Raw genomic sequence first — 55,484 nt, 5'->3', positions numbered from 1 at the left:
AAAGTATCCCGCAACTGCCCTTATTGTCGCATTTTGGTATAGGATAGCGACGAATTTTCCCTCCTTGTTCGGAAATTGATGATGAGTCAACAACACACTACCCAGACATCTGGTCAGGGGCTGCTTGAGCGCGTGTTTAAACTGCGCGAGCATGGCACAACGGCACGCACCGAAGTGATCGCCGGTTTCACCACCTTCCTGACGATGGTCTATATCGTTTTTGTTAACCCACAAATTCTGGGCGTTGCTGGCATGGATACCAGCGCCGTCTTCGTGACCACCTGTCTGATCGCTGCGCTGGGCAGCATTCTGATGGGGGTATTTGCCAACCTGCCTGTTGCTCTGGCTCCGGCGATGGGTCTGAATGCGTTCTTCGCGTTCGTGGTCGTTCAGGCTATGGGTCTGCCGTGGCAAGTGGGGATGGGGGCTATCTTCTGGGGCGCTATGGGTCTGCTGCTGCTGACCATTTTCCGCGTGCGTTACTGGATGATTGCCAATATTCCGGTGAGCCTGCGTGTAGGTATTACCAGCGGTATCGGCCTGTTCATCGGTATGATGGGGCTGAAAAATGCGGGTGTTATCGTGGCTAACCCGGATACGCTGGTCAGCATTGGGCACCTGACATCCCATAACGTGCTGCTGGGTGTGCTGGGCTTCTTTATCATCGCGATTCTGGCCTCCCGTAACATTCATGCGGCGGTACTGGTTTCCATCGTGATCACCACGCTGCTGGGCTGGATGCTGGGCGACGTTCACTACAACGGTATCGTCTCCGCTCCGCCGAGTGTTTCTACGGTTATTGGTCACGTTGACCTGGCCGGTTCTTTGAACCTGGGTCTGGCGGGCGTGATTTTCTCCTTCATGCTGGTGAACCTGTTTGACTCCTCCGGTACGCTGATTGGCGTGACTGACAAAGCGGGTCTGGCCGATGAAAAAGGCAAATTCCCGCGCATGAAGCAGGCGCTGTTTGTCGACAGTATCTCCTCCGTTGTTGGTTCCTTTATCGGTACCTCTTCCGTTACCGCGTATATTGAATCCTCTTCTGGTGTGTCCGTTGGCGGTCGTACCGGTCTGACGGCGGTTGTGGTCGGTATTCTGTTCCTGCTGGTGATTTTCCTTTCCCCGCTGGCCGGGATGGTTCCACCGTATGCGGCAGCCGGTGCGCTGATTTACGTGGGCGTACTGATGACCTCAAGCCTGGCTCGCGTGAAGTGGGAAGACTTGACCGAAGCGGTTCCTGCCTTTATTACCGCGGTGATGATGCCGTTCAGCTTCTCTATCACTGAAGGTATCGCGCTGGGCTTCATCTCTTATTGCGTGATGAAGATCGGTACCGGTCGTTTCCGCGACCTCAGCCCATGCGTGATCATTGTGGCGCTGCTGTTTGTGCTGAAGATTGTGTTCATCGACGCGAAATAAACAGCAAGCCCTTTTCTTCGAAAAGGGCTTTAGTATTTGCACCCTCTCCCGTGGGAGAGGGCTGGGGTGAGGGCATCAGCCCGCACCTCTTTTACGCTTTGACCCGCTTAATATAATCACCAAACGCCGTCAGTTGGCCAGAGAGATGGTCACGCGTGCTCTGATCCACCACATCACCCGTCTGCGGGTCAACCTTGTTTTGAATCACTCCGCCCATAAATTCCGGCTTGTTCATCACCATTGCATCCAGGAACACCAGGATTTGGCGCAGGTGATACTGACAGCGTGCACCGCCAATGGCACCCATAGAACTGGTCTGGATCAACACCGGTTTACCCGAGAGCGGCTGCTCCGGCAAACGTGATAGCCAGTCGATGGCATTCTTCAGACCGCCTGGAACCGAGTAGTTATACTCCGGCGTCACAATAACCACGCCATCAGCCTGACGAATTTGCGCTGCCAGGGCTTCCACGCTCTGCGGGAAGCCTTCTTCCTGCTGTACATCCGCATCATAAAGCGGAATATCGCCAATGGACGGCAGGGCGTTAATCTCCATTCCTGCTGGTGCCAGCTGTGGCAACGTGCGGGCAACCATCCCGTTAAATGAACCTTTGCGCAGGCTTCCCAGTAACGTAACAACTTTCAACGTATCAGACATGATTACTCCTGTTTCATCATGATGACCCTGAATGGATCAGCTAAGGGTAAATGCTTTTTCTGCCGGTAAACTGGTTAATCTCATCAGGCGTGCAGCGGGCTCGTTGGCGCGTTCGGGTACATCCGGAAGGCTACGCCATCCGCGCGTGCTGTCAAATTCCCAAATTTTCAGCCGCTCAATAGCAGGGGTGACGGCAATAGACCAGATTAAGACATCCTCTGCGTCGCTGAGCGCTTCTACCAGTGCGGTTTTGGTGGCTCGCAGGCGTCCGGAGCCGGGAAGTAACTGCACCAGGCTGGCATCGTCTGATGCGCAGCCGCAGAGCTTACGAATGCTCTGGCGCAAGGTGATGAGCTGAGCCCTGGCCTCGATGGGATCGTTTTGGTTACGTACCCACAGCTGCTCATTGCTGGAAAGTGGGTAATCGTCGTGCGGGTTCGCGCTGTGAAAGCCTCGGGTGGCGCGCTGAAGTTCCATATCCAGCCCGCAGTCACCCTCGGTGGTGAGCGCTATACCAATAATGTTGCCCGTGTAAGCAATGGAAAAACGGGGCAGCTCCGGGTCGGCAAAGACCGGACGACCTTCCGGTTGGGTGATGATGTCTGGCAGTTCACTGGTGCCGTACAGCATAAACAGCAGTTCAGCGAGAAGTGCCCGGGAAGCTAAAAAACGCGTCCGGCGGTGCTCAGGAAGTGTGCGTGCCTCGCTGTGGCACGCTGAAGAAATTCTGGCTGATACGAGATGCCCTTCTGTCAGTATCCCTCTTGCAAAGTGCGTAGCCATTTTTCGCTCCTTGATAATGGTTGTAGTCAGGTTAAACGATTACATCATTATCGCTTAACTTAGCTTCTGTTTTAATCAGTAAATGGGAGTAAGAGAAGCCTGAGGACCGAACTTTACATTTTCTTAGGCAAAAATTGGATCGCTAGCGCAGTGGCGCACCATACAGCGCTTTGATTGTTTCCCGCAGCCAGAGGATTTTTGGATTATGGCTGTTCCGTTTATGCCAGATCAGCGTGAAGGGCACGGTAAGCTTTTCAGCCTGCGTTTCATCGATAGGTATGGGAAGGGTGATCAGCTTGCGCTGGTGGAGCTGATTATAGTGGTGGCAGTAGTGCGGTGCGGTGGCAATGTAGTTGTGGCCGGGTTGCGCTGCCATAAACATCGACTGCTCAAAGCCGGGTAAGCTCATGGCGATATTGCGTTCGCGCCCCATCTCTTTCAGCACCTCATCAAGCGCCCAGGTGTCGCTGCGTTCCCAGAAGATGCTGATATGCGGGTAGCGCAGGAACGTCTCCAGGTTCCACTCTTCCTGCAGTGCAGGGTGATCTTCGCGCAGATAAACACACGGACGGTCACTAAACAGGATCTCGTAGTCGATAAACCACGGTAACAGCTTCAGCAGCTCGCGAGATCGCGGGTGCGTTTCGCGGCCTGTGAAGCCAAGATCCACTTCCCCGCGGGTAATGGCATCCAGCGAGTCGTAATCCCAGTTGCGCATCTTCACCGTGGCCTGCGGATAGCGCTGATTTACCTGCTCCAGCAAGGCATTGAAGCGGATCAGCATCAGCGGGGTTTCCGCTGCCAGCACAAACTTCAGGCCGCCGGGGGAGTCATGGTGGAATTTGTCGAGGATCTGATTACCAATCTGCATCCAGTCGGCCAGATCCTGCTCCAGGCTTACCGTCAGCGGTGTCGGTAACAACCCCAGCGGAGTTTTCACAAACAGCGGGTCTTCAAACCAGTCGCGCAGCTTCGCCAGTGATTTACTCACCGCAGACGGTGTGACGTTCATCCGTTTCGCGGCTTTGGTGACGCTGCGCTCCTGCAGCAAAAGCTGCAGGCATAGCAATAAGTTAAGATCGAGACTGCTGATGGGTTTCTTCATAATGCGCCACAGGCTGGATGACGATAAGCAAGGTGATGCAGAGCATGCTACAGCCAATCAGTATCCCGATCAGCATATTCAGCGCATTAAGGCCGATAACTGCCGCCAGCCAAATCCACAGTGATGAACCACAGACCTGTGCGATACCCAGCACTGAGCTTGCCACGCCTGCTCGCAGCGAAAATGGACCCAGTGCCTGGCTCATCGCGACACCAAAACCGACGGAGAATCCGGCGCAAATCAGGGTGATACCCGCAAGCATAATCGCGTGCGAGCTGGTGGTCGCCAGAATCACACCTGCAGCCAGGAACAACGCCTGTGAGGTCAGCATCAGCGTGCGCTGGCTGAAGACATTCAGTGCAAACGGCGTGGAGAATGACACGGCCATACTGACCATTGCGGTTAACGCCATCACTGTTGAATATTCCCCGCGATCAAAACCCATCGTTTCCATCAGTAACACCGGGGAAACGTTTACATAGGTCAGGATCACCGCCACGCTTAGCGTGGTGACCAACAACCGGCTAATGAAAAAGCGGTTGAGGAGTTTCTCCGCCGGGTGAATCGTTGCGGTATGTCCCGTATTTTGCGCGCCAGGGTGCGTTTCTTTCAGCACCGCGATCGACAAAATAAAGACCAGCGCCCCCATTGCTGACATTGTCCAGAAAAGGCTCTGCCACGGGAATTTCAGCATGATGAGATATCCTACGACAGGTGCCAGTACCGGGATAATACAGGTGATGCCGTTTAGCATGGAGAGCACTTTGGCACGGCGCTGAGCGCTTAAGGTGTCGCGCAAAATCGCGAAGGCCACAACGTAACAACCGCCAGCGCCAATTCCCTGGACAAAGCGCCCCGCCAGGAACAATGTGCTGTCCTGTGCCAGTGAGCAGAGTACGGAAGCCAGCGCAAAAATCACCGCGCCTGTGATGGCAACAGGTTGACGACCTGCCTTGTCCGCAATTTTTCCGGCAAACACCATCGACGACGCCATACCTGCGAGGTAGGCCGAAAACGCAATATGCAGCTGCGCTTCGCTGGCACCGAGGTCGCGGGCGATATGTGGTAACCCCACCAGATACATATCAATGCCTGATGGATAAAGCAGAACCAGTGCAAAACTACAAAACAGAAAACGAGCCATAAACCCCCCATAGAGACAGGCAAGCAGAATAGGGGGATAAAGGGGAAGATGCGAGTTGCCATTTGGACAATGGTGATTTCCTGAGAGGAAATCACCATGTGTTAGCGGAAATTACTTACCAATACAGAAGCTCGAGAAGATCCTTCCCAGCAAATCATCCGACGTAAACTCCCCGGTGATCTCACTCAGATTTTGCTGCGCCAGGCGCAGCTCTTCCGCCAGCAGTTCACCCGCCCATGCGCCAATCAACTGTGCTTTACCCTGAACAAGGTGGTTTGCTGCCTCTTCCAGCGCCTGCAGATGACGACGACGCGCCAGGAAGCCGCCTTCCATGCTGGTGTCAAAGCCCATGCTCTGCTTAAGGTGGTTACGCAGGTCATCCACGCCTTCGCCAGTACGTGCCGACAGGCGGATCAGTGAGTGACCATTCACATCGCTGATGCCCAGCGTTTCGCCAGTGACGTCGGCTTTGTTACGCACCACGGTGATTGGCAGTTTGGCTGGCAGACGGGCGATAAAGTCTGGCCAGATGTCCGCCGGGTCAACCGCGCTGGTGGTTGTGCCATCCACCATAAACAACACGCGGTCGGCCTGCTCAATTTCCTGCCAGGCGCGCTCGATACCAATGCGCTCTACTTCATCGCTGGCATCGCGCAGACCCGCAGTATCAATAATGTGCAGCGGCATCCCGTCGATGTGAATATGCTCGCGCAGTACGTCACGGGTGGTGCCGGCAATGTCAGTGACGATCGCCGCTTCACGGCCTGCCAGCGCGTTCAGGAGGCTCGATTTTCCGGCGTTAGGACGACCGGCAATCACCACCTTCATCCCTTCACGCAGCAGGCTGCCCTGACGCGCTTCGGCACGGACCGCATCGAGATCGGCCATCACGCTGTTGAGCTGGGCTTCAATTTTGCCGTCAGAGAGGAAGTCGATCTCCTCATCCGGGAAGTCGATGGCCGCTTCGACGTAGATCCGCAGGTGAGTAAGTGCTTCCACAAGATGATTCACGCGGGCAGAAAATGCCCCCTGCAGCGAGTTCAGTGCGGAGCGAGCCGCTTGTTCAGAGCTGGCGTCGATCAGGTCGGCAATTGCCTCGGCCTGTGCCAGGTCGAGTTTGTCGTTCAGGAAAGCACGCTCGGAGAACTCACCCGGCTTCGCAATGCGCAGCCCAGGCAGGGTCAGAATGCGTTTTAACAGCAGGTCGAGGATCACCGGGCCGCCGTGACCCTGCAGCTCCAGCACATCTTCGCCGGTAAAGGAGTTCGGGCCAGGGAACCACAGCGCAATGCCCTGATCCAGCGAGGTGCCGTCGGTATCTTTAAATGGCAGATAATCAGCGTAACGCGGCTTTGGCAGTTTACCCAGCACCGCTTCAGCCACCTCGCGCGCCTTCAGGCCGGAGATACGCAGAATGCCAACACCACCGCGTCCCGGTGGGGTTGCCTGGGCGACGATAGTGTCGTTATGGCTCATGGTTTGTCTCTACAGTGTTGCAATAAAAAAAGGCGGTCAATCGACCGCCCTTATTTTAGCGTTAACTTACCTGATCAGGATTTTTTCTTTTCGCGGCTATGCAGGCCACGTTTTTCCAGACCACGGTAAATCAGCTGCTGCTGGATGATGGTCACCAGGTTGCTGACGATATAGTACAGCACCAGACCTGACGGGAACCACAGGAAGAACACGGTGAAGATGACCGGCATAAAGGTCATGATCTTCTGCTGCATCGGGTCGGTCACGGTAGTCGGAGACATCTTCTGGATGAAGAACATCGTCACGCCCATCAGGATCGGCAGGATGTAGTACGGGTCCTGTGCAGACAGGTCATGGATCCACAGTGCGAACGGCGCGTGGCGCAGCTCAACGGAACCCATCAGCATGTAGTACAGCGCAAGGAAGATTGGCATCTGGATAATCAGAGGGAAGCAACCACCCAGTGGGTTCACTTTCTCTGCTTTATACAGGGCCATCATTTCCTGGCTCTGACGCTGTTTGTCATCGCCCAGACGCTCACGCATTGCCGCAATCTTCGGCTGCAGCATACGCATCTTCGCCATGGAGGTGTACTGCGCTTTAGTCAGCGGGTACATGATGCCACGAACGATGAAGGTGATAACGATGATGGAGAAGCCCCAGTTGCCCAGGAAGCTGTGGATGAACTTCAGCAGCTTAAACAGCGGCTGAGAGATGAACCACAACCAGCCGTAATCCACGGTCAGATCCAGATGCGGCGCAACGGCAGCCATTTTGTCCTGGATTTCCGGGCCAACCCACAGGGTGCTGGTCAGCTTACCGGTTTGACCCGGCTGAACCAGAACCGGCTGCGATTTGTAGCCGATGGCTGCAATACCGTTACCGAGATTCGCGGTGTAGAAGTTGTTGGTACCGTCGTTGTTTGGCACCCACGCTGTGGCGAAATACTGTTGCAGCATTGCCACCCAACCGTCTTTAGCGCTGACGTTCAGGTTTTCGTTATCGGCAATGGTGTCGAATTTGTATTTCTCGTACTTCGCGTCAGGCGTGGAGTACGCCGCGCCACGGAAGGTATGCAGCGCAAAGTTGCTGCTTCCGGTGTCACGGTGAGTCGGCAGATTGATGGATTGCTTCAGCTGGCCAAAGGTCGACAGTTCCAGCGGTTTTGCACCGGTGTTCTGTACGTTGTAGCCCACGCTCACCGCATACTCACCGCGTTTCAGGGTGAAGGTTTTGGTGAAGGTGTTGCCTGCCGCATCGGTGTAGGTCATCGGGATAGCGATTTCGTTCTGACCATCAGCCAGCACGAACGCGTCTTTCTCGACGTTATACAGCGGACGCGCACCGTTAGCCGGGTTATCCGGGCCATCACGACCGGTCAGGCCGCTCTGAGCCTGGTAGATAAACTCAGGCGTGGTTTCCAGTAACTGGAACGGTTCGGTAGACTTCAGCTCTTTCGGGTAGGTCAACAGCAGCGCCTGCTCAACATCACCACCACGGGTGTTGATAGTCAGCTCAAGCACATCGGTCTTAACCGTAATCTGTTTCCCCTGGCCACTGGCCGGTACGCCCTGGTCGGCGGCGCTACCCGCTGCGGTGGTCGTGGTCTGCGTGGTCTGCTGCTGGGGTTGAGGATTTTTATCCTGCTCCCATGCCTGCCAGATCATGAAAGACACGAACAACAAAGCGATGATAAGAAGATTGCGTTGCGAATCCATCGTTAGTGTTCTCTGGTATCAAAGGGTCCTGGGGGGACGGGGTCGTCTCCACCTGGGTGTAAAGGGTGGCATTTTAATACGCGTTTCACTGTCAACCAACTGCCTTTTATCACTCCAAACCTGCGCAATGCCTCAATTCCGTAGCTTGAGCATGTTGGGGTGAAACGGCAGTGCGGCCCGAGTAGCGGACTAATCAGGCGTTGATAGACCCGAATGAGGGCTATCAGGACCCGCGAGCCAGGCGACAGTGACGGAGCCATAATTTCTCCAACGCTTCCGTGAGAGCACGGTTATCGAGGTCGGCAACCCCCTTTTTAGCCACCACCACGAAATCCATAGAAGGCAGTTCGTGCTGACGTAAACGGAAGCTTTCACGCGTCAGACGTTTAATCCGGTTGCGTTCATGCGCACGCTTAACGTTTTTCTTGGCGACAGTAAGACCGATGCGGGGATGCCCCAGCGAATTCAGGCGGCCGAGGATGGTGATTTGCGGCGTGCCAGCCCGTTGTGGCTGCTGGAAGACGAAAGTGAAATGAGTGGGAGTTAACAAACGTAACTCCCTGGGAAATGCTAGCTTAACCACTCAGGGGTTAGCTTTATTACTTGGAAACGGTCAGACGAGCGCGGCCTTTAGCACGACGACGTGCCAGAACCTGACGACCATTTTTAGTAGCCATACGAGCACGGAAGCCGTGAGAACGGTTGCGCTTCAGTACAGACGGTTGAAAAGTGCGTTTCATGGCGATTTCTACCTAAACTTGAATAAATTCACTGACTTTTGCGTATACCCGAACGAGTTTCGAACGACTAACGCCTCAGCGTGGGTGATTAAAGAGGCCGGATTGTAATAATTGTACACTCCGGAGTCAATTCTCTTTCCTTATTTCCCGCGTATTTCCGCACGTTTTCGCGTGGAAAATGAGCAACGGACGACGCAGGAAGATGAGCATCACGCGCCGGGTCGAGGATTATACGGCCTCCCCAACAAAGCGCAAGGATCGTCCTGGATCTTCGTTAGATCATTTAAGTAAAAAATTGTCTATGCTCATTAATTTTTCCAATATGCGGGCTAAATCGTGGGGCACTCTCGTCAGGATCGATTACACTTACCCGGTTTCGGATCTTCCTGTGGATAAATCGGGAAGAATCTGTGAGAAACAGAAGATCTCTGACTCAGTTTAGGCTATGATCCGCGGTCCCGATCGGGATCCCAGGATCCGGGTCAGGATAAAATTGCAGATAGCAATTCGCACATCCCCCTTTTGCACAGGGTCATGTCGATGTGCGCCAACAATCATGAATATTCAATAGTTTTCTTTTATTGTTCGAGTGGAGTCCGCCGTGTCACTTTCGCTTTGGCAGCAGTGTCTTGCCCGATTGCAGGATGAGTTACCAGCCACAGAATTCAGTATGTGGATCCGCCCATTGCAGGCGGAACTGAGCGATAACACGCTGGCTTTGTATGCGCCAAACCGTTTTGTGCTCGATTGGGTAAGGGATAAATACCTAAATAATATCAACGGATTGTTAAATGATTTCTGCGGATCAGATGTTCCGCAACTGCGCTTTGAGGTGGGAACAAAGCCGGTTACGCAAACCGTTCGTGAAACGGTAAATGTGACCGCACCTGCCCAGGCTGCACCCGCTCCGGCTCCTCGCGTTGCACCGGCTGCCCGTCCGGGCTGGGACAACGTTCCTGCACCCGCAGAGCCAACCTACCGCTCTAACGTTAACGTTAAACACACGTTCGATAACTTCGTTGAAGGTAAATCGAACCAGCTGGCGCGCGCGGCGGCTCGCCAGGTTGCAGATAACCCCGGTGGTGCTTACAACCCGCTGTTCCTTTATGGCGGCACGGGTCTGGGTAAAACGCACCTTCTGCATGCGGTGGGTAACGGCATTATGGCGCGTAAGCCTAATGCGAAAGTGGTGTATATGCACTCCGAGCGCTTCGTTCAGGACATGGTAAAAGCCCTGCAAAACAATGCGATCGAAGAGTTTAAACGCTATTATCGTTCTGTTGACGCACTGCTGATCGATGACATCCAGTTCTTCGCGAATAAAGAGCGTTCGCAGGAAGAGTTTTTCCACACCTTTAATGCGCTGCTGGAAGGCAATCAGCAGATCATTTTGACCTCAGATCGTTATCCAAAAGAGATCAACGGTGTTGAAGATCGCCTGAAATCCCGTTTTGGCTGGGGCCTGACCGTGGCGATCGAGCCACCGGAGCTGGAAACCCGCGTGGCGATCCTGATGAAAAAAGCCGATGAGAACGACATTCGCCTGCCGGGTGAAGTGGCGTTCTTCATTGCCAAGCGTCTGCGCTCCAACGTGCGTGAGCTGGAAGGGGCACTGAACCGCGTTATCGCCAATGCCAACTTCACCGGTCGTGCGATCACCATCGATTTTGTGCGTGAAGCGCTGCGTGATTTACTGGCATTGCAGGAAAAACTGGTCACCATCGACAATATTCAAAAGACGGTGGCCGAGTACTACAAAATCAAAGTGGCAGATTTGCTGTCTAAACGTCGTTCCCGCTCGGTGGCGCGCCCGCGTCAGATGGCGATGGCGCTGGCAAAGGAGTTAACCAACCACAGTTTGCCGGAGATCGGCGATGCGTTTGGTGGCCGTGACCATACGACCGTGCTGCACGCTTGTCGTAAGATTGAGCAGTTACGCGAAGAAAGCCACGACATAAAAGAAGATTTTTCCAATTTAATCAGAACATTATCATCGTGACGCTATGAAATTTACCGTTGAACGTGAACATTTATTAAAACCGCTGCAACAGGTGAGTGGCCCATTAGGTGGCCGCCCAACGCTGCCTATTCTCGGAAACCTGCTGCTTCAGGTCGCGGACGGTACGCTGTCGCTGACCGGCACAGACCTGGAAATGGAAATGATCGCGCGCGTTACGCTGTCTCAGCCGCATAATGCGGGCGCGACCACTGTTCCGGCACGTAAATTCTTTGATATCTGCCGTGGGTTGCCGGAAGGCGCTGAAATCGCCGTGCAGCTGGAGGGCGACCGCATGCTGGTGCGCTCTGGCCGCAGCCGTTTCTCCCTCTCTACGTTGCCTGCAGCAGACTTCCCGAACCTGGATGACTGGCAGAGTGAAGTTGAATTCACCCTGCCGCAGGCGACGATGAAGCGTCTGATTGAAGCCACGCAGTTCTCAATGGCGCACCAGGACGTTCGTTACTACTTAAACGGCATGCTGTTTGAAACCGAAGGTGAAGAGCTGCGTACCGTGGCAACAGACGGCCACCGTCTGGCGGTCTGTTCTATGCCAATTGGCGACTCACTGCCAAACCATTCGGTGATCGTACCGCGTAAAGGTGTGATTGAGCTGATGCGTATGCTCGACGGCGGAGACACTCCGCTGCGCGTGCAGATTGGCAGCAACAACATCCGCGCACACGTGGGTGATTTTGTCTTCACATCGAAGCTGGTTGACGGTCGCTTCCCGGATTATCGCCGCGTATTGCCGAAGAACCCGGACAAAACGCTGGAAGCGGGCTGCGATAGCCTCAAGCAGGCTTTTGCCCGTGCAGCGATCCTCTCCAATGAGAAATTCCGCGGCGTGCGTCTGTATGTGAGCGAAAACCAGATCAAAATCACCGCCAACAACCCGGAGCAGGAAGAGGCAGAAGAGATTCTGGACGTCACCTACGCCGGGGCTGAGATGGAAATTGGCTTTAACGTCAGCTACGTGCTGGACGTGCTGAATGCACTGAAATGCGAAAATGTGCGCATTCTGCTGACCGACTCCGTATCGAGCGTACAGATTGAAGATGCAGCCAGCCAAAGCGCGGCGTATGTTGTCATGCCAATGAGACTGTAGTGAAAAATATCGGGCTATCTTACTTGCCATTTTCAACCTGGGCTGTGCTCGCCACTGTCACGTACTTCGTGTACGCTCCAGGGTCTGTGCGCAGTCCGCGTTGAAACTGGCTGCGCCGATTACGCCCTGGCCCGAAGAAACCCAGATATGTCACTGACGCGCCTTTTAATTAAAGATTTCCGCAACATTGAAAGCGCGGATCTCGCTTTATCCCCTGGCTTTAACTTCCTGGTTGGCGCGAACGGCAGCGGCAAAACCAGCGTACTGGAAGCCATCTATACGCTCGGCCACGGCCGGGCTTTTCGTAGTTTGCAGATTGGTCGCGTGATTCGCCACGAGCAGGAATCCTTTGTTCTGCACGGACGTTTGCAGGGAGAAGAGCGGGAAACCGCCATCGGCCTGACCAAAGACAAGCTGGGTGACAGCAAGGTGCGCATCGACGGTACCGACGGCCACAAAGTGGCGGAGCTGGCGCTGTTAATGCCCATGCAACTGATTACGCCGGAGGGGTTTACTTTACTCAACGGCGGCCCCAAATACAGAAGAGCGTTCCTTGACTGGGGATGCTTTCACAACGAAGCCGGTTTCTTTAACGCCTGGAGCAACCTGAAGCGTCTGCTTAAGCAGCGTAACGCCGCGTTGCGCCAGGTGACGCGTTACGCCCAGCTGCGTCCGTGGGATATGGAATTAATCCCGCTTGCGGAACAAATCAGCCGCTGGCGTGCCGAATACAGCGCAGGTATCGCCGAAGATATGGCCGACACCTGCAAACAGTTTTTACCTGAATTTTCTCTCACCTTCTCCTTCCAGCGCGGCTGGGAGAAAGAGACGGATTACGCAGAAGTGTTAGAGAGAAACTTCGAGCGCGACCGCATGTTGACCTACACCGCGCATGGCCCGCACAAGGCAGATTTTCGCATTCGTGCTGACGGCGCACCGGTCGAAGATACCTTGTCGCGCGGGCAGCTCAAGCTCCTGATGTGCGCGCTGCGCCTGGCGCAGGGGGAGTTTTTAACCCGCGAAAGCGGGCGACGCTGCCTGTATCTGATAGATGATTTTGCCTCGGAACTTGACGACGCGCGGCGTGGGCTGCTTGCCAGTCGCTTAAAAGCCACGCAGTCGCAGGTTTTCGTCAGCGCCATTAGCGCTGAACACGTTATAGACATGTCGGACGAAAATTCGAAGATGTTTACCGTGGAAAAGGGTAAAATAACGGATTAACCCAAGATTAAATGAGCGAGAAACGTTGATGTCGAATTCTTATGACTCCTCCAGTATCAAAGTCCTGAAAGGGCTGGATGCGGTGCGTAAGCGCCCGGGTATGTATATCGGCGATACGGATGACGGCACCGGTCTGCACCACATGGTATTCGAGGTGGTAGATAACGCTATCGACGAAGCGCTCGCGGGTCACTGTAAAGACATCGTGGTCACAATCCATGCGGACAACTCTGTCTCTGTTACCGATGATGGTCGTGGTATCCCAACCGGTATTCACCCGGAAGAGGGCGTGTCTGCGGCGGAAGTGATCATGACCGTTCTGCACGCAGGCGGTAAGTTCGACGATAACTCCTATAAAGTTTCTGGTGGTCTGCACGGCGTAGGCGTGTCCGTGGTTAACGCCCTGTCGCAGAAGCTGGAGCTGGTTATCCAGCGTGAAGGGAAAACTCACCGTCAGCTTTATACACACGGTGTGCCGCAGGCACCGCTGGCTGTGACTGGCGACACCGACAAAACCGGTACGATGGTGCGTTTCTGGCCGAGCCTCGAAACCTTCACCAACGTCACTGAATTTGAGTACGACATCCTGGCGAAACGCCTGCGTGAACTGTCGTTCCTGAACTCTGGCGTCTCTATTCGTCTGAAAGACAAGCGTGACGGCAAAGAAGACCACTTCCATTACGAAGGTGGTATCAAGGCGTTCGTTGAGTATCTGAACAAGAACAAAACGCCAATTCACCCGAATATTTTCTACTTCTCCACCGAAAAAGACGGTATCGGCGTGGAAGTGGCACTGCAGTGGAACGATGGTTTCCAGGAAAACATCTACTGCTTCACCAACAACATTCCACAGCGTGATGGCGGTACTCACCTGGCGGGCTTCCGCGCAGCGATGACCCGTACCCTGAACGCCTACATGGACAAAGAAGGCTACAGCAAAAAAGCGAAAGTCAGCGCCACCGGTGACGATGCCCGTGAAGGCCTGATTGCGGTTGTCTCTGTGAAGGTGCCGGATCCGAAGTTCTCCTCTCAGACCAAAGACAAGCTGGTTTCTTCTGAGGTGAAATCGGCGGTTGAACAGCAGATGAACGAACTGCTGAGCGAATACCTGCTGGAAAACCCGTCTGACGCGAAAATCGTTGTTGGCAAAATTATCGACGCGGCACGTGCCCGTGAAGCGGCGCGTAAAGCCCGTGAAATGACTCGCCGTAAAGGTGCGCTGGACTTAGCAGGTCTGCCAGGAAAACTGGCTGACTGCCAGGAACGCGACCCGGCGCTGTCTGAACTGTACCTTGTGGAAGGGGACTCCGCGGGCGGTTCTGCGAAGCAGGGCCGTAACCGTAAGAACCAGGCTATCCTGCCGCTGAAGGGTAAAATCCTCAACGTAGAGAAAGCCCGTTTCGACAAGATGCTCTCTTCTCAGGAAGTGGCGACGCTGATCACCGCGCTGGGCTGCGGCATTGGCCGTGACGAATACAACCCGGACAAACTGCGTTATCACAGCATCATCATCATGACCGATGCGGACGTCGACGGCTCGCACATCCGTACGTTGCTGTTGACCTTCTTCTACCGTCAGATGCCAGAAATCGTTGAACGTGGTCACGTCTACATTGCACAGCCGCCGCTGTACAAAGTGAAGAAAGGCAAACAGGAACAGTACATTAAAGATGACGACGCGATGGATCAGTACCAAATCGCGATCGCCCTTGATGGTGCAACCCTGCATGCGAACTCTCACGCGCCTGCACTGGCCGGGGAGCCGCTGGAACGTCTGGTTTCCGAGTTCAACGCCACGCAGAAAATGATTGGTCGTATGGAGCGTCGCTATCCGAAAGCGCTGCTCAAAGAGCTGGTCTATCAGCCAACCCTGACCGAAGCCGATCTGAGCAGTGAGCAGACCGTGTCCCGCTGGGTGAACACGCTGGTGAGCGAGCTGAACGAGAAAGAGCAGCACGGTAGCCAGTGGAAATGTGATATTCAGCAGAATGCCGATCAGCAGTTTGAGCCGGTTATCCGCGTGCGTACCCACGGCGTCGATACTGACTACCCGCTGGAGCACGAGTTTGTGACCGGCCCGGAATACCACCGCATCTGCACTCTCGGTGAGAAGCTGCGTGGTCTGATCGAAGATGATGCCTTCATCGAACGTGGTGAACGTCGTCAGCCGGTTGCCAGCTTCGAGCAGGCGCTGGAATGGCTGGTGAAAGAGTCTCGTCGCGGTCTGGCGATTCAGCGTTATAAAGGTCTGGGTGAAATGAACCCGGATCAGCTGTGGGAAACGACTATGGATCCGGAAAGCCGCCGCATGCTGCGTGTTACCGTGAAAGACGCTATTGCTGCGGATCAGCTGTTCACCACCCTGATGGGTGATGCCGTTGAACCACGCCGTGCCTTTATCGAAGAGAATGCGCTGAAAGCGGCGAATATCGACATTTAAGCCGTTTTTCCCCTCACCTTAACGACACTTTTCGCCCTCGCCCCTTTGGGGAGAGGGCAGGGTGAGGGGAAATAATTCAGTGCAAAAGAGGAATCCCCTCCTCAAATCCCATCCCCCTTTATCCCCGACTCTTTTACTGTTTTTTGAGCGGAATCGCGTTAGCATGAGCCCAGACTTATTCAATCCGGGGATCTCATGGCCATCAAACTCATTGCAATCGATATGGACGGCACGCTGTTGCTACCAAACCACACCATCTCTCCTGCCGTTAAAAACGCGATTGCCGCTGCACGCGCAAAAGGTGTCAATGTGGTGCTGACTACTGGTCGTCCGTATGCGGGCGTGCACAGTTATCTGAAAGAGCTGCACATGAATAAGCCGGGTGATTACTGCATTACCTACAACGGTGCGCTGGTGCAGAAGGCGGCTGATGGCAGCACAGTGGCGCAAACCGCGCTGAGTTATGACGATTACCTGTTCCTGGAAAAACTGTCCCGCGAAGTGGGTTCTCACTTCCATGCGCTTGACCGCAATACCCTTTATACCGCTAACCGCGATATCAGCTACTACACCGTGCATGAGTCCTTTGTCGCGACCATTCCGCTGGTGTTCTGCGAAGCCGAAAAAATGGACCCGGATACGCAGTTCCTGAAGGTGATGATGATTGACGAGCCTGAGATCCTGGATAAAGCCATTGCCCGAATTCCGGCAGACGTGAAAGAGAAGTACACCGTGCTGAAAAGTGCGCCGTACTTCCTCGAAATCCTCGATAAACGCGTCAATAAAGGCACGGGTGTGAAATCGCTGGCCGATGCGTTGGGTATCAAACCCGATGAGATCATGGCGCTGGGCGATCAGGAAAACGATATTGCGATGATCGAATATGCAGGCATGGGCGTAGCGATGGATAACGCCATCTCGTCGGTGAAAGAAGCGGCCAATTTTGTCACCAAATCCAACCTGGAAGACGGCGTTGCTTACGCGATTGAGAAGTTTGTGCTGAACTAATACCTCGCTTGCTATACCCTGATGCGATAACCGCGTATCAGGGTATCCTCATGAAACAAATCACCTTCGCTTCCCGCCATCACCAGCTCACCAATACCAATACCTGGACACCTGACAGCCTCTGGCTTGCCTATGACGTCCGTCCATCCGGGGCGTCGTTCACCGGTGAAACGATTGAGCGAGTCAATGTCAGTACGGGCGAGGTTGAGGTGATCTACCGTGCTACTCACGGTGCGCATGTTGGCGTGGTGACCGTTCATCCCGAGGAAGACAAATACGTCTTTATCCACGGCCCGGAAAACCCCGATGCTGAATGGCAGTACGATTTTCACCATCGTCAGGGGGTGATTGCACAACACGGCCAGGCCACGAATCTGGACGCAATGGATATCACCGCACCTTACACTGCGGGGGCGCTGCGCGGCGGCAGCCATGTTCACGTCTTTAGCCCGAACGGGCGGTTCGTTAGCTTCACGTATAACGACCATGTGCTGCATGAGTGCGATCCAAAACGTGATTTACGCAACGTTGGTGTGGCGGCTCCATACGGTCCGGTAACGCCGCAGGGGGGGCATCCTCGTGAATATGCAGGCACTTTCTGGAGCGTGCTGGTGAGCCGTACAACGCCGGTTCCACAGCCGGGCAGCGATGAAATCAACCGTGCTTACGAAGAGGGGTGGGTGGGTAACACCCGGCTGGCGTTTATTGGTGATACTTTGTCGACGCAGGGTGAAAAAGTGCCTGAGCTGTTTATTGTTGGGTTGCCGACAGATGAGCAGGGCTGGAAATGTGCAGGTGATGCGCCGTTACAGGGAACGCCGGAGACGATGCCTGCACCGCCAGCGGGCGTCATGCAACGTCGCTTAACCTTTACCCATCAGAACCGCTATCCGGGGCTGGTGAACGTACCGCGCCACTGGGTGCGCAGTAATCCACAAGGAACACAGCTGGCGTTTCTGATGCGCGATGATAACGGCATTGTGCAGTTGTGGCTCATCTCACCTGAAGGGGGTGAGCCGCGTCAGTTGACCCGTCACGATAGCGGTATTCAGTCGGCGTTTAACTGGCACCCATCCGGGAACATGCTGGGATTTGTGCTGGAAAACCGAATTGCCTGCTGTGATGCCGAAACCGGAGAGGTGACGTTTTTGACGTCCGATCACGGCAACCCACCGTCTGCCGACGCGGTGGTGTTTTCTCCGGATGGGCGCTTTATTGCCTGGATGGAAGAAACAGACGGTTTCCGCCAGCTGTGGCTAACGGAAACCGCGCAGAATTAGCGTGGAGGCATCTCAGCTGGTGGGATAACGGAGTTAGTGGCCAGATTATCCTTCTCGCTTTTCTCTACGCGCGAGCGCACGGAGTTATCCGTGCGGAACATGTCCCACGGCAGAAGCAGAGTATCTGCTACTGCTGTGAATGGCATATCCAGGATGACCAGAGATTTGGTTCCCCAGTTTGTATCGTCATCGGAAATCATTGCCGTACTGGCACGGGTCCCCGGATATGTTCCTTCTTTACCGCCGGTGTGAGACATCACGCTCGAACACCCGCAAAGTAAAACCACCCCGCTGAACATCGTCAGCTTTATCAGAACATTTTTCATCATCACTCAGTCATCGTTAATGGCACTGCATAGACCTGCAACTCAGGGTTATAGCGAGCCTTATCCAAAATGGATAGCGCGAAAACCCCGCACTGTGGCAGCCATCGCAATTTAACCCTTTGTGCTGTTGTCCCAGTCTATGCGACAACCGGCAAAGTGCAAAAAAATCTCGCACAGATACGCTTGAAATACCCGGATCCAGACCCATTTTAATAAGGTAACCCGATAACGAACACGCCTGATGGGTGTTCGGGGGCGCAATGGCCTGTCCATGATGGAAGGCTACAATTTCTCGCTGATTTCAGGAGTTTTAATTTATGCGTAATTTCGATCTTTCCCCGTTATACCGTTCTGCAATTGGTTTTGACCGCCTGTTTAACCATTTAGAAAATAACCAAAGCCAGAGCAACGGCTACCCTCCATACAATGTTGAGCTGGTTGACGAAAATCACTACCGCATCGCGATTGCTGTCGCCGGTTTTGCAGAAGGCGAACTGGAGATCACCGCGCAGGACAACCTGCTGGTGGTGAAAGGTTCCCATACGGCTGAGCAGAAAGAACGTACCTACCTTTACCAGGGCATTGCCGAGCGCAACTTTGAACGCAAGTTCCAGTTAGCTGAGAACATTCATGTTAAAGGCGCAAACCTGGTCAACGGCCTGCTGTTTATCGAGCTGGAACGCGTGATCCCGGAAGAGAAAAAACCGCGCCGTATCGAAATTAACTGATTACGCGGGTCGCCGTCGCGGCTCACCCAGAATTGCTTGCCGAACCGGGAGCATATGCGAATCCATGAGGATTTGCAGGAACAACTGCGCACAAAAATAACCTGCGCTTACTCGCTTCTTAGAAGGAGAATTACCATGCGTCATAATGACTTATCCCCTCTTCTGCGTCAGTGGATTGGCTTTGATAAGCTGGCTAACGCCCTGCAAAGCACCACCGAGCAACAGACATTTCCGCCGTACAACATCGAAAAAAGCGATGACAACCACTACCGCATCACGCTGGCGCTGGCCGGGTTCCGTCAGGAAGAGCTGGACATTCAGCTCGACGGTACGCGTCTGACCGTGAAAGGGATGCCGGAAAAACAAGAAACCGAGACAAAATGGCTGCATCAGGGGCTGGTTATTCAGCCGTTTAGCCTGAGCTTTACCCTCGCAGATAATATGGAAGTCTCCGGCGCGACGTTTACCAACGGGCTGCTGCATATCGACCTGACCCGCAACGTACCGGACGCCATCGCTCCGCAGCGTATCGCCATTAGCGAGCGCCAGGCATTGAACAGCTAAACGTGTGCGGGCTGGTGCCCTCCCCCCGGCTCTCTCCCACTGTGAGAGGGTGTACACACTAAAAACGGTCACCTTCGGGTGACCGTTTTGCTTTTACCTTCGGTTTTTTTGTGCGCCATCGCCCATACAACCGCTTCCGGCTCTGAGAGAATCCTGAATATAACTAAGGTTATGCACAGGAAGTGGATCATGAGTGATATCGCGTTAACTGTTAGCGTGTTGGCCCTGGTCGCGGTGGTCGGACTGTGGATTGGCAATATCAAAATCCGTGGCGTCGGGTTTGGGATTGGCGGGGTACTGTTCGGCGGAATTTTTGTCGGTCATTTCGCTGATCAGCTTGGGCTGGTGCTCAGTACCGAAATGCTGCACTTTGTCCAGGAGTTCGGCCTGATCCTCTTCGTGTATACCATCGGTATTCAGGTGGGGCCGGGTTTTTTCGCTTCTCTTCGGGTCTCCGGGTTACGGCTGAATCTGTTTGCCCTCGGCATTGTGGTGATGGGGGGGCTGGTCACCGCTATCCTGCATAAACTTTTCAATATTCCGCTTCCTGTGGTACTGGGGATCTTCTCCGGCGCGGTCACCAATACGCCAGCGCTTGGTGCGGGCCAGCAAATTCTGCGCGATTTGGGTATCTCTCCCGACGTCGTCGACCAGATGGGGATGAGCTATGCGATGGCCTACCCGTTCGGTATTTGCGGCATTCTGCTCTCAATGTGGCTGGTACGCGTGCTGTTTCGTATCAACGTTGAGAAAGAAGCGAAAGATCATGAAACCACACTGACCAACGGCCATGCGCTGATCAAAACCATTAATATTCGGGTGGATAACCCCAACCTGAACAATATGGCGATTCAGGACGTCCCGATCCTGAACAGTGCCAATATCATCTGCTCTCGCCTTAAACGTGACGAAATACTGATGGTGCCCGCACCTGGCACCATTATTCAGCTGGGTGATTTACTGCATCTGGTCGGGCAGCCGATGGATTTGCACAACGCGCAGCTGGTGATTGGCCAGGAGGTTGATACCTCACTCTCGACGCGCGGAACCGACATGCGCGTCGAGCGCGTTGTGGTCACCAATGAGCAGGTTCTTGGCAAAAAAATACGCGATCTGCAGGTAAAAGAGCGTTATGACGTCGTGATCTCCCGCCTTAACCGCGCGGGCGTCGAGCTGGTTGCCAGCCCGGAAGCCAGCCTGCAGTTTGGTGATATTCTCAATCTGGTTGGGCGGCCTTCCTCGATAGATGCTGTGGCGGATATGGTGGGCAACGCCCAGCAAAAACTCCAGCAGGTGCAGATGCTGCCAGTGTTTATCGGTATCGGGCTTGGTGTATTGCTCGGTTCGATTCCGCTGTATGTGCCGGGGTTCCCGGTGGCGCTCAAGCTGGGGCTGGCGGGCGGGCCGCTGATTATGGCGCTGATCCTCGGGCGTATCGGCTGTATCGGTAAGCTCTACTGGTTTATGCCACCCAGCGCGAACCTGGCACTGCGCGAGCTGGGCATTGTGCTGTTCCTTGCGGTCGTCGGGCTTAAGTCAGGTGGTGATTTTGTTAACACGTTGGTTCAGGGCGAAGGGATGAGCTGGGTTGGCTACGGGATATTTATTACCGCCATTCCACTGCTCACGGTAGGCATTCTGGCGCGGATGTTCGCCAAAATGAACTACCTGACGCTCTGCGGCATGCTGGCTGGCTCCATGACCGACCCGCCAGCGCTCGCTTTTGCCAATAACCTGCACGCCACCAGCGGCGCGGCGGCGCTGTCTTACGCCACGGTCTATCCGCTGGTGATGTTCCTGCGCATTATCACCCCACAGCTACTGGCGGTGCTGTTCTGGGGGATGAGTTAGCAAATCTTCCGGGTGGATACGCCGCAGATGGTAGTCCACCTGGTAATCACTGGTATTACGGAACATCACGGAATAATTGAGAAACTCGCCGCTGTCGCTGTAGGAAAGAGAGGTGATCCGCAGCAGCGGCGTTTGTTCCGGCAGGTTCAAATAACGAGCCAGTTGTTTATCCGCCAGCACCGGCGTCAGGCTCTCATAGTTGCCGCTGATGGTGATCCCGCACTCCTTCTCAATGTAATCAAACTTTGACCCTTCAAGATGTGCCAGCGAGAGGTTGCGAAACAGCTTCACGGGCATAAAACTGTCCTCCAGCATTAGCGGTTTTCCCTCCACGTAACGTACCCGCCGCGAAAAGTAGATCCGTTCATCCACCTGAATCCGCAGCTGGCTGGCAATAGCAGGTGGCGCGGGCATCACCTCGAACTGTAATACCTTGCTCTGCACCTCTTTCCCCTGCTGGCGCAGCACCTCCACCAGCCCGGTCAGATTGGTGGTTTCATGGTGGACGTCCTTGCGCGACACAAACGTTCCGCTGCCGTGTCGGCGCTCAACCAGCCCCCAGCTCACCAGCAGATCCAGTGCCTTGCGAATGGTCATCCGCGCCACGCCGAACTCCAGCGCCAGTGCTTTCTCTCCAGGCAGTGGACTGCCGACGTTATAGTCTGATGAATTCAGCCGGAGCCGCAACCGGTCGGCAATAGATTTGTAGATCACAAGTAGACCTCTGTTCGCTTATTGGGGCGTGGGTTGCGTCTTAACATGTCCACATTTACATCAAAAAGTAGACCTTACTGACCAAATTAAAACCATGAATGCGATCACGAATCGCAGCGGCACGTCATGTTTGCTCTGCAGTAAATTCTTATGCTCGCGTCAGGCCAGCAAAAAACCATAAAGGCCTCTACCCCCTACAGGTTGTTACGTGAGGATTTAAAGATGCTCAGTCAAATACAACGTTTTGGCGGTGCCATGTTTACCCCGGTGTTGCTGTTTCCGTTTGCCGGGATCGTGGTGGGAATCGCTATCATGCTTCGCAACCCGCTTTTTGTGGGTGAAGCCTTAACTGCCCCTGATAATCTGTTCGCGCAAATCGTTCACATCATTGAAGAGGGCGGCTGGGCGGTGTTTCGCAATATGCCGCTGATTTTTGCCGTCGGCTTACCGATTGGCCTGGCGAAGCAGGCGCAGGGCCGCGCCTGTCTCGCCGTGCTGATTAGCTTTCTGACCTGGAACTACTTTATCAACGCGATGGGGATGACCTGGGGTCATTTCTTTGGCGTCGACTTCTCGGTGGAACCCACTGCCGGAAGCGGTCTGGCGATGATCGCCGGTATCAAAACGCTCGATACGAGCATTATCGGTGCCATTATTATTTCGGGCATCGTTACCGCTATCCACAACCGCTATTTCGACAAACCGCTGCCGGTATTCCTCGGCATTTTCCAGGGCACGTCGTTTGTCGTCATCCTCGCATTCTTTGTGATGCTCCCCTGTGCCTGGCTCACATTGCTGGGCTGGCCAAAAGTGCAGATGGGCATTGAGTCCCTGCAGGCCTTTTTACGTTCTGCCGGGGCGCTCGGCGTGTGGGTGTATACCTTCCTGGAACGTATTCTGATCCCTACCGGGCTGCACCACTTTGTCTACGGCCCGTTTATCTTCGGCCCGGCGGCAGTGGAAGGCGGTATCCAGGTTTACTGGGCGCAGCACCTGCAGGAATTTAGCCAGAGCACGCTGCCGCTGAAAACCCTGTTCCCGGAGGGTGGCTTCGCGCTGCACGGCAACTCCAAAGTGTTTGGCTCCGTCGGGATTGCGCTGGCGCTGTGGTACACCGCATCGCCGGAAAATCGTGTCAAAGTGGCGGGTCTGCTGATCCCGGCGACGCTTACCGCCATGCTGGTGGGCATCACCGAGCCGCTTGAATTTACCTTCCTGTTTATTTCGCCGCTCCTGTTTGCCGTACACGCCGTGCTGGCGGCCACGATGGCAACGGTGATGTATGTCTTTGGTGTCGTGGGCAATATGGGGGGCGGGCTACTGGATCAGTTCCTGCCGCAAAACTGGATCCCGATGTTCCATAACCACGCCTCGATGATGTTCACCCAGATTGGCATTGGCGTCTGCTTCACCGGCATCTACTTCGTTGTCTTCAAAACGCTGATCGAACGGCTGAACCTCAAAACCCCAGGCCGTGAAGAGAGCGAAATCAAACTCTACAGCAAGGCGGATTATCAGGCTGCGCGTGGGCAAACCACTGCTCCGGCCGCCGCCAGCCAGCAGGTTGGGCAAGCCGCTGGCTTCTTACAGGCGCTCGGCGGGGCTGCCAACATCGAAAGCATCAACAACTGCGCCACCCGGTTACGTATCGCACTGGTCGATATGGCGCAAACCCAAAGCGACGACGTCTTTAAAGCCCTGGGCGCACACGGCGTGGTGCGACGTGGCAACGGCATTCAGGTGATTGTCGGTCTGCACGTTCCCCAGGTGCGTGACCAGCTTGAATCGCTGATGAAAACCCCTTTAACGAACGAACAAACTACCCTGACAGAGGCTATATCATGAAAAAATTCTCAGTTGTCATTGCAGGCGGCGGTAGCACCTTTACGCCTGGTATCGTCCTGATGCTGTTAGCCAACCGTGACCGTTTCCCGCTGCGCGCGCTGAAGTTCTATGACAACGACGGCGCGCGTCAGGAAACAATCGCAGAGGCGTGCAAAATCATCCTCAGGGAACAGGCTCCGGAAATTGAATTTAGCTACACCACCGACCCAAAAGCGGCTTTTACTGATGTGGATTTCGTGATGGCGCATATCCGCGTGGGCAAATACCCGATGCGTGAAAAAGACGAGAAAATTCCGCTGCGCCACGGTGTGCTGGGCCAGGAAACCTGCGGCCCGGGTGGGATCTCTTACGGGATGCGCTCTATCGGTGGCGTGCTGGAACTGGTGGATTACATGGAGCAGTACTCGCCGAATGCGTGGATGCTGAACTACTCCAACCCGGCGGCCATTGTCGCGGAAGCAACCCGTCGTCTGCGTCCGAACGCTAAAATCCTCAACATCTGCGATATGCCAATCGGTATTGAAGGGCGTATGGCGCAGATTGTCGGCCTGAAAGACCGCAAAGAGATGCGCGTGCGCTACTACGGGCTGAATCACTTCGGCTGGTGGACATCTATCGAAGATCTGAACGGTAACGATCTGATGCCAAAACTGCGCGAATATGTGGCGAAAAATGGTTATGTTCCACCATCTGACAATGTTCACACCGAAGCAAGCTGGAACGATACTTTCGCTAAGGCGAAAGATGTGCAGGCGCTGGATCCGGACACCATGCCGAACACCTACCTGAAATATTACCTCTTCCCGGACTACGTGGTGGCGCACTCCAACCCGGAACGAACCCGCGCTAACGAAGTGATGGATCACCGCGAGAAGCATGTGTTCAGTTCCTGCCGGGCGATTATCGAAGCCGGGAAATCCTCTGCGGGTGAGCTGGAAATTGACGAACATGCATCGTACATCGTTGATCTGGCCACCGCGATTGCCTTCAACACCCAGGAACGCATGCTGCTGATTGTGCCAAACAACGGCGCTATCCATAACTTTGATGCCGACGCCATGGTGGAAATTCCGTGCCTGGTGGGACATAACGGCCCAGAACCGCTCAGCGTGGGCGATATTCCGCACTTCCAGAAAGGGCTGATGAGCCAGCAGGTGGCGGTCGAAAAACTGGTAGTGGATGCCTGGGAACAGCGCTCATACCAGAAACTGTGGCAGGCGATCACCCTGTCCAAAACCGTGCCGAGCGCCTCAGTCGCCAAAGCGATTCTTGACGATCTGATTGAAGCCAACAAAGCGTACTGGCCGGAACTGCATTAATCTGCCTGACCGGCATCATCTGATGCCGGTCTCCTTGTCTTTGTCGATTTACGCTATGCTGAAACCTGCTTGCTGACGACAAGGAACCTTCATGAAAATTTCTCGCCTCGGCGAAGCGCCGGACTACCGCTTTTCTCTGGCTAACGAACGTACATTTTTAGCATGGATCCGCACCGCGCTGGGTTTTCTGGCCGCGGGTGTGGCGCTTGATCAACTGGCTCCTGATTTTGCCACCCCCCTGATTCGCGAAGTGCTGGCTTTGCTGCTCTGTCTGTTTGCGGGCGTGCTGGCTATCTATGGTTATCTGCGCTGGTTACGCAATGAGAAAGCAATGCGTCTGAAGCAGGATCTGCCCTATACGCGCGGGTTGTTTATCATTAGCGTGATTTTGCTGGCGGTGGCTGTTGTCGTGATGGTGCTGGTATTCTATGGCTGATAGCCGTAAAGCGCGACGTGAAGCCGATCCCGGTCTGCAGCCGGAGCGTACATCACTTGCCTGGCTGCGTACCACGCTGGGATATGGCGCATTGATTGCGCTGGCGATTAAGCATAACTGGCATCGCACGGGCGTACCGTTCTGGATATCCATTGTGATACTGGCGCTGGTGGCCGTGATTTTATGGCGTTACACCCGTAGCCGTAACCTGATGGATGTGGCCAGGGACGATTTTGTGCAACCGAAAGCAATGTGGGACAAATTCCTGATCGCGCTTGCGGTGCTGTCGCTGTCACTGCTATTTGCGGTGACGCATATTCAGCAAATCCTGAATCTGTAATTGCACAAAATCGCCCGGTGGTGGCTTATCTTTTCCCTTTCGCTAAATATTTCGCCATCTCGTCTTCCGGCACCATGCCGCCGCCAGTCGCCCACACCAGATGGGTGGCGTTAGCACTCGCGCTCACGCGTACCGGCCCGGCCATTCCTGCCAGCGCTGATGGCTCCAGACGAATACCTTCCTCCTGCGCCAGCCAGCCAAGCATGTCGTACATACTCTGGTCGGAAAGCGTGTAGAACCCGTCAAGCAGGCGCTCCATTGCGCGGCCCACGAAACCGGATGCGCGCCCGACCGCTAGCCCGTCTGCCGCTGTCACGTTATCGATACCCAGATCCTGCACGGCAATCTTATCGTGCAGGCCGGTGTAGACGCCCAGCAGCATACAAGGAGAGTGCGTTGGCTCGGCGAAGAAGCAGTGGACGTTATCGCCAAAGGCCAGCTTCAGGCCAAACGCCACCCCACCAGGGCCGCCGCCGACGCCGCACGGCAGGTAGACATACAGTGGATGTTCCGCATCCACCACGCGCCCCTGTGCGGCAAACTGTGCCTTCAGACGCTCGCCCGCCACCGCATAGCCTAAAAACAGCGTGCGGGAGTTTTCATCGTCGATGAAGAAGCAGTTCGGGTCGCTTTCCGCGGCTTTTCGCCCTTGCTCCACCGCCACACCGTAATCCTGCTCATATTCCACGACGATCACACCGTGGCTACGCAGTTTGGCTTTCTTCCACTCGCGGGCATCGGCGGACATATGTACCGTCACCTTAAAGCCGATGCGCGCACTCATAATGCCGATGGACATCCCCAGATTGCCCGTCGAGCCTACGGCAATGCTGTACTGGCTAAAGAAGTCTTTAAAGCGCGGCTCCAGCAGAATGCTGTAATCGTCTTCAACGCTGAGCAGCCCGGCTGCCAGCGCCAGTTTCTCGGCGTGGGTCAGCACCTCATAGATACCGCCGCGCGCCTTGATGGAGCCTGAGATCGGCAGGTGGCTGTCTTTTTTCAGCAGCAGCGTGCCGGGAATGGCCGTGGCAAATTCCTTCTCCAGCCGTTTTTGCATCGCCGGAATGGCGACCAGTTCAGACTCAATAATGCCGTGGGTGGCAGCCGTTTCCGGGAACGCTTTTGCCAGATACGGCGCAAAACGGTTCAGTCGCGCATGTGCATCGTCTACATCAGCTTTGGTCAGCCCGACATACGGTAACCCTTCCGCCAGCGTGGTGGTGCGTGGGTTAAACCATGTGGTTTCTTTCAGGGCGATCAGATCCTCAATCAGAGGAAACTGGGCGGTTAACGTGGTGATAGTTGCATTTTCCATAATACGTCTCTTCGCGTTCAGATAATGAAAGAAAGCAGGAATGTGCCGCCAAGTGCAAGCACCGAGGCGATAAACGTCGCTGTCGTATAGTATTTGAAGGTCTCATTCAGGGTGGCACCGCAGTATTGCTTCACCAGCCAGAAGAGCGAATCGGTCACGATCGTGCAGCCAATGGCACCGGAACCGATGGCAATGGTGATGATCTCCGGGCTCACGTTCGGGTAGAGCGGCAGCATAGGGGCCACAATGGCCGTGGCTCCCATCATGGCGACCGTCGCAGAACCGACAGCAGCGTGCAGAACCAGCGCCACCAGCCAGGCCAGCAGGATCGGGTGCATGTGCAGGTTAGAGAGAATATGTGCCAGCACATCCGCCAGGCCGCTGGTTTTGAGAATGGCGTTAAACGCTCCGCCAGCACCGATGATCAGCAAAATGTTCGCAATAGAGCCGAAACCGTGTTCGGTATGAGTCAGCATCGTCGCCATGCCCATATGCTGGCGAATTCCCAGCAGGTAATAGGCGACAAACACAGCGATAAACATCGCGGTGATCGGGTTGCCGATAAATTCCAGCAGCGTATACAGCGTGCCCGTTTTGTCGGCCATGTTCAGCTCGGCGACGGTTTTCACCAGCATAAGGGCGATCGGCAACAGTACCGTGAACAGCGTTGCGCCCAGTGACGGCAGGGTGTGCTCTTCACGCACTTTCAGGTCTGAAAACGCCGCCGGAACAGGTTTAAACGGCAGACGGTTACCGAGCAGTTTCAGGAACAGCGGGCCGCCGACCAGAGAGGCCGTCAGGCCAACCAGCAGGCCGTAGACAATAACGGTTCCCACGTCTGCACCCAGTTTGTTCGTGACAAACAGCGCTGCCGGGTGCGGAGGTACCACGCAGTGCACTGCCATCAGTGCGGTACAGAGTGGAATAGCCAGTTTCAGCAGTGAAGTATGCGTCTTTTTGGCAATGGAGAACGCCAGCGGGATCAGCAGTACCACGCCCACTTCCACAAACAGTGTAATACCGCAGATAAGCCCCACCAGCACCATAATCACATCGGCCGACAGCCAGCGGCAGCGCTGGAGCGTGATGCCGATGCGTTCCGCTGCGCCGGAGACTTCCATCATCTTGCCGAGAATAGTGCCAAGACCAATCACCGCCGCCAGGAAGCCCAGCGTGCCGCCAATGCCGCTCTCAATGGCATTCACCATATCCAGCGGGCTCATTCCCATCATCGCGCCGACGAAGAAGCTCGCCAGCAGCAGTGCCAGGAACGGGTGAAACTTCAGTTTTACGATAGTTAATACAATCAACACGATGCTGATAAGCAGCGTCGCCACAACCCAGACCTGAGATCCCATATTTCACCTCACCCTTAAGTAATCTGCGGGTATTGGACGAAAAAACAGCGTGGGCTGACAAACGATATAAATTGCCGTTCAGGTGAGCCAGATTGGATCAAGTGAGTGACTAAACTCTAAAAAGCGCACTAAATTCGTATTTGGTTCACATAAATTCATCTCTGAAAGGTATTCTGAGCGCAGAATAAACGAGTGGAAACCGTGATGAGTGATGTAAATGAAGCCAGAAACCGCCTGTTAAACGGCTGGCAGCTGTCAAAAATGTACACCTTTGAAGTGGCCGCCCGGCATGAGTCCTTTGCGCTGGCAGCTGAAGAGCTGTCGCTCAGCCCCAGCGCAATAAGCCACCGTATCAACCTCCTGGAAGAGGAGCTGGGTATTCAGCTGTTTGTGCGCTCCCACCGTAAAGTGGAGCTGACGCCGGAGGGAAAACGCGTCTGGTGGACGCTCAAGTCGTCGCTGGACACCCTGAACCAGGAGATCCTGGATATTAAAAATCAGGCGCTTTCCGGCACGCTGACGGTTTACTCCCGTCCGTCGATTGCCCAGTGCTGGCTGGTACCGATGCTGGGTGACTTTACCCGCCGCTACCCGTCAATTTCACTTACCATTCTGACGGGTAATGATTACGTCAATATGCAGCGAACGGGTGTCGATCTGGCGCTCTATTTCGACGATACACCGCCAAACCATCTGTCTCACCATTTTCTGATGGATGAAGCGATCCTGCCGGTCTGCTCGCCAGAATATGCCCACCAACATGCGCTGCTACAGAATCCCGACAACCTGCGTCACTGCACGCTGCTGCATGACCGTCAGGCCTGGAGCAATGATTCCGGTACGGATGAGTGGTGTAGCTGGGCGCAAAATTTTGCGGTGAGCATGCCGCCATCATCGGGTATTGGTTTCGATCGTTCCGATTTGGCGATTATTGCAGCAATAAACCATGTCGGGGTGGCGATGGGGCGTAAACGGCTGGTGCAAAAGCGGCTCGAACGCGGTGAGCTTATCGCGCCTTTCGGTGAAAAGACCCTGAAATGCCATCAGCATTACTACATCTCAACGCTTTCCGACCGGCAGTGGCCGAAAATTGACGCCTTTATCGGCTGGCTGCAAGAACTGGCGAGATGAAGAATTATTACGCTTTGGCTCTACACCAAATGTGAAAAAGCGTGCTAAATACAGGTTATTGCTTTTGATTTCTTGCAAGGTACACCGTGTTAAAGCCTTTCATTGCTACAGCGTTACTGATCGCGTCCGGCTGGGCCTGTGCCGCAGAGCCGCCTCTGACGGCTGCCCGCTATGCACAACAGCTGGGTGTTGGCATGGATGTAGACTGGGCGCGCACTGAGCGCGGTATCCGGGAGTTCGACCCGCTGGAGGTGCGTGATTTTCGCGCTAAAGGGATAAGCCATGTGCGTATCCGCGTGGCCGATGAACCGACGGAAGCCCGGCTGATCCATCTGCGTAAACTGGTGGAAGCCTGCGAGCAATATGGTGTTATCCCAATCATCTCTTATCAGGCCGATGTCTATAAAAACGACCCGAAAGCCGATAACGAGAAAGAGGTGATCAACTGGTGGATTGCCGTGGCACACTATTTTGGCCAAAGCTCGCCGTTACTGGGCTTTGACCTGATCTACGAGCCCGCGGACAAACTTAACCACAATATTGCTTCGCTTAACCGGGTGTATGAAAAAACCATCAAGATTATCCACAGCATCGATGCTGACCGCATGATCTTCATCGCCCCCCGCCTGCGTGCTGCACCGGAAGATCTCTTCAGCCTGAAACTGCCTGCGCACAGCCAAAACTACGTGCTGGCGGAGTGGCATATTTTCCCGTGGGGACCGCTGAAAAGTAACGGTAAATACCCGTGGACATCCGGCACGGCGGCGGAGAAAGCAGCCATCAACAACCATATTAATACGGCGCTGCACTGGCAACAGAAAACCGGACACGTCAGCTGGGTCGGGGGCTGGGGAGTGGGTGAGTCAAACAGGTTCACACCCACGGCGTCGCAAATGGCATTTGCTTCGTTTATGGCCTGCGAGCTGCAAAAGGCGAAAATCCCCTACGCGATTAACGCCGATTTTCAGTTTTACGACGGGGAAGAGGGAGCCTGGCGTCCTGCACCGGAGCCACTGCTGCAGACCATGATTGCGCCCGTTTGTGAAACGCCCGGCGATAAGCCGGGCCATCATGCGGTTAAACCGGTTGCTCGTGACGCGGAACACGCGACGCCAGCGGCAGCCAGCACAGTAAAATCAGCAGACCCATCAGCGTCATCAGCAAACCCAAACTAGCCTGACCGGTTTGCGGCAGCATGGCGGAGAGCCAGGCCAGCGCGCCAGAACCGATATTCTGCAAACCGCCTACCAGTGCGCCTGCCGTACCTGCGAGGAACGGGAACGGCTCCATCGCGCCGCTGGTGGCGAGCGGGAACAGCATGCCCGCGCCGAAGAAGAACAGCGCCGCCGGGATCAGTAGCGTCCAGACGGTCATCACGCCAAACAGCCCCGGGATCCACATCATCAGGCCCGCCAGCAGACAGCTAATGACCGATTGCCACATCAGCGTGGAGAAACGCTTGTTCGGGCGTCCGGCGAACCATGCGCCGAAAAACGCCGCCGGGATCGGCAGAATAAACAGGATACTCACGACCATGCTGCTCAGACCAAGCCCAGCGCCTAACAGCACGCCGGAGCAGGCTTCAAACACGGCAATACCCGCCAGGCCACCAACCAGCATCAGCAGGTAGCAGTTAAACGCACCGCTGCCGAACAGCGTTTTGTAGCTGGTGACCAGTCTGGTGCGCGGTGCGCCCGTCGGACGCGTCTCCGGCATCCAGCGCGCCATGCTGAAGGTCACAATCACGCACAGCACCAGCAGGAAGGCGTAGCAGGCACGCCAGGACCACATTGTGTCCAGCAGACCACCAATCAGCGGAGCCAGAAGCGGGCTCACCAGAATGCCCATATTGAGCAAACTGTTGGCGTGGCGAAGCTGGGTACCTTCATACAGATCGCGCGGTAACGTTCGTGCCATGACACCGCCAACGCCAGTTCCGACACCCTGCAGGGCGCTGGCGGCAATCAATACGGTCAGGTTATGGGTCGTGATGGCAATGACCGTCGCAACCATGAAAATGCACATACCCACTAAAATCACCGGGCGACGCCCGATGCGATCGGACAGCGGCCCGTAGAACAGTTGCGAAACGCCATAGGTCAGCAGGTAAGCGGCCATCACGCTCTGTACCGCGCCCTCACGGACGTTCAATTCCTTTGCCATGTCGGCAATCGCCGGAATGTAGATGGTTTGTGCCATCTGACCGACGGCCACCAGTAACACCAGCATCAACAATAAGTTAACGTTCCTTTGTTTTTTCATGTCGCTGAATACTTTTGCCAAAAGAGAAAAATAAAGAATAAGTGACTGCGCATTCCCATAAATGCGCGAGGAATCTACCACAGGAAGATGACAAATTAAGCATTGTTGTGATGAATGGAAAAACCGGGAAAGGCAGGATTTGTAAACAACATCGGCAACTTATGTTGCCATTGATTTACGCCAGGTGTTGCAGGCTCAACATTTTATTAAAGAGGGGCGGTTGCCCGCCCCTCTCAGGTGCGACCTGAACCTGAATTACCGAAGGTATTTCAGGACGGCATCAAGCAGTTGCAGTGCTGCAACAATGAGTTTGAGGATCAGTACAACCATATCCACGACGCTCATACGCGTCTCCTTTTGGTTAAAAGGAGCACGATGCTGGCGTACCTTTCCGCCGCCTGTTGCCAGCACCTGGATTGACATAACACAGTGTGCTCACTTCAGGGGTTCAGGCACTGACGGCACCACCCGTTTCAGCCAGGACTTCGTTGCGCCGGTAAACTGCGGCCCCCTCGCACACTGCGAACACCCTCAGTATAGATAAATACTGTATGTATGAACAGTATTTTATGGACAAAATTCGCCACGTGATCCATACTCAAAAACGTCAAAATCCGTGCCTGAAATTGCGCGTTCGTCCCCGATCGCGTATACTTCTTGCGTTGACGTAACACAGTGTGTTCTGCGGTTACCAGCCGCAAACCCTGAAAAAAAACCTCGCTTTGGCGAGGTTTTTTTGTTTGCACCACGTAACAAACGAAACGTGATCGTTGACGCATTTTTATGCAGATGAAAATATTTCCATTGTCACGCTGAAAAACCTGTGGTTGTATAAATTCTATCAATGATTCCAAACACAGGTTCCTAATGACTCCATCTATGTTCACCTCGACCCTACTAAAAACTGCGCAACCAGCCGCAGTGGTCGTCGTGCGTGTGGTGGTGGTCGTCGGCAATGCGCCGTAGGGACTGGAACAACACACGATTCCAAAACCCCGCCGGCGCAAACCGGGCGGGGTTTTTCGTTTAAGAACCTCCCCGGAAGGTCGGCCCAGAAGAAAGGACTGGAGCATGGCAAGTTCGGGCACAACATCCATCAGGACGCGTTTTACGGGCGCGCAGTTAATCGTTCATTTACTGGAACGACAGGGAATCACCACGGTTGCGGGTATCCCTGGCGGGACAGTGCTGCCGCTGTATGATGCGTTAAGCCAAAGCACGCAGATCCGTCACGTACTGGCTCGCCACGAGCAGGGCGCAGGTTTTATTGCGCAGGGTATGGCGCGTACCCAGGGCAAACCGGCGGTGTGCATGGCCTGTAGTGGCCCGGGCGCGACCAACCTGGTGACCGCTATCGCCGACGCGCGCCTCGACTCAATTCCGCTCATCTGCATTACCGGCCAGGTACCGTCCTCAATGATTGGCACCGATGCGTTCCAGGAAGTGGACACCTACGGCATTTCTATCCCCATCACCAAACATAACTATTTAGTTCGCGATATCAGCGAGTTGCCACAGGTTATCAGCGATGCCTTCCGCATTGCGCAGTCCGGCCGTCCAGGCCCGGTGTGGATAGACATTCCTAAGGATGTCCAGACCGCAGAGATCGACATCGACGTCCTGCCTGAACCGGGCGAGCGTGCCCCCGCTCCGGAATTCAGTGCCGAGAGCGTACGCGATGCCGCCGCGATGATTAATGCCGCCAAACGCCCGGTGCTCTACCTGGGGGGCGGGGCGATTAATGCCTCTGAACACATTCGCCAGTTTGCGGAAAAAGCCAGCCTGCCGACCACCATGACGTTGATGGCGCTGGGCATGTTGCCAAAAGCGCACCCGCTGTCACTGGGCATGCTGGGGATGCACGGCGCGCGCAGCACCAACTACATCCTGCAAGAGGCGGATTTGCTGATTGTAATGGGTGCACGTTTTGATGACCGGGCGATTGGCAAAACGGAGCAGTTTTGCCCGAACGCGAAAATTATTCACGTAGATATCGACCGCGCCGAGCTGGGCAAAATCAAGCAGCCGCACGTGGCGATTCAGGGTGACGTTGCCGAGGTGCTGGCGCAGTTGATCCCGCAAACGGACACCACCAGGCGTGAAGAGTGGCGTCAGCTGGTTGCCGGGCTGCAACAGGAATTTCCGGGGGCGATCCCAACCGAGGGCGATCCACTGAGCCACTACGGGCTGATTAACGCCGTGGCTGCCTGCGTGGATGACAACGCGATCATCACCACTGACGTGGGCCAGCATCAGATGTGGACGGCCCAGGCCTACCCGCTGAACCGTCCGCGTCAGTGGCTGACCTCTGGCGGGCTGGGGACGATGGGCTTTGGCCTGCCTGCGGCGGTGGGGGCTGCGCTCGCCAACCCTGATCGCAAGGTTATCTGCTTCTCCGGCGACGGTAGCCTGATGATGAATATTCAGGAAATGGCGACCGCGGCCGAAAACCAGTTAGACGTGAAAATCATTCTGATGAACAACGAAGCACTGGGGCTGGTACACCAGCAGCAGAGCCTGTTCTACAAGCAGGGCGTGTTTGCGGCGACCTACCCGGGTATGATCAACTTTATGCAGATTGCCGCCGGTTTTGGCCTGCATACCTGCGATCTGAATGCCGAGGAAGATGCGCACGCGGCGCTGCAGGAGGCGATTTCTCGTCCAGGTCCGGCGCTGATCCACGTACGTATCGACCCGGAACAAAAAGTGTATCCGATGGTGCCGCCGGGTGCGGCAAATACTGAGATGGTGGGGGAATAAGCCATGCAGAAACAACATGATAATGTCATTCTGGAACTCACCGTCCGCAACCACCCAGGTGTCATGACACACGTCTGTGGGCTATTTGCCCGCCGTGCGTTTAACGTGGAAGGTATTCTCTGCTTGCCGATTCAGGGCAGCGAGCACAGCCGCATCTGGCTACTGGTCAACGACGACCAGCGTCTGGAGCAGATGATCGCGCAAATCGATAAACTGGAAGATGTTACCAATGTGGCACGTAACCAGTCCGATCCCGCCATGTTTAACAAAATTGCAGTGTTCTTCGAATAAATCGCTCATAGCTTGAACACCCACGCGCTTATCGTTAAGGTAAGCGCGTTTTTTTATCCGCCAGGAACGCGCTATGACCACCATCGCCCTTATCGACGATCACCTGATCGTCCGCTCCGGATTTGCTCAGCTTCTCAGCCTTGAACCTGATTTTCAGGTGGTGGCGGAGTTTGGCTCTGGCCGCGAGGCGCTTTCTGGTCTGCCCGGGCGCGGGGTGCAGGTCTGTATCTGCGATATCTCGATGCCGGATCTCTCCGGCCTGGAACTACTCAACCAGCTGCCGAAAGGGATGGCGACGATTATGCTCTCGGTTCACGACAGCCCGGCGCTGGTGGAACAGGCGCTCAATGCGGGCGCGCGCGGGTTCCTCTCCAAGCGCTGTAGCCCGGACGAGCTGATTGCCGCCGTGCGCACCGTCTCGACCGGTGGCTGCTACCTGACGCCGGATATTGCCATCAAGCTGGCGGCAGGACGTCAGGATCCACTGACGAAACGCGAGCGGCAGGTGGCAGAAAAACTCGCGCAGGGAATGTCGGTAAAAGAGATTGCTGCTGAGCTGGCGCTGTCGCCAAAAACCGTACATGTTCACCGCGCCAACCTGATGGAAAAACTCAACGTCAGCAACGATGTCGAGCTGGCACGCCGTATGTTTGATAGCTGGCAATGAACTCTGTGTTTTCACGGCTGATCGCCGTCGTTGCCAGCTTTTTTATCTTCTCTGCCGCATGGTTTTGCCTGTGGAGCATCAGCCTGCATCTGGTCGAACGCCCGGAGCTGGCGGTGCTGCTGTTCCCGTTTGGTCTGCGTCTGGGGCTGATGTTGCAATGCCCGCGCGGCTACTGGCCGGTACTGCTGGGTGCGGAGTGGCTGATGCTGGTCTGGCTGGCGCAGGAAGTGGCGCTGGCGCATCTGCCATTATTGATGACCGGAAGCGTGCTGACGCTGCTTCCCGTGGCGCTTACCTCCCGCTATAGATACCAGCGGGACTGGCGAACCCTGCTGCGTCAGGGAGCGGCGCTGATGGCCGCCGCGCTGCTGCAATCCCTGCCGTGGATTGGTGAGAAGCAGATGCTCAATGCGCTTCTGCTCACCCTCACGGGTGGCCTGACGCTCGCGCCGACCTGCCTGGTTATCTGGCACTATCTCACCAGCACCGTCTGGCAGCCGCTGGGACCGGCGCTGGTTTCGCAACCGGTGAACTGGCGAGCCCGGCATCTCATCTGGTATCTGCTGCTGTTTGTGGTGAGTCTGTGGCTTCAGCTTGGCCTGCCCGCTGAACTTTCACGCTTTACGCCGTTTTGCCTGGCGCTGCCAATCATCGCCCTTGCCTGGCACTACGGCTGGCAGGGGGCACTCATCGCTACGCTGATGAACGCCATCGCGCTGATTGCCAGCCAGACCTGGCACGATCACCCCGTTGATTTACTGCTCTCGCTGCTGGCGCAGAGCCTGACCGGGCTGCTGCTCGGAGCGGGTATTCAACGTCTGCGTGAGCTGAACCAGTCCCTGCAAACCGAGCTGGCGCGTAATCGTCGTCTGGCGGAGCGCCTGCTGGAAACCGAGGAGATTGTCCGGCAGGAGGTGGCGCGCGAGCTGCATGACGATATCGGCCAGACCATCACCGCCATTCGTACTCAGGCGGGCATTGTTCAGCGTCTGGCGGCGGAAAATACGGGCGTGAAGCAGGGTGGCGCACATATCGAACAGCTTTCGCTTGGGGTGTATGACTCGGTGCGTCGTTTGCTCGGAAGACTGCGCCCGCGCCAGCTGGATGACCTGTCGCTTGAGCAGGCGGTGCGTTCCCTGATGCGTGAGATGGAGCTGGAAAGCCGCGGTATCGTCAGCCATCTCGACTGGCATATTGATGAACGGGCGCTGAGCGAAGGCCAGCGCGTGACGCTGTTCCGCGTCTGCCAGGAGGGGCTGAACAATATCGTTAAACACGCCAGTGCCAGCGCGGTGACGCTGCAGGGCTGGCAACAGGACGAACGCCTGATGCTGGTGATTGAAGACGATGGCTGCGGCTTACCGCCGGGTTCCGGCCAGCAGGGGTTTGGCCTGGCGGGGATGCGCGAGCGCGTCACGGCGCTGGGCGGTACGCTGATGATTTCCTGCACTCACGGCACGCGCGTCAGCGTCAGTTTGCCGCTGCGTTATGCATAAGGACTGAGCATGTTTAAAATGCCTGCCAATGCGGCTCCGATAAGTGATAAAGCCGAAATTGATGCCCGCTATCGCTACTGGCGACGCCATATTCTGGCAACCATCTGGCTCGGCTATGCGCTGTTTTACTTCACCCGCAAAAGCTTTAACGCCGCCGCGCCGGAAATCCTCGCCAGCGGCGTGATGGCTCGTACCGATATCGGCCTGCTGGCGACGCTGTTTTACATCACCTACGGCTTGTCGAAGTTTTTCTCCGGTATCGTCAGCGACCGCTCCAACGCCCGCTATTTTATGGGCGTTGGGCTGATTGCCACCGGCGTAGTAAATATCCTGTTCGGCTTTTCCACCTCGCTGTGGGCGTTTGCGCTGCTGTGGGCGCTAAACGCCTTTTTCCAGGGCTGGGGCGCGCCGGTCTGCGCGCGTTTACTTACCGCCTGGTACTCGCGCAACGAGCGCGGCGGCTGGTGGGCAATATGGAACACGGCGCATAACGTTGGTGGGGCGCTGATCCCGATGGTGGTGGGCGCGGCGGCGTTGCACTATGGCTGGCGCGTGGGGATGATGATTGCCGGTGGTCTGGCAATTATCGCCGGGTTGTTCCTCTGCTGGCGCTTGCGTGACAGGCCGCAAACTGTGGGGTTGCCTGCGGTGGGGGACTGGCGGCACGACGAGCTGGAAGTCGCCCAGCAACAAGAAGGTGCGGGGCTGACCCGTAAAGAGATCCTCACCAAATATGTGCTGTTGAATCCATACATCTGGCTGCTGTCGCTGTGTTACGTACTGGTTTACGTGGTACGTGCGGCGATCAACGACTGGGGCAACCTGTACATGTCCGAGACACTCGGCGTGGATCTGGTGACCGCCAACTCGGCGGTGACAATGTTCGAGCTGGGTGGGTTTATCGGTGCGCTGGTGGCGGGCTGGGGCTCGGACAAGCTGTTTAACGGTAACCGTGGCCCGATGAACCTGATCTTCGCCGCCGGGATTTTGCTCTCCGTTGGCTCGCTGTGGCTGATGCCGTTTGCCAGCTACGTGATGCAGGCGGCATGCTTCTTCACCACCGGTTTCTTTGTGTTTGGCCCGCAGATGCTGATCGGCATGGCGGCGGCGGAGTGCTCGCACAAAGAGGCGGCGGGTGCGGCAACGGGTTTTGTTGGGCTGTTTGCCTACCTCGGTGCATCGCTCTCCGGCTGGCCGCTGGCGCGGGTGATCGACACCTGGCACTGGAGCGGATTTTTCGCCGTGATTGCCATCGCCGCCGGGATTTCGGCGCTGTTGCTGCTACCGTTTTTGAATGCCCAGTCGCCACGCGGAGCCAGTGAAGCGTGATGTGCCTCACCTTTTCGTCCCGAATGGCGCAAAACTAAGATATTTTCCCGGTTTCACCTGGACGGTGTCTCAGGCGTCGCTCCCGGCTGATTTTTACAATGCCTGCCATTCGCAGGTATAAAAATCAGCTCAGGAGATACCCATGCTGGCCTTTCTGAACCAGGTGCGTAAGCCGACCCTGGATCTGCCGCTCGATGTGCGGCGCAAAATGTGGTTCAAACCGTTCATGCAGTCCTATCTGGTGGTCTTTATTGGCTACCTGACCATGTACCTGATCCGCAAAAACTTTAACATCGCGCAGAATGACATGATCTCCACCTACGGGCTGAGCATGACGCAGCTGGGGATGATTGGTCTGGGCTTCTCCATCACCTACGGCGTGGGTAAAACGCTGGTTTCCTACTACGCAGACGGTAAAAACACCAAGCAGTTCCTGCCGTTTATGCTGATCCTCTCCGCCATCTGTATGCTCGGCTTTAGCGCCAGCATGGGCGCGGGCTCTGTCAGCCTGTTCCTGATGATCGCCTTCTATGCCCTGAGCGGTTTTTTCCAGAGCACCGGCGGCTCGTGCAGTTACTCCACCATCACCAAATGGACGCCGCGTCGTAAACGTGGCTCTTACCTCGGGATGTGGAACATCTCCCACAACCTCGGTGGTGCGGGTGCGGCAGGCGTGGCGCTGTTTGGGGCGAACGTCCTGTTCGACGGCCACGTGATCGGCATGTTTATCTTCCCGTCGATTATCGCCCTGATCGTTGGTTTTATCGGTCTGCGCTTCGGTAGTGATTCCCCTGAATCTTACGGCCTCGGCAAAGCCGAAGAGCTGTTCGGCGAGGTGGTCAGCGAAGAGGACAAAGAGACCGAAGAAAACGAGATGACCAAATGGCAGATCTTTGTTGAATACGTGCTGAAAAACAAAGTGATCTGGCTGCTGTGCTTCTCCAACATCTTCCTGTACGTGGTGCGTATCGGTATCGACCAGTGGTCGACCGTGTATGCCTTCCAGGAGCTGAAGCTCTCCAAAGAAGTCGCGATCCAGGGCTTTACCCTGTTTGAAGTGGGCGCGCTGGTCGGCACGCTGCTGTGGGGCTGGCTCTCAGACCTTGCCAACGGACGTCGTGCGCTGGTGGCCTGCGTCGCGCTGGCATTGATTATTGCCACTCTGGGCGTTTATCAACACGCCAGTAACCAGTACGTCTACCTGGCGTCCCTGTTCGCGCTTGGCTTCCTGGTGTTTGGCCCGCAGTTGCTGATCGGCGTAGCGGCCGTTGGCTTCGTACCGAAAAAAGCGATCGGCGCTGCCGATGGGATTAAGGGCACCTTCGCTTACCTGATCGGCGACAGCTTTGCCAAGCTCGGTCTGGGGATGATCGCCGACGGCACGCCAATCTTCGGCCTCACCGGCTGGGCGGGCACCTTCGCGGCGCTGGATGCTGCAGCCATCGGCTGTATCGTTCTGATGGCAATGGTTGCCGTGCTCGAAGAACGTAAGATCCGCCGTGAAAATCGTGCGCAGAAGCAGAAATTGAAAGCGGCCTGAGTGTGCAGGTGACTTCTTTGCCCGGTGTGTGATGCCGGGCTTTTTTATTCGCGTATTCACGTCCTAACCCAGAACATAAACATCCCCTGTCGACGGGGAGACGGCTTCCGGTAACCACAAATTGCCCCATTTACCCGTACAATGGCAGCCCATTATGTTGTCTGGTTTTAGGTTGTGCAGAAACTGCCTGACTGCCCAGAGCTTATGTGGCGACGCACAGCGTAGATGGAAACCACCGAAAAGTGCATGAACGTGATTTATGCCGGTTATTCTCTGGCAGTGACGCACAATATCAATCAGCCCCCGATGCCCACAACCGATAAAAATGACCAGACCACGGTCGGATTTATAGATCAAAACCCCTTCATCGTTTACATAATCCACTTTCGTATTCTTGCTACCGATAACACCGTATGCGTGCGGTTTGGCGACAGGGATCTCTCCTGACCACATAAAGCGTTCCCCAATATGGAGTGGGGTACTGCTGTATTCCATGCCATAACGTGAATAGTCATTATTCAGCGACAATTTTTTTATTCTGGCGGTATAGCCTGAAAACCTTACTGCCGCGTAGCGCTCACTGGCTACCTGGGGATGGCATATGATCCGGCATTGTTCAGGTAACCACGGAACACCACCACAATGGTCATAGTGGCCGTGCGAGAGCACAGTTGCGGTTAGACTGGTCAAATCGATGCCCATCAGGCCTGCATTGTGCAGAAAGCTATCATCAGGTCCGGTATCAAACAGAATTGAATCTCTTTCATCCTGTATCAACAGACTGAGCCCTGCTTTAGCCCGCAGTAAATTTTTAGCGTTGGGGTTCGGTCGGTTTTCCAGCAGAACGCTGATTGTTATGGACATGTTCGCTCTTCCCTGGCGTCAATATTCGTTATCGGCGGGTATGATTTTTATCGACAATACACCATTGATATACTGCTTTACTCCATGCGCCTCAAACTTCTGAAACATGAATAATCCCGGGCATTTCCATGTGGTACTGGTGGAGGGGGTTACGCTCTCTGACTGGTCTCCAGCAACACCCGCCTCAGCCACACCTGCGCCGGGTTTCGGTGTGTGCGACCATGCCAGGCCATGCTCTTGGTAAACCCCTGCACCGCAACAGGCGTATCACACACAAATATCCCCGTCCGGTTTTCCGCCATTCGCTCCGGCACCACGGCGATCATGTCGCTGATGGCCAGCACATCCGGCAGCACCAAAAAGCTGCTCACCGATAACCCGACGTGGCGTTTTCGGCCCATCTTCGCCAGCGCGTCATCGGTCACACCGTGAAAGCCCTCACCTTCATAAGAGACCAGCACATGCTCCAACGCACAAAAACGGTCTGGCGTCAGTGGTTTTCCGGCATCAGGGTGATCGGCACGCATCATACAAACGTACCGTTCATCATAAAGCGCGCGGCTGTGGAGTTCGTCCGGCGTCGTGTGCGGTGTGAGCAGGGCGAGGTCGATTTTTCCCTGCTCAAGTTGAGCAACCAGGCGGTCTGGCTCAACCGGGACGACGCGCACGCGGATAGAAGGGGCCTGTACTTTAAGGGCGGCGATAAATGGCACGACTACCGCGCGCAGGGCGTAGTCGGTCGCGGCAAGGGTGAAAGTCAGGTTGGCGGTGATCGGGTCAAAAGAGACGGGCTGCAACAACACGTCGATGTCCGCCAGGATACGTTTTACGGGAGCAGCAAGCTCTTCCGCACGTGTAGTCGGCACAATGCCGTGCGGGGCGCGGACAAACAGCGGGTCGTCGAAGTAATCCCGCAAACGGTTGAGCATGCCGCTTACTGCGGGTTGAGTAAGCGCAAGACGTGCCGCCGTGCGCGTGACGCTGCGTTCGTCCAGCAGGGCATCCAGCGTTTTCAGCAGGTTAAGATCCAGCGTGCGCAGATCCGCTTTCATGGCGACTTTCCACCTCTTTTCAGTTCACTATTATGGCGCTGCCTGCTGTCGACGCGCTGCGTTTCTCGCTATGATGAGCGGCTATTCTAAGGAGAACGCATGGTCTGGATAATGCTGGCAACGCTTGCCGTGGTGTTTGTGGTCGGATTTCGGATCCTGACCTCTGATTCACGCCGCGCAATCAAACGCTTAAGCGAGCGTCTGGGGATCACGCCGGTTCCACTCGAATCGATGATCGACCAGTTTGGTAAAACACCTGGCAACGAGTTTATCCGCTACCTTGAGCGTCCGGATGAGGCCCATCTGCAAAATGCTGCGCAGGTGCTGCTGATCTGGCAGGTCTGCATTGTCGACGGTAGTGAAGAGAACTTGCATACCTGGCATCGACTGCTGCGTAAAGCCCGTCTGGCTTCGCCCATTACTGATGCGCAAATCCGTCTCACGCTCGGCTTTATGCGTGAAATGGAGCCAGATCCGCAGGAGCTAAACGCTTTCCAGCTACGCTATAACGCGCTGTTCCTGCCGGAAGCTGGCGTTTTTTACCTGCACTGATATCACAAATTGTGATGAAGAGTATAAAGTATCGTCATTAGATTTATACCACTCACGGGCGCACCATCACCTCATCAACGACACGATGAGGTGAACCATGAAACAATCCGCGATTATCTGGCCGAACGACTACCTGCCAGGCACTACCGATAACTTTGCATCCAACGAAATCATCGCCGCCGGGCTGAGTGCGAAAGAAATTTGGGCGCAGCTCAACGACACGACCCTGTGGCCGGGCTACTACAGCAACGCCGACGATATTCGTTTCCACGACGGTAGCGGCCCGGAACTGAGTGCTAACGCCCGCTTTCGTTTCACCACCTTCGGCTTCCCGGTTGAAGCGCTGGTGACGGAATATGTGCCTCCTGTCGAGGGTGAAGCAGCACGTATTGCCTGGCACGGTTGGGTGGAAGGCGATGCGAACGCTCGTCTCGATGTGATCCACGCCTGGCTGTTTGAAGACTTGCCCGGCAACCGCGTGCGCATTCTGACTCAGGAGTCTCAGAAAGGTGTTCCGGCGCAGGAATTAGCGCGCACCGTACCTAACCCGATGATTAACGGGCATCAGGAGTGGATCGTCGGGCTGGCGAATGCCGCGATGCAAGAAAAGTTGTCAAAACGTTAAATTCGTCACATTTTTGATGATAAACTGCGCGACTTTCCCGCACGTTTTACTCTTCAGGTGATGCCATGACAGAACATATCCAGCCCACGACCCGACCGCAGACCAAAGAGGTATCACGCCCCAACTGGTCGGCGGTTTTCTCTGTGGCGTTCTGCGTTGCTTGCCTGATTACCGTTGAGTTTTTACCGGTCAGCCTGCTGACGCCAATGGCGCAGGATCTGGGCATTTCCGAAGGTGTGGCGGGGCAGTCCGTTACGGTGACCGCCTTTGTGGCGATGTTCTCCAGCCTGTTTATCACCCAGGTGATTGGCACTATTGATCGTCGCAAAGTGGTCATCCTCTTCAGCGTGTTGCTGACGGCTTCCTGTCTGCTGGTTTCGTTTGCCAATAACTTCACCCTGCTGCTGCTTGGCCGCGCCTGTCTGGGGCTGGGGTTGGGTGGCTTCTGGGCAATGTCCGCCTCGCTCACCATGCGTCTGGTACCTGCGCGTACGGTACCTAAAGCGCTGTCCGTGATTTTCGGCGCAGTTTCCATTGCGCTGGTGATTGCTGCGCCGCTGGGCAGTTTTCTCGGCGGGATCATCGGCTGGCGTAACGTGTTTAACGCGGCTGCGGTGATGGGTGTCCTCTGCATTCTGTGGGTGTGGAAAGCGCTGCCATCACTGCCGGGTGAGGCGGCGCATCACAAGCAGAACATGTTCAGCCTGCTCAAGCGTCCGGGGGTGCTGGCGGGGATGAGCGCCATCTTTATGTCTTTTGCCGGGCAGTTTGCCTTTTTCACCTACATCCGTCCCGTTTATATGACGATGGCCGGTTTTGACGTCGACGGTCTGACGCTGGTGCTGCTGAGCTTCGGTATCGCCAGTTTTGTCGGCACCTCGCTGTCGTCCCAGTTCCTGAAGCGCTCGCTGAAAGTGGCGCTGGCGGGTGCGCCGCTGGTGCTGGCCATCAGTGCGACTGTGCTGGTGCTGTGGGGCAGTGATAAGTGGGTCGCGTCGGCGATTGCGATTATCTGGGGCTTTGCGTTTGCGCTGATACCGGTCGGCTGGTCGACGTGGATCACCCGCTCACTGGCCGATCAGGCGGAAAAAGCCGGGTCGATTCAGGTGGCGGTGATCCAGCTGGCTAACACCTGCGGCGCGGCCGTGGGTGGCATCGCGCTGGACCATTTGGGGCTGACGTCACCGCTGGTGCTTTCTGGCACGCTGATGCTGCTGACTGCGCTGCTGGTGGCGGGGAAGGTTAAGGCGAAGTAATGGGGTAGGGTACGTGTATATTGGTTGATAAATAGCCATCTTCTCAATATACTTGTACCGTAAGTTGTACAGGAGGAAGTATGCAGGTTGTGACTTTTACCGAGGCACGTAGCCGACTCAAAGATGTGCTGGATGACGTGAATGAGAATGTCGAAACGACCATCATTAGCCGCCGCAACGGTGGAGATGCGGTTGTCATGTCTCTCCAGCATTACAACTCGATGATGGAGACTATCCATCTGATGAATTCCCCAGCCAACGCCAGCCGACTGATGGAATCAATCGCTCAGGCAAACAGTGGAAAAACAGCACAGAGGGATCTGATAGATGACCAGGCTACTGATTTGGACTGATAACGGCTGGGATGATTACCTGTGGTGGCAGGAACAAGACAAGAAGACGCTTCGTAGAATCAATAAGCTGATTGAGGATGCGAAGCGTCAACCGTTTGACGGACTGGGTAAGCCTGAACCGCTCAAAGGCAACCTTTCAGGATACTGGTCACGGCGGATCAACGATACTGACCGTCTGGTTTATGGTGTGACGGATAGCGCACTCACCATTTTAATGTGTCGCTATCACTATTATTCGTAATCACACCGATGTCTGAACCCGCCTTCTCGAATCCATCGAAATCAGCACGACTGACGACACGATCAGCAGCGTCCCCAGCCAGTCTGGCAGGGTGAACGCCACGCCAAGCAGCACAACCGACAACAACGCACTGCTCAGCGGCTCAGCGCAGCTCAGAATGCTCGCCTTCGGCCCGCCAATCATCTGCGCGCCTTTCAGATACAGGCTGAATGTCAGCGCCGTGCCGATCACCACCAGATAGAAGAATGCCAGCAGCAGGCTACCGTCGATCACAAACGTGGTGCCGCGCCCGGCGTAGAACGGCGTCAGCATTAACCCGGCAATCAACATGCTCCAGCCGACAATCGGCAGCGTGCCGTAGCGGGCGATCAGCGTCGAGGGGTAAGTTGTATAGAACGCGGCGGCAAACGCCGAGGCGATACCGAAGAACAGCGCGGCAGGCGAGATCGAGAGCGACGTCGGATCGCCGTGGGTAACCAGCAGGAAAGTGCCGATAAGCGAGGTCATGATCGCCGACAAGACAAACACGCCCGGGCGCTTTTTCCGCGCCAGTGCAAACCACGCCACAATAATGGTCGGCGACAGGAACTGCAGTACGGTGGCCGTGGCGGCGTTGGATTTTTCAATCGTCAGCAGGAAGGTGAGCTGCACGGTGAGCGCGCCAACCAGCGAGAAAATCAGCAGGCTGATGGCGTCTTTGCGGTTTTTTATGACCTGGAAAATCTTGTCACCGTGAACGAAGGAGAGCGTTAACAGGATCACGCCGGTGAACAGCAGGCGGATCATGGTCAGATACGGGGAGGAAATCTGGCTTTTCTCCATGATGTACTGCGCGCAAACGCCTGAACTTCCCCATAAAACAGCAGCGATCAGGACGTTCAGCATCCCTTTACGTGTGGAACCCATGCTCTCCCCTGTGATGATGATTTTTTTCTAGCATAACATGGGAGCTTTGTACGACGGTGTGTATCGTGAACGTTCTGAAAAAACAGCGTGAAGCCAGGGCTTCACGCTTAATAATCTTCCATACAATCCACCTGACCCACTGCCGCCCAGTAGTTGTCCAGGTTGTCACGTTTTACGGCGGTGATGGCATTTTTGATCAGCAGCCGGTTGGCCTCAGACGACAAAATCATGTCCTGCCATTCTTTATCACTTTGCTTTTTCTGTGGCGTGCAGGTTTTCTTAATATCCTTAAGGACTTGTTGTTCTATTTGTTTATCTTTCGCCGGGTCGTCCTTCTCCTGAGCGTGGACAAACGCGGCAAACAGCAGGCAGACGAGCAGGCAAACAAGGTGTGCAGATTTCATTGAAACCTCCGGTAATAGTCACATGCTTCTTCTGAAATATATAGTTACATTCACGCGGGCGATTCAAGTCGAAAGTATGAATTTGCGTGTTCCTGCGTATGAGCACCCACCCAATACCTGGGAGATATTTATTGCGTCAGGACTATGTAATATTAGGAATGCACAGAAAATAAGGAGAACAATATGCACCTGAGCATTACCGATAATGTGACACAGCAGGATAAAAACGAACTGTTAACGGGGCTGAGAGCCTACAACGGGCAGTTTTTGGATCTGACGACCTTTAGCGGGGATATCGGCGTTTACATACGAGACGAAAAAGGTGTGATGCTTGGCGGGTTAATCGGCGTGCGTAAAGGTGAGTGGTTAAATATCGATTTTCTCTGGGTCAGCGAAGGCGCGCGTGGCTCCGGGGTCGGTAGCCAGTTGATCAAATCTGCCGAGGTCGAGGCAAAGCATAAAGGCTGTCGACATGCGCTGGTGGATACGGCCAGTTTCCAGGCGCGTCCGTTTTATGAAAAACAGGGTTATCAGCTGCAGATGTCTTTGCCGGATTATCCGTACCCGGGTATGCAGAGACACTATCTGACCAAACCTCTTTAACCAGCACCCTGGAATGGCGGTGTGACCCGGCATATAACTTATCCTTCTTATTGATTCTTTTTCATTTTTTAGCGTACCGCGTCGTTGTCGATATAGTCATTGAAACGTTCATCAAAAGGATATGCCTCGTGAAATTTCAATTGAGTGCTCTGGTGCTTGCTGGCCTGCTGCTGGCGGGCTGCGATCAAGGTGGCAGCAATGCTAAACACATCAAAGTTGGCGTGATTAACGGCGCGGAACAGGATGTGGCGGAAGTCGCCAAAAAGGTGGCAAAAGAGAAATACGGCCTGGACGTGGAGCTGGTGGGCTTCAGTGGCTCACTGTTGCCCAACGATGCCACCAACCAGGGCGAGCTGGATGCCAACGTCTTCCAGCACCGTCCGTTCCTGGCGGAAGATAACAAGGCGCATAATTACAAGCTGGTGGCCGTGGCGAATACCTTCGTCTTCCCGATGGCCGGTTATTCCCGCAAGATTACATCCTTGTCTGAACTGAAAAGCGACGCGACCATTGCCATCCCCAATGACCCGACAAACCTTGGCCGCGCGCTGTTACTGCTGCAAAAAGAGAAGCTGATTACCCTCAAGCCGGACGTGGGCCTGCTGCCAACGGCGCTGGATATCACGGCAAATCCGAAGGATCTGAAAATCATGGAGCTGGAAGGTGCGCAGCTGCCGCGCGTGCTGGATGATCCGAAAGTCGATGTCGCCATCATCAGTACCACTTACATCCAGCAAACCGGGCTTTCCCCGGTACATAACAGCGTCTTTATCGAAGACAAAAACTCGCCCTACGTGAACATCGTGGTGACGCGTGAAGACAACAAAGACGCGGAAAACGTGAAGGAATTTATTCAGTCGTATCAGTCACCTGAAGTGGCGAAAGCGGCGGAGACGCTCTTTAACGGCGGCGCGGTACCGGGCTGGTAAGGCGTCTGGCGGGGAAACCCGCCTTTTCACGTTGACCCGATTCCATCGATCATCGCCCTTTAGCCCACATCGCAATGCGCAGTATCTGGCTATTCTCCTTATCACACCCACCGGAGGATAGCCCATGAACATCACTCAAATTCGCAATGCCACACAACTGATCACCTACGCCGGCAAACGCTTTTTAATTGACCCGATGCTGGCTCCGAAAGGCGCTTATCCCGGTTTTCCCGGTACGGCGCGCGCGGATATTCGCAACCCGATGGTGGAATTACCTGTGGACGTCAACACACTGCTGGATGCTGATGCAGTGGTTGTCACCCACACCCACAACGATCACTGGGATCAAACCGCGATTGAGCTGATCGCCAAAGACAAGCCGGTTTATGTGCAAAACGATCAGGATGCCGCGCTGTTGCGCAGCCAGGGGTTTACCAACCTGACGGTGATGGATGAAGAGACCGCGTTTGGCGATATCCTGATTGCGAAAACCCACGGCGGCCAGCACGGTACCGACCGCGCTTACGCGGTACCGGAACTGGCAGAACGTCTGGGTGAAGCCTGTGGCGTGGTCTTCCGTCATCCTGATGAGAAGACGCTCTACATCGCAGGGGATACTATCTGGCGTGAGGAAGTGGCAGCCGATCTGCAACAACACCAGCCGGATGTGGTGGTCGTTAACGCCGGTTACGCGCATGTGATTGGCTTCGGGCCGATCATTATGGGGGAGCAGGATGTGCTTAACGTGCATTTCCTGCTGCCGCAGGCGCAGATTGTGGCGGCTCATATGGAAGCCATCAACCACTGTCTGCTGACCCGAAGCGCACTGCGTGAGTACGCAGAAGCTAACCAGTTTAGTGATGCGCTGAGCATTCCACAGGACGGTGAAACCGTTATATTCTGAGCCTCACTAAGGGAAAGGAGAGACAGATGCCGCTTATCAACGTCGCGATTGTCGCGGTGGACGGGTTTAGCCCGTTCCACTACTCCGTTCCCTGTATTTTATTTGGTGATACCGTATCCGGTGAAAAGCGCTTTACTGTCACGATCTGCGCTGAAAAACCGGGTTTTCTGACCTCGAAAGACGGTTTCGCGCTCAATGCGACGCAGGATTTTTCAGCCATCGGGCGAGCCGATATCGTTGTGGTGCCTTACTGGCAACATGTGCTGGAACGCCCACCGCAGACGCTGCTCGATAACCTGGTTCAGGCAAGAGACCGCGGCGCGGAAATCGTCGGGCTGTGTCTCGGGTCGTTTGTGCTGGGTTATGCAGGCATTCTTGACGGCAAACGTGCTGCCACCCACTGGGAGTTCGAACGCCAGTTCCAGTCGCTTTTCCCGAACGTACAGCTGGATATCAATGCGCTTTACGTTGATGACGACAACATCATCACCTCTGCGGGCACCGCTGCCGCGCTCGACTGCTGCCTGTATATCATCCGCCAGCGCTTTGGCAGCGTGGTGGCTAACCAGATTGCCCGCCGGATGATTGTACCGCCGCACCGCGAAGGCGGGCAGGCGCAGTTTATTGCGCAGCCTGTACCAAAAGATACCCGCGACGCGCGGATTAACTGCCTGATTGACTACCTCCAGCAGCATATTACCGAACCGCATAACCTGGATTCGCTCGCCGATGTTGTTTCAATGAGCCGCCGCACGCTGACCCGCCATTTTATTAAGGCCACGGGCATGAGCGTGGCCGACTGGCTCACCACCGAGCGCCTGCGGCGCAGCCAGACCTTACTGGAAGCCGGAAATATGCCGGTTGAAAGCGTGGCCGAGCTGGTAGGGTTTAACTCTGCGGTGACCTGGCGTCAGCAGTTTAAGGCACGCTTTGGGGTCAGCCCGGCGGAGTGGCGCAAGACGTTCCGGACTCGTCTGTAGACCAGGTAAGCGTAGCGCCACCTGGCAATTATCCCAGCTTCTCCATCCTCGTCTCCCCTTCCACCATCGACAGCTGATACAGCGAAAACGAACGGTGTTTTTCAATCAAATTCGCCAGCTGCGGCGAGTGGCTGGTGAGCCAGATCTGCGAGTAGCGGCTGGCTTCGGCAATTAAGCTCGCCAGCGCAGGCAGCATCTGCGGATGCAGGCTGTTTTCCGGTTCATTGAGGGCGATAAACGCAGGCGGGCGTGGGCTTAACAACGCCACCGTCAGGCACAGAAAACGCAGCGTGCCGTCGGAGAACTCTGCCGGTTCCAGCGGCCTGCTTAACCCTTCGCGCTGCATCATCATCCGGAAGCGTCCACCTGAGTTGTCGCTGTAAAACACGCAGCCGGGGAAGGCCTGGTCGAGGATGCGCATCAGCAGCAGCTCGTCGCCAATCTCGACAATGGTCTGAAACGCTGCCGCCAGGTTCGCGCCGTCTCCGGCCAGCACCGGGGAGCGGAAACCGACCTGCGGCGCACGGATAGCCGAACCGGATGAGACGGAAAACTCGTGATAAAAACGCCAGTTACGCAGGGACTCGCGCATCTGCGACACTTCCGGGTAGAGGTGCGGTTCGCCGAGTTGCCCGAACACCGATTCGTTCTCATACAGCGTGCCGCTGTGGGTCACTTTTTCGTGATGCACATTATTCAGGAACACGGCCTGATTCTTACGTTTCATCAACTGTGATGACGGTCGGCGATGCTGGCCGCTCAGCCAGATGGACTCTTCTTTGATCACCGGGTCGAGCTGAAACTGCGAGGCATACGGCAGCCTCTCAACAAAGCCCACCTGCAATTCGTATTCGTAGGTTTCTGTTTCCACTGCCAGATTCATGCGCCGAAGCTGGTCGCTGCGGGTTTTGCCTGCCCAGAACACCTTCAGAATTCCACCTTCGTTCGCCAGCGCCTGGGAAAACTGCCCCTGAGCCGCGCTGTGCATCAGGTGGATCGCCTTGTAGATATTTGATTTTCCGGTGCCGTTCGGGCCGAAGACGATGTTGAGCTGCTCCAGTTCCAGCGACATGTCGCGAATCGAGCGGTAGTTTTCAATGTGCAGGGTGTTGATCATCGGTGAAGGGTTCCTGTGTCCGTACGAGCCATAGTCTATTTTCCTGATGCGGGTGACGGCAAGGGAGAGGCGGTATAATCCGCCAGCCTGTCGACAGGGAAATGCAGGGAAGCATTCTGGTGAAAGGCCTCCAGTAGATATTCCACCGTAGCTTTCACGCGTGGCGCGACCAGCGCACGGTGAGGATACTGGATAACCATCTCGTAATTCCCCGGATCGTGCTGGCCAACCAGCACGGTTTTCAGCGCGCCGGACTGCAAATGCACCAGCGCATGATGTACGCCCACCTGAGCAATCCCTAATCCTAAAAGCGCAGCCTGCGTTTGAGCTTCTGGTGCGGAGAGGGTCACAGCCGCTGCGTCTGGTTCCAGCGTCGTCAGGCTGCCGTCCTGCTCCCTGAACCCCCAGGGGGAAACGCGCCCACTTAAGAAGCGTCGGGCAATCAGATGGTGATGCGCAAGGTCGTCGGGCGTTGTGGGTACACCGCAGCGCTCAAGATAGCCCGGCGAGGCAACCAGCACGGTTTTCAGCTGGCAGACCGGGCGCGAAACCAGCGACGAATCGACAATATGTCCGCCGCGAATGGCGAGGTCATAGCCGTCGGCAATGAGATCCGTCACCCTGTCGTCAAAATCCACTTCTACCGAAATACCCGGGTAGCGCGCCCGCAGCCCCGGCAACACCGGGAGTAACTGCTCGCACCCAAAGGCGGCGCTGGTGGAAATACGAACGTGCCCGCGGGTCTCCATTTTGCGTGCAACAACAGCATCCATCGCCGTATCCAGCGCACCAATGGCAATCCGCGCCTGTTGCAAAAAGACGCGTCCTTCTTCCGTCAGGCTCAGTGTGCGTGTGGTGCGGTTCATCAGCCTGACCCCGAGCGCCTGCTCCAGCCCGGCGATGTTCTTACTGACCGCGGCGGGGCTGATCCCCTGGCTGCGCGCTGCTGCGGCAAAACTGCCCGCGTCGGCGGCTTCCACAAACGACACAATCGCCCTGACTCGCTGGGATAACTCCATCCGTCTTTCCCCTCATTCACAACCTGGAGTTGATTATCTATCAACCATACCCCCAATTCTCGTTACGAGTAAACGGGCACATACTCTCGCCATCAACCCCCTGCGAGGAACCCGTATGAAACCGTCTGAGCCTGCATATTTCATTTTTGATGTTGTGATCCACGATGCGGCAGCGATGCAGCCCTACCGCGAAAACGTTGAAGCCAGCTACAAAGCCTTTGGTGGTAAGCGGCTGGTGATGGGTGGCCAGTGCGACACCGTGGAGGGCAACGGCCCGCAAGGGATGCTGGTGATGCTGCAGTTCGACAGCGTCGGGCAGGCGCACGCCTGGCACGACTCTCCGGCGTATCAGGACATCATTCATTACCGTCACGCCGCCGCCAGCACCAACGCATGGCTGGTAAAAGGCGTGATACCAGAACAACAATAAAGGAGCGGTTTATGAAAACCTTAGCGATTGTTTCCCATCCGTATGCTTCACAGTCTCGTATCATCAATGCGTTACAGCAGACAGCGAGCGAAGCGGATAACGTCATCGTGCGTAATCTGGAAACGCTCTACGGCAACGACGTAAACGCCATTGATGTGGTGGCCGAACAAGCGGCCTACCACGGCGTCGACCGCGTGGTGTTTATCTACCCGACACACTGGTTCAACCTGACCCCGATGCTGAAAGGCTATCTCAACGAAGTGTGGCAGTATGGCTGGGCGTTTGGTGCGGGTGGCGATGCGCTAAAAGGCAAAGATCTCATGGTGGTGACGTCCGCTGGCGCGAGCCCGTTTACCTACTCCCGTGAAGGGCTGATCCAAAGCTCAATGGATGAGGTGCTCAGCCCAATGAAGGCCAGCGCGCTGTATGTGGGCATGAACTGGCTGCCACCCCTGGCGTTTTACGAAGTGGCGGCGGCGAACCGGGATAAGGTGCCAGAGTTCCAGCAAGCGCTGGCTCAGGCGTTGCACGTGGCGTAAAAAAGACGACCATGAGGCCTCAACAGGGAGCTGCTTTGGGACTCTGTGGTGACCCTCAGGTTACAGCCAGACGCAGGGCCAAATCATCGGGATAGGGATCAAAGTAGTTTTGCGTCATCAGATACGGGTCAGGATATTCGGCCAGATAATGCTTCAGCAGCGTGAGCGGTGCGAGGATGGGCAGCAGCCCGTTGCGGTAATGCAGGATCACATCCCGTAGCTCTCCGCGCTGGCGGTTGTTCAGCTGGTTGCGGAAATAACCCTGAATATGCATCAGCACATTGGTGTGGTTCTTCCGTGACGCGGGTTTCTTCAGGATCGCCATCAGCTTTTCGCGGTACACCACGAAGAACGCGTCCAGATCGTCCCACTGGTGCAGTGAGGCGACGAACGGGCCAATCTCGCGGTAGCCTGCCTGATGGTGTGCCAGCAACTGCAGTTTGTAACGGCTATGGAAGTCCAGCAACGCGTGGCGCGTCAGGCCGTTGGCGCGCAGTGTGTTCAGTGCGTGAAGCGCGAAAATGCGCTCAACAAAGTTTTCCCGCAGTATGGGGTCGTGCAGGCGACCATCTTCCTCTACGGGTAGCCACGGCCAGGTTTCAAGAAGCGCGGCAGTGAACAGCCCCACGCCCTCTTTGCGGCCCCGGTTGCCGTTTTCATCGTACAACCGCACGCGCTCCATGCCACAGCTGGGGGATTTCGCACAGACGATAAAACCGGCGAGATCGCCGATTTTTGGCAAATAACCAGCGGCAAAGTCGACCATTTTTTGCGTGACGTCATCGTGAGGGGCATGGCTAAAACGCATCCGGGTTTCGCCGCTGACGGTCTGAATCAGACGCAGTGCCGGACGAGGTGTCGGCAGACCGATGGCCATTTCAGGGCAAACGGGTTTGAAACTGACCCACTGCGCCAGTTCGTCCATGACGAAGCCCATACGCTTATGTCCGCCGTCGAAGCGAACGGCGGAGCCGGTCAGACATCCGCTAATTCCCAGCACAGGTTTTGTTGTCATGGTGTGTACCTCCGGAGCATATAGTTAAAACTTACACAGCATGATTGATTTGTCCATGCCCGGGTCTCCGCGCGCTGTAGTGAAGATCGTGCTTTCTTCGTAGGGTATTACTGGCCAGCCTGGATAGACTTCCGTTAAAAGCTCAACGGGGGGATAGCGAAATGAACTGGCAGCCTTTTCGTGGCAACGCACCGGAAAACATGGCGATTTACAGCGCCTCATTTCCGGATGTCAGCGATCAGTGGCCAATGAAAGATGAGACAGCCCGGGAGATCAACACGCTCGACCAGGCGCTGAAAGCCGATCCGGCGCTCCAGCCTCCACTTATTGAATACGAAGAGGGGGGACAGGCGGTGCTTATCCCTCAGAACCGTTATTCCGAGCAGGCGTATCGCAACCGTCCTGCCCTTACCGCGTGGCGCACACGGCTGGTTCCCTCTGCGCTGGCGCTGTTTGTGGTGCAAAACCCACTGGAAGGCCGTCTCCCGGAAGGGACGAAAATGGACAGCGACAGCCGCCAGTGGTTTATCCATGCGAACGACGCCATTGGCGTGCGTTCCCGCGCACGGGTGCTGGGCGCGTTAGTGGAAAAATACATCCACAACGAGGGTGAGAACAACTGGGTGAGCCTGGCAAGCGGCGCGGCTATCCCGGTGCTGGAAGCGTTGCGCAATGCAAAACTCGACGGCCAGCAGGTGTACCTGACGCTGGTGGATAAAGACCCGGTCGCCCTGAGCTGGGCAGAAACTCTGGCCGCGCAGGAGGGACTCATCGTGGGCGAACAGCTGACGTTGCTCAGGCGCAACCTGGTGAATACGCTGGTGCGCAACGAAGATTTACTGCTGGAGCTGGGCGAGCACCAGGCTGAGCTGGTGGACGCGCTGGGGATTTTTGAATACTTCAACGATGCCGATGCGGCGATATTTCTGCAGCGTGTGCTACGGCTGGTGAAGCCCGGTGGGGGGGTGATAGTGTCGAATATGCTGACCAGCAGCCCGCAGATTGACTTTACCCTGCGCTGTATTGGCTGGGAGCCTATCTTCCCGCGTACGCTGCAACAGCTGCAGGACATCCACATTGCGGCGGGTGTGCCGGTGGAGAATGTGACCGTGGTAGTGCCGAAGGATGGGGTGTATGCGGTGATGGAGATTAAAGCTTAGCGCGATCGGTTCCCTCTCCCTTGAGGTGCAGGTTGGCACAGTGAAGTGGTTTAATAGTTTTAGACACGTTCAGAGGTTATAAATTAAATAACTGATGAGGTGCAAAAAATGAATTCACGCCGATTTACCCCAGAGTTTAAACGCGAGTGCGCTGAGCTGGTCCTTGA

General features: G+C 55.5%; 57 protein-coding genes and 1 other annotated feature. Of the genes, 35 read left to right on the top strand and 22 right to left on the bottom strand.

Features of this window, described 5'->3' with window-relative positions; translation table 11 throughout:
• Positions 1-81: 81 nt before the first annotated feature.
• Entirely contained in the window at positions 82-1,419 is a 1,338-nt protein-coding gene (adeP, locus tag ACHHZ6_RS19830) for an adenine permease AdeP (RefSeq protein ID WP_182274600.1), read from the top strand.
• Between the two features lie 91 nt (positions 1,420-1,510).
• Here the strand turns inward: adeP and ACHHZ6_RS19825 are convergent, their stop codons facing one another.
• The 9 genes from ACHHZ6_RS19825 to rpmH form a co-directional block, all read right to left on the bottom strand.
• On the bottom strand, positions 1,511-2,077 hold the full coding sequence (locus ACHHZ6_RS19825; RefSeq protein WP_182273195.1) for an NADPH-dependent FMN reductase: 567 nt from the start codon (positions 2,075-2,077) through the stop codon (positions 1,511-1,513).
• Between the two features lie 36 nt (positions 2,078-2,113).
• Positions 2,114-2,860 (bottom strand): 4'-phosphopantetheinyl transferase superfamily protein, encoded by a 747-nt coding sequence (locus tag ACHHZ6_RS19820; protein WP_182273194.1) that lies wholly within the window; start codon positions 2,858-2,860, stop codon positions 2,114-2,116.
• 142 nt (positions 2,861-3,002) lie between these two features.
• Positions 3,003-3,965 (bottom strand): HTH-type transcriptional regulator YidZ, encoded by a 963-nt coding sequence (gene yidZ, locus ACHHZ6_RS19815; RefSeq protein ID WP_182273193.1) that lies wholly within the window; start codon positions 3,963-3,965, stop codon positions 3,003-3,005.
• Positions 3,934-5,109, bottom strand: coding sequence for an MFS transporter (locus ACHHZ6_RS19810; RefSeq protein WP_196390643.1), 1,176 nt, complete (start codon positions 5,107-5,109; stop codon positions 3,934-3,936). Before ACHHZ6_RS19810 ends, yidZ begins: the two co-directional genes overlap by 32 nt.
• Positions 5,110-5,220: 111 nt before the next feature.
• A complete protein-coding gene (gene mnmE / locus ACHHZ6_RS19805) occupies positions 5,221-6,585 on the bottom strand; it encodes a tRNA uridine-5-carboxymethylaminomethyl(34) synthesis GTPase MnmE (protein ID WP_182273191.1) in 1,365 nt (454 codons plus the stop codon).
• A 74-nt stretch (positions 6,586-6,659) separates the two neighbouring features.
• Entirely contained in the window at positions 6,660-8,303 is a 1,644-nt protein-coding gene (yidC, locus tag ACHHZ6_RS19800) for a membrane protein insertase YidC (protein WP_196390644.1), read from the bottom strand.
• Positions 8,304-8,305: 2 nt separating this feature from the next.
• Positions 8,306-8,563 (bottom strand): membrane protein insertion efficiency factor YidD, encoded by a 258-nt coding sequence (gene yidD, locus ACHHZ6_RS19795; protein WP_182273189.1) that lies wholly within the window; start codon positions 8,561-8,563, stop codon positions 8,306-8,308.
• The gene (gene rnpA / locus ACHHZ6_RS19790; RefSeq protein WP_182273188.1) at positions 8,527-8,886 is read right to left on the bottom strand and encodes a ribonuclease P protein component; all 360 of its coding nucleotides are present in this window, start codon (positions 8,884-8,886) and stop codon (positions 8,527-8,529) included. Before rnpA ends, yidD begins: the two co-directional genes overlap by 37 nt.
• 16 nt (positions 8,887-8,902) lie before the next feature.
• Positions 8,903-9,043 (bottom strand): 50S ribosomal protein L34, encoded by a 141-nt coding sequence (gene rpmH, locus ACHHZ6_RS19785; RefSeq protein WP_000831330.1) that lies wholly within the window; start codon positions 9,041-9,043, stop codon positions 8,903-8,905.
• Between the two features lie 601 nt (positions 9,044-9,644).
• Here rpmH and dnaA point away from each other — a divergent pair.
• The 6 genes from dnaA (at position 9,645) to ACHHZ6_RS19755 (ending at position 18,096) form a co-directional block, all read left to right on the top strand.
• Complete coding sequence (dnaA, locus tag ACHHZ6_RS19780) at positions 9,645-11,042, top strand: chromosomal replication initiator protein DnaA (RefSeq protein ID WP_182273187.1); 1,398 nt, start codon at positions 9,645-9,647, stop codon at positions 11,040-11,042.
• A 4-nt stretch (positions 11,043-11,046) separates the two neighbouring features.
• Positions 11,047-12,147 carry a DNA polymerase III subunit beta gene (gene dnaN, locus ACHHZ6_RS19775; protein WP_182273186.1) on the top strand — a complete coding sequence of 367 codons (1,101 nt, stop codon included), beginning with the start codon at positions 11,047-11,049 and terminating at the stop codon, positions 12,145-12,147.
• Positions 12,148-12,294: 147 nt separating this feature from the next.
• Positions 12,295-13,368 (top strand): DNA replication/repair protein RecF, encoded by a 1,074-nt coding sequence (gene recF / locus ACHHZ6_RS19770; protein WP_182919160.1) that lies wholly within the window; start codon positions 12,295-12,297, stop codon positions 13,366-13,368.
• Positions 13,369-13,396: 28 nt separating this feature from the next.
• Positions 13,397-15,808 (top strand): DNA topoisomerase (ATP-hydrolyzing) subunit B, encoded by a 2,412-nt coding sequence (gene gyrB / locus ACHHZ6_RS19765; RefSeq protein ID WP_182273184.1) that lies wholly within the window; start codon positions 13,397-13,399, stop codon positions 15,806-15,808.
• Between the two features lie 195 nt (positions 15,809-16,003).
• The gene (gene yidA, locus ACHHZ6_RS19760) at positions 16,004-16,816 is read left to right on the top strand and encodes a sugar-phosphatase (RefSeq protein ID WP_182273183.1); all 813 of its coding nucleotides are present in this window, start codon (positions 16,004-16,006) and stop codon (positions 16,814-16,816) included.
• Between the two features lie 50 nt (positions 16,817-16,866).
• The gene (locus ACHHZ6_RS19755; RefSeq protein WP_182273182.1) at positions 16,867-18,096 is read left to right on the top strand and encodes a DUF3748 domain-containing protein; all 1,230 of its coding nucleotides are present in this window, start codon (positions 16,867-16,869) and stop codon (positions 18,094-18,096) included.
• Here the strand turns inward: ACHHZ6_RS19755 and ACHHZ6_RS19750 are convergent.
• Complete coding sequence (locus ACHHZ6_RS19750; protein ID WP_182919162.1) at positions 18,093-18,425, bottom strand: YceK/YidQ family lipoprotein; 333 nt, start codon at positions 18,423-18,425, stop codon at positions 18,093-18,095. The genes ACHHZ6_RS19755 and ACHHZ6_RS19750 overlap by 4 nt on opposite strands.
• 248 nt (positions 18,426-18,673) lie before the next feature.
• Positions 18,674-18,746, top strand: a sequence feature (ROSE (Repression Of Heat Shock gene Expression) occurs in the 5'-region of heat shock genes and acts as an RNA thermometer to modulate expression.).
• On the opposite strand from ACHHZ6_RS19750, the gene ibpA reads away from it, so the two are divergent.
• The 3 genes from ibpA (at position 18,740) to ACHHZ6_RS19735 (ending at position 21,565) form a co-directional block, all read left to right on the top strand.
• Positions 18,740-19,150, top strand: a complete 411-nt coding sequence (ibpA, locus tag ACHHZ6_RS19745) for a small heat shock chaperone IbpA (RefSeq protein ID WP_182273180.1) — start codon at positions 18,740-18,742, stop codon at positions 19,148-19,150. It overlaps the preceding feature by 7 nt.
• Before the next feature lie 135 nt (positions 19,151-19,285).
• On the top strand, positions 19,286-19,714 hold the full coding sequence (ibpB, locus tag ACHHZ6_RS19740) for a small heat shock chaperone IbpB (protein WP_395122947.1): 429 nt from the start codon (positions 19,286-19,288) through the stop codon (positions 19,712-19,714).
• 189 nt (positions 19,715-19,903) lie between these two features.
• Positions 19,904-21,565: a putative transporter gene (locus ACHHZ6_RS19735; protein WP_182273178.1), complete on the top strand. Its 1,662-nt coding sequence runs from the start codon at positions 19,904-19,906 to the stop codon at positions 21,563-21,565.
• Here the strand turns inward: ACHHZ6_RS19735 and ACHHZ6_RS19730 are convergent.
• Positions 21,533-22,279 carry a GntR family transcriptional regulator gene (locus ACHHZ6_RS19730; RefSeq protein WP_182273177.1) on the bottom strand — a complete coding sequence of 249 codons (747 nt, stop codon included), beginning with the start codon at positions 22,277-22,279 and terminating at the stop codon, positions 21,533-21,535. The genes ACHHZ6_RS19735 and ACHHZ6_RS19730 overlap by 33 nt on opposite strands.
• 222 nt (positions 22,280-22,501) lie before the next feature.
• On the opposite strand from ACHHZ6_RS19730, the gene ACHHZ6_RS19725 reads away from it, so the two are divergent.
• The 4 genes from ACHHZ6_RS19725 to ACHHZ6_RS19710 all read left to right on the top strand — a co-directional run bounded on the left by ACHHZ6_RS19725 (position 22,502) and on the right by ACHHZ6_RS19710 (position 26,219).
• Positions 22,502-24,124 (top strand): alpha-glucoside-specific PTS transporter subunit IIBC, encoded by a 1,623-nt coding sequence (locus ACHHZ6_RS19725; protein ID WP_395122946.1) that lies wholly within the window; start codon positions 22,502-22,504, stop codon positions 24,122-24,124.
• On the top strand, positions 24,121-25,443 hold the full coding sequence (locus ACHHZ6_RS19720; RefSeq protein ID WP_196390647.1) for a 6-phospho-alpha-glucosidase: 1,323 nt from the start codon (positions 24,121-24,123) through the stop codon (positions 25,441-25,443). Before ACHHZ6_RS19725 ends, ACHHZ6_RS19720 begins: the two co-directional genes overlap by 4 nt.
• A 91-nt stretch (positions 25,444-25,534) precedes the next feature.
• Complete coding sequence (locus ACHHZ6_RS19715) at positions 25,535-25,879, top strand: YidH family protein (RefSeq protein ID WP_182273174.1); 345 nt, start codon at positions 25,535-25,537, stop codon at positions 25,877-25,879.
• Positions 25,872-26,219: a DUF202 domain-containing protein gene (locus ACHHZ6_RS19710; RefSeq protein ID WP_182273173.1), complete on the top strand. Its 348-nt coding sequence runs from the start codon at positions 25,872-25,874 to the stop codon at positions 26,217-26,219. The genes ACHHZ6_RS19715 and ACHHZ6_RS19710 overlap by 8 nt, the downstream gene beginning before the upstream one ends.
• A gap of 25 nt (positions 26,220-26,244) precedes the next feature.
• Here the strand turns inward: ACHHZ6_RS19710 and dsdA are convergent, their stop codons facing one another.
• Positions 26,245-27,534: a D-serine ammonia-lyase gene (dsdA, locus tag ACHHZ6_RS19705; RefSeq protein WP_196390648.1), complete on the bottom strand. Its 1,290-nt coding sequence runs from the start codon at positions 27,532-27,534 to the stop codon at positions 26,245-26,247.
• A gap of 17 nt (positions 27,535-27,551) precedes the next feature.
• A complete protein-coding gene (dsdX, locus tag ACHHZ6_RS19700) occupies positions 27,552-28,892 on the bottom strand; it encodes a D-serine transporter DsdX (RefSeq protein ID WP_182273171.1) in 1,341 nt (446 codons plus the stop codon).
• Positions 28,893-29,096: 204 nt separating this feature from the next.
• On the opposite strand from dsdX, the gene dsdC reads away from it, so the two are divergent.
• The gene (gene dsdC, locus ACHHZ6_RS19695; RefSeq protein WP_182273170.1) at positions 29,097-30,023 is read left to right on the top strand and encodes a DNA-binding transcriptional regulator DsdC; all 927 of its coding nucleotides are present in this window, start codon (positions 29,097-29,099) and stop codon (positions 30,021-30,023) included.
• 86 nt (positions 30,024-30,109) lie between these two features.
• Positions 30,110-31,198: a cellulase family glycosylhydrolase gene (locus ACHHZ6_RS19690; protein WP_182919165.1), complete on the top strand. Its 1,089-nt coding sequence runs from the start codon at positions 30,110-30,112 to the stop codon at positions 31,196-31,198.
• On the opposite strand, the gene emrD is transcribed toward ACHHZ6_RS19690, so the two are convergent.
• Together emrD and tisB are read right to left on the bottom strand one after the other, a co-directional pair.
• The gene (emrD, locus tag ACHHZ6_RS19685; protein ID WP_182919166.1) at positions 31,101-32,285 is read right to left on the bottom strand and encodes a multidrug efflux MFS transporter EmrD; all 1,185 of its coding nucleotides are present in this window, start codon (positions 32,283-32,285) and stop codon (positions 31,101-31,103) included. The genes ACHHZ6_RS19690 and emrD overlap by 98 nt on opposite strands.
• A 255-nt stretch (positions 32,286-32,540) precedes the next feature.
• Positions 32,541-32,630: a type I toxin-antitoxin system toxin TisB gene (gene tisB, locus ACHHZ6_RS19680; protein WP_182273167.1), complete on the bottom strand. Its 90-nt coding sequence runs from the start codon at positions 32,628-32,630 to the stop codon at positions 32,541-32,543.
• A gap of 522 nt (positions 32,631-33,152) precedes the next feature.
• Between tisB and ivbL the strand changes: the two genes are divergently transcribed.
• The 7 genes from ivbL to uhpT all read left to right on the top strand — a co-directional run bounded on the left by ivbL (position 33,153) and on the right by uhpT (position 40,368).
• Complete coding sequence (gene ivbL, locus ACHHZ6_RS19675; RefSeq protein ID WP_182273166.1) at positions 33,153-33,251, top strand: ilvB operon leader peptide IvbL; 99 nt, start codon at positions 33,153-33,155, stop codon at positions 33,249-33,251.
• A gap of 105 nt (positions 33,252-33,356) precedes the next feature.
• On the top strand, positions 33,357-35,045 hold the full coding sequence (gene ilvB / locus ACHHZ6_RS19670; RefSeq protein WP_182273165.1) for an acetolactate synthase large subunit: 1,689 nt from the start codon (positions 33,357-33,359) through the stop codon (positions 35,043-35,045).
• 3 nt (positions 35,046-35,048) lie between these two features.
• Positions 35,049-35,336 carry an acetolactate synthase small subunit gene (gene ilvN, locus ACHHZ6_RS19665; protein WP_182273164.1) on the top strand — a complete coding sequence of 96 codons (288 nt, stop codon included), beginning with the start codon at positions 35,049-35,051 and terminating at the stop codon, positions 35,334-35,336.
• 73 nt (positions 35,337-35,409) lie between these two features.
• The gene (gene uhpA / locus ACHHZ6_RS19660) at positions 35,410-36,003 is read left to right on the top strand and encodes a transcriptional regulator UhpA (RefSeq protein ID WP_395122945.1); all 594 of its coding nucleotides are present in this window, start codon (positions 35,410-35,412) and stop codon (positions 36,001-36,003) included.
• Positions 36,000-37,499 (top strand): signal transduction histidine-protein kinase/phosphatase UhpB, encoded by a 1,500-nt coding sequence (gene uhpB, locus ACHHZ6_RS19655; protein WP_182273162.1) that lies wholly within the window; start codon positions 36,000-36,002, stop codon positions 37,497-37,499. The genes uhpA and uhpB overlap by 4 nt, the downstream gene beginning before the upstream one ends.
• A 9-nt stretch (positions 37,500-37,508) precedes the next feature.
• Positions 37,509-38,828, top strand: coding sequence for an MFS transporter (locus ACHHZ6_RS19650; protein WP_182273161.1), 1,320 nt, complete (start codon positions 37,509-37,511; stop codon positions 38,826-38,828).
• A 142-nt stretch (positions 38,829-38,970) separates the two neighbouring features.
• On the top strand, positions 38,971-40,368 hold the full coding sequence (gene uhpT, locus ACHHZ6_RS19645; protein ID WP_395122944.1) for a hexose-6-phosphate:phosphate antiporter: 1,398 nt from the start codon (positions 38,971-38,973) through the stop codon (positions 40,366-40,368).
• Positions 40,369-40,431: 63 nt separating this feature from the next.
• Here uhpT and ACHHZ6_RS19640 read toward each other — a convergent pair whose 3' ends face one another.
• Both ACHHZ6_RS19640 and ACHHZ6_RS19635 read right to left on the bottom strand, forming a co-directional pair.
• The gene (locus ACHHZ6_RS19640; RefSeq protein WP_395122943.1) at positions 40,432-41,232 is read right to left on the bottom strand and encodes an MBL fold metallo-hydrolase; all 801 of its coding nucleotides are present in this window, start codon (positions 41,230-41,232) and stop codon (positions 40,432-40,434) included.
• A gap of 149 nt (positions 41,233-41,381) precedes the next feature.
• On the bottom strand, positions 41,382-42,284 hold the full coding sequence (locus tag ACHHZ6_RS19635) for a LysR family transcriptional regulator (RefSeq protein WP_196390651.1): 903 nt from the start codon (positions 42,282-42,284) through the stop codon (positions 41,382-41,384).
• A 99-nt stretch (positions 42,285-42,383) separates the two neighbouring features.
• Here ACHHZ6_RS19635 and ACHHZ6_RS19630 point away from each other — a divergent pair, with 99 nt between their 5' ends.
• The 5 genes from ACHHZ6_RS19630 (at position 42,384) to ACHHZ6_RS19610 (ending at position 45,311) form a co-directional block, all read left to right on the top strand.
• The gene (locus ACHHZ6_RS19630) at positions 42,384-42,836 is read left to right on the top strand and encodes a DUF1198 domain-containing protein (RefSeq protein WP_182919171.1); all 453 of its coding nucleotides are present in this window, start codon (positions 42,384-42,386) and stop codon (positions 42,834-42,836) included.
• 97 nt (positions 42,837-42,933) lie between these two features.
• A complete protein-coding gene (locus tag ACHHZ6_RS19625; protein WP_182273156.1) occupies positions 42,934-43,461 on the top strand; it encodes an SRPBCC domain-containing protein in 528 nt (175 codons plus the stop codon).
• 65 nt (positions 43,462-43,526) lie between these two features.
• Entirely contained in the window at positions 43,527-44,717 is a 1,191-nt protein-coding gene (nepI, locus tag ACHHZ6_RS19620) for a purine ribonucleoside efflux pump NepI (protein WP_182273155.1), read from the top strand.
• Positions 44,718-44,797: 80 nt separating this feature from the next.
• Entirely contained in the window at positions 44,798-45,070 is a 273-nt protein-coding gene (locus tag ACHHZ6_RS19615) for a type II toxin-antitoxin system Phd/YefM family antitoxin (protein WP_182919174.1), read from the top strand.
• Positions 45,045-45,311, top strand: coding sequence for a Txe/YoeB family addiction module toxin (locus ACHHZ6_RS19610; RefSeq protein ID WP_020686436.1), 267 nt, complete (start codon positions 45,045-45,047; stop codon positions 45,309-45,311). Before ACHHZ6_RS19615 ends, ACHHZ6_RS19610 begins: the two co-directional genes overlap by 26 nt.
• Here ACHHZ6_RS19610 and ACHHZ6_RS19605 read toward each other — a convergent pair whose 3' ends face one another.
• Complete coding sequence (locus ACHHZ6_RS19605; RefSeq protein ID WP_182273153.1) at positions 45,312-46,217, bottom strand: DMT family transporter; 906 nt, start codon at positions 46,215-46,217, stop codon at positions 45,312-45,314.
• A gap of 107 nt (positions 46,218-46,324) precedes the next feature.
• A complete protein-coding gene (locus tag ACHHZ6_RS19600) occupies positions 46,325-46,621 on the bottom strand; it encodes a YicS family protein (protein ID WP_182273152.1) in 297 nt (98 codons plus the stop codon).
• A gap of 183 nt (positions 46,622-46,804) precedes the next feature.
• On the opposite strand from ACHHZ6_RS19600, the gene ACHHZ6_RS19595 reads away from it, so the two are divergent.
• The 4 genes from ACHHZ6_RS19595 to ACHHZ6_RS19580 all read left to right on the top strand — a co-directional run bounded on the left by ACHHZ6_RS19595 (position 46,805) and on the right by ACHHZ6_RS19580 (position 50,037).
• Positions 46,805-47,224, top strand: a complete 420-nt coding sequence (locus tag ACHHZ6_RS19595) for a GNAT family N-acetyltransferase (RefSeq protein ID WP_196390652.1) — start codon at positions 46,805-46,807, stop codon at positions 47,222-47,224.
• 128 nt (positions 47,225-47,352) lie between these two features.
• Complete coding sequence (nlpA, locus tag ACHHZ6_RS19590; protein ID WP_395122942.1) at positions 47,353-48,153, top strand: lipoprotein NlpA; 801 nt, start codon at positions 47,353-47,355, stop codon at positions 48,151-48,153.
• Positions 48,154-48,277: 124 nt separating this feature from the next.
• On the top strand, positions 48,278-49,057 hold the full coding sequence (locus tag ACHHZ6_RS19585) for an MBL fold metallo-hydrolase (RefSeq protein WP_182273150.1): 780 nt from the start codon (positions 48,278-48,280) through the stop codon (positions 49,055-49,057).
• A gap of 26 nt (positions 49,058-49,083) precedes the next feature.
• Positions 49,084-50,037 (top strand): GlxA family transcriptional regulator, encoded by a 954-nt coding sequence (locus tag ACHHZ6_RS19580; RefSeq protein ID WP_395122941.1) that lies wholly within the window; start codon positions 49,084-49,086, stop codon positions 50,035-50,037.
• 28 nt (positions 50,038-50,065) lie between these two features.
• Here the strand turns inward: ACHHZ6_RS19580 and ACHHZ6_RS19575 are convergent, their stop codons facing one another.
• Both ACHHZ6_RS19575 and ACHHZ6_RS19570 read right to left on the bottom strand, forming a co-directional pair.
• Positions 50,066-51,154 carry an AAA family ATPase gene (locus tag ACHHZ6_RS19575; protein ID WP_395122940.1) on the bottom strand — a complete coding sequence of 363 codons (1,089 nt, stop codon included), beginning with the start codon at positions 51,152-51,154 and terminating at the stop codon, positions 50,066-50,068.
• A 35-nt stretch (positions 51,155-51,189) separates the two neighbouring features.
• Positions 51,190-52,173, bottom strand: a complete 984-nt coding sequence (locus tag ACHHZ6_RS19570) for a LysR family transcriptional regulator (RefSeq protein ID WP_182273147.1) — start codon at positions 52,171-52,173, stop codon at positions 51,190-51,192.
• A gap of 115 nt (positions 52,174-52,288) precedes the next feature.
• On the opposite strand from ACHHZ6_RS19570, the gene ACHHZ6_RS19565 reads away from it, so the two are divergent.
• Together ACHHZ6_RS19565 and ACHHZ6_RS19560 are read left to right on the top strand one after the other, a co-directional pair.
• On the top strand, positions 52,289-52,603 hold the full coding sequence (locus tag ACHHZ6_RS19565) for a DUF1330 domain-containing protein (RefSeq protein WP_182919179.1): 315 nt from the start codon (positions 52,289-52,291) through the stop codon (positions 52,601-52,603).
• Between the two features lie 11 nt (positions 52,604-52,614).
• A complete protein-coding gene (locus tag ACHHZ6_RS19560; RefSeq protein WP_182273145.1) occupies positions 52,615-53,142 on the top strand; it encodes an NAD(P)H-dependent oxidoreductase in 528 nt (175 codons plus the stop codon).
• A gap of 55 nt (positions 53,143-53,197) precedes the next feature.
• Here the strand turns inward: ACHHZ6_RS19560 and ACHHZ6_RS19555 are convergent, their stop codons facing one another.
• Positions 53,198-54,157 (bottom strand): DUF523 and DUF1722 domain-containing protein, encoded by a 960-nt coding sequence (locus ACHHZ6_RS19555; RefSeq protein WP_182273144.1) that lies wholly within the window; start codon positions 54,155-54,157, stop codon positions 53,198-53,200.
• 161 nt (positions 54,158-54,318) lie between these two features.
• On the opposite strand from ACHHZ6_RS19555, the gene ACHHZ6_RS19550 reads away from it, so the two are divergent.
• Positions 54,319-55,317, top strand: coding sequence for a class I SAM-dependent methyltransferase (locus ACHHZ6_RS19550; RefSeq protein ID WP_182273143.1), 999 nt, complete (start codon positions 54,319-54,321; stop codon positions 55,315-55,317).
• Positions 55,318-55,484: the final 167 nt, after the last annotated feature.

The sequence above is a fragment of the Enterobacter cloacae complex sp. 2024EL-00214 genome, assembly GCF_043945575.1.
GTDB lineage: Bacteria > Pseudomonadota > Gammaproteobacteria > Enterobacterales > Enterobacteriaceae > Enterobacter > Enterobacter cloacae_P.
The sequence above is the reverse complement of the archived record's forward strand: the minus strand, read 5'-3'. Positions and strand labels throughout refer to the sequence as shown.

Excerpts from the sequence above, each read along its gene's own strand:
- ACHHZ6_RS19580 (WP_395122941.1), top strand. The coding sequence starts at position 49,084 with ATGCCGCTTATCAACGTCGCGATTGTCGCGGTGGACGGGTTTAGCCCG.
- ACHHZ6_RS19560 (WP_182273145.1), top strand. The coding sequence starts at position 52,615 with ATGAAAACCTTAGCGATTGTTTCCCATCCGTATGCTTCACAGTCTCGT.
- ACHHZ6_RS19810 (WP_196390643.1), bottom strand. The coding sequence starts at position 5,109 with ATGGCTCGTTTTCTGTTTTGTAGTTTTGCACTGGTTCTGCTTTATCCA.
- ACHHZ6_RS19595 (WP_196390652.1), top strand. The coding sequence starts at position 46,805 with ATGCACCTGAGCATTACCGATAATGTGACACAGCAGGATAAAAACGAA.
- ACHHZ6_RS19625 (WP_182273156.1), top strand. The coding sequence starts at position 42,934 with ATGAAACAATCCGCGATTATCTGGCCGAACGACTACCTGCCAGGCACT.
- ACHHZ6_RS19570 (WP_182273147.1), bottom strand. The coding sequence starts at position 52,173 with ATGGAGTTATCCCAGCGAGTCAGGGCGATTGTGTCGTTTGTGGAAGCC.
- uhpT (WP_395122944.1), top strand. The coding sequence starts at position 38,971 with ATGCTGGCCTTTCTGAACCAGGTGCGTAAGCCGACCCTGGATCTGCCG.
- yidC (WP_196390644.1), bottom strand. The coding sequence starts at position 8,303 with ATGGATTCGCAACGCAATCTTCTTATCATCGCTTTGTTGTTCGTGTCT.
- ACHHZ6_RS19605 (WP_182273153.1), bottom strand. The coding sequence starts at position 46,217 with ATGGGTTCCACACGTAAAGGGATGCTGAACGTCCTGATCGCTGCTGTT.
- yidD (WP_182273189.1), bottom strand. The coding sequence starts at position 8,563 with ATGGCTCCGTCACTGTCGCCTGGCTCGCGGGTCCTGATAGCCCTCATT.
- dsdC (WP_182273170.1), top strand. The coding sequence starts at position 29,097 with ATGAGTGATGTAAATGAAGCCAGAAACCGCCTGTTAAACGGCTGGCAG.
- ACHHZ6_RS19550 (WP_182273143.1), top strand. The coding sequence starts at position 54,319 with ATGAACTGGCAGCCTTTTCGTGGCAACGCACCGGAAAACATGGCGATT.
- dsdX (WP_182273171.1), bottom strand. The coding sequence starts at position 28,892 with ATGGGATCTCAGGTCTGGGTTGTGGCGACGCTGCTTATCAGCATCGTG.
- ACHHZ6_RS19600 (WP_182273152.1), bottom strand. The coding sequence starts at position 46,621 with ATGAAATCTGCACACCTTGTTTGCCTGCTCGTCTGCCTGCTGTTTGCC.
- dsdA (WP_196390648.1), bottom strand. The coding sequence starts at position 27,534 with ATGGAAAATGCAACTATCACCACGTTAACCGCCCAGTTTCCTCTGATT.
- emrD (WP_182919166.1), bottom strand. The coding sequence starts at position 32,285 with ATGAAAAAACAAAGGAACGTTAACTTATTGTTGATGCTGGTGTTACTG.
- ACHHZ6_RS19710 (WP_182273173.1), top strand. The coding sequence starts at position 25,872 with ATGGCTGATAGCCGTAAAGCGCGACGTGAAGCCGATCCCGGTCTGCAG.
- ACHHZ6_RS19715 (WP_182273174.1), top strand. The coding sequence starts at position 25,535 with ATGAAAATTTCTCGCCTCGGCGAAGCGCCGGACTACCGCTTTTCTCTG.
- ACHHZ6_RS19735 (WP_182273178.1), top strand. The coding sequence starts at position 19,904 with ATGAGTGATATCGCGTTAACTGTTAGCGTGTTGGCCCTGGTCGCGGTG.
- ACHHZ6_RS19650 (WP_182273161.1), top strand. The coding sequence starts at position 37,509 with ATGTTTAAAATGCCTGCCAATGCGGCTCCGATAAGTGATAAAGCCGAA.
- ACHHZ6_RS19725 (WP_395122946.1), top strand. The coding sequence starts at position 22,502 with ATGCTCAGTCAAATACAACGTTTTGGCGGTGCCATGTTTACCCCGGTG.
- recF (WP_182919160.1), top strand. The coding sequence starts at position 12,295 with ATGTCACTGACGCGCCTTTTAATTAAAGATTTCCGCAACATTGAAAGC.
- ACHHZ6_RS19750 (WP_182919162.1), bottom strand. The coding sequence starts at position 18,425 with ATGATGAAAAATGTTCTGATAAAGCTGACGATGTTCAGCGGGGTGGTT.
- ACHHZ6_RS19825 (WP_182273195.1), bottom strand. The coding sequence starts at position 2,077 with ATGTCTGATACGTTGAAAGTTGTTACGTTACTGGGAAGCCTGCGCAAA.
- ACHHZ6_RS19820 (WP_182273194.1), bottom strand. The coding sequence starts at position 2,860 with ATGGCTACGCACTTTGCAAGAGGGATACTGACAGAAGGGCATCTCGTA.
- ACHHZ6_RS19575 (WP_395122940.1), bottom strand. The coding sequence starts at position 51,154 with ATGATCAACACCCTGCACATTGAAAACTACCGCTCGATTCGCGACATG.
- rpmH (WP_000831330.1), bottom strand. The coding sequence starts at position 9,043 with ATGAAACGCACTTTTCAACCGTCTGTACTGAAGCGCAACCGTTCTCAC.
- ivbL (WP_182273166.1), top strand. The coding sequence starts at position 33,153 with ATGACTCCATCTATGTTCACCTCGACCCTACTAAAAACTGCGCAACCA.
- ACHHZ6_RS19555 (WP_182273144.1), bottom strand. The coding sequence starts at position 54,157 with ATGACAACAAAACCTGTGCTGGGAATTAGCGGATGTCTGACCGGCTCC.
- dnaN (WP_182273186.1), top strand. The coding sequence starts at position 11,047 with ATGAAATTTACCGTTGAACGTGAACATTTATTAAAACCGCTGCAACAG.
- ACHHZ6_RS19615 (WP_182919174.1), top strand. The coding sequence starts at position 44,798 with ATGCAGGTTGTGACTTTTACCGAGGCACGTAGCCGACTCAAAGATGTG.
- yidA (WP_182273183.1), top strand. The coding sequence starts at position 16,004 with ATGGCCATCAAACTCATTGCAATCGATATGGACGGCACGCTGTTGCTA.
- ibpB (WP_395122947.1), top strand. The coding sequence starts at position 19,286 with ATGCGTCATAATGACTTATCCCCTCTTCTGCGTCAGTGGATTGGCTTT.
- ACHHZ6_RS19565 (WP_182919179.1), top strand. The coding sequence starts at position 52,289 with ATGAAACCGTCTGAGCCTGCATATTTCATTTTTGATGTTGTGATCCAC.
- ACHHZ6_RS19755 (WP_182273182.1), top strand. The coding sequence starts at position 16,867 with ATGAAACAAATCACCTTCGCTTCCCGCCATCACCAGCTCACCAATACC.
- ACHHZ6_RS19585 (WP_182273150.1), top strand. The coding sequence starts at position 48,278 with ATGAACATCACTCAAATTCGCAATGCCACACAACTGATCACCTACGCC.
- mnmE (WP_182273191.1), bottom strand. The coding sequence starts at position 6,585 with ATGAGCCATAACGACACTATCGTCGCCCAGGCAACCCCACCGGGACGC.
- tisB (WP_182273167.1), bottom strand. The coding sequence starts at position 32,630 with ATGAGCGTCGTGGATATGGTTGTACTGATCCTCAAACTCATTGTTGCA.
- ilvB (WP_182273165.1), top strand. The coding sequence starts at position 33,357 with ATGGCAAGTTCGGGCACAACATCCATCAGGACGCGTTTTACGGGCGCG.
- ilvN (WP_182273164.1), top strand. The coding sequence starts at position 35,049 with ATGCAGAAACAACATGATAATGTCATTCTGGAACTCACCGTCCGCAAC.
- ibpA (WP_182273180.1), top strand. The coding sequence starts at position 18,740 with ATGCGTAATTTCGATCTTTCCCCGTTATACCGTTCTGCAATTGGTTTT.
- adeP (WP_182274600.1), top strand. The coding sequence starts at position 82 with ATGAGTCAACAACACACTACCCAGACATCTGGTCAGGGGCTGCTTGAG.
- uhpA (WP_395122945.1), top strand. The coding sequence starts at position 35,410 with ATGACCACCATCGCCCTTATCGACGATCACCTGATCGTCCGCTCCGGA.
- ACHHZ6_RS19635 (WP_196390651.1), bottom strand. The coding sequence starts at position 42,284 with ATGAAAGCGGATCTGCGCACGCTGGATCTTAACCTGCTGAAAACGCTG.
- ACHHZ6_RS19640 (WP_395122943.1), bottom strand. The coding sequence starts at position 41,232 with ATGTCCATAACAATCAGCGTTCTGCTGGAAAACCGACCGAACCCCAAC.
- gyrB (WP_182273184.1), top strand. The coding sequence starts at position 13,397 with ATGTCGAATTCTTATGACTCCTCCAGTATCAAAGTCCTGAAAGGGCTG.
- nepI (WP_182273155.1), top strand. The coding sequence starts at position 43,527 with ATGACAGAACATATCCAGCCCACGACCCGACCGCAGACCAAAGAGGTA.
- ACHHZ6_RS19630 (WP_182919171.1), top strand. The coding sequence starts at position 42,384 with ATGGTCTGGATAATGCTGGCAACGCTTGCCGTGGTGTTTGTGGTCGGA.
- ACHHZ6_RS19610 (WP_020686436.1), top strand. The coding sequence starts at position 45,045 with ATGACCAGGCTACTGATTTGGACTGATAACGGCTGGGATGATTACCTG.
- uhpB (WP_182273162.1), top strand. The coding sequence starts at position 36,000 with ATGAACTCTGTGTTTTCACGGCTGATCGCCGTCGTTGCCAGCTTTTTT.
- yidZ (WP_182273193.1), bottom strand. The coding sequence starts at position 3,965 with ATGAAGAAACCCATCAGCAGTCTCGATCTTAACTTATTGCTATGCCTG.
- ACHHZ6_RS19720 (WP_196390647.1), top strand. The coding sequence starts at position 24,121 with ATGAAAAAATTCTCAGTTGTCATTGCAGGCGGCGGTAGCACCTTTACG.